At 45.8% G+C, this 57,671-nt stretch carries 47 protein-coding genes and 3 pseudogenes (2 of these 50 cut by a window edge); 18 read left to right on the top strand and 32 right to left on the bottom strand.

The window, feature by feature from the left end; translation table 11 throughout:
* Positions 1–5,548, bottom strand: partial view of a surfactin non-ribosomal peptide synthetase SrfAA gene (gene srfAA / locus ACY3LV_RS03815; protein WP_464863409.1) — the 5' portion only. 5,213 nt of this gene lie to the left of the window's left edge; 5,548 of the gene's 10,761 nt are visible here — the first part of the coding sequence; it begins with the start codon at positions 5,546–5,548; its stop codon lies off the left edge, out of view.
* A gap of 513 nt (positions 5,549–6,061) precedes the next feature.
* Entirely contained in the window at positions 6,062–6,424 is a 363-nt protein-coding gene (hxlR, locus tag ACY3LV_RS03820) for a transcriptional activator HxlR (RefSeq protein ID WP_087993172.1), read from the bottom strand.
* A gap of 228 nt (positions 6,425–6,652) precedes the next feature.
* On the opposite strand from hxlR, the gene hxlA reads away from it, so the two are divergent.
* The 5 genes from hxlA (at position 6,653) to ACY3LV_RS03845 (ending at position 10,734) form a co-directional block, all read left to right on the top strand.
* Positions 6,653–7,285 carry a 3-hexulose-6-phosphate synthase gene (gene hxlA, locus ACY3LV_RS03825; protein ID WP_087993171.1) on the top strand — a complete coding sequence of 211 codons (633 nt, stop codon included), beginning with the start codon at positions 6,653–6,655 and terminating at the stop codon, positions 7,283–7,285.
* Between the two features lie 4 nt (positions 7,286–7,289).
* Positions 7,290–7,847 carry a 6-phospho-3-hexuloisomerase gene (gene hxlB, locus ACY3LV_RS03830; RefSeq protein ID WP_333519180.1) on the top strand — a complete coding sequence of 186 codons (558 nt, stop codon included), beginning with the start codon at positions 7,290–7,292 and terminating at the stop codon, positions 7,845–7,847.
* A gap of 113 nt (positions 7,848–7,960) precedes the next feature.
* Positions 7,961–9,685 carry a methyl-accepting chemotaxis protein TlpC gene (gene tlpC / locus ACY3LV_RS03835; RefSeq protein WP_333561238.1) on the top strand — a complete coding sequence of 575 codons (1,725 nt, stop codon included), beginning with the start codon at positions 7,961–7,963 and terminating at the stop codon, positions 9,683–9,685.
* A 173-nt stretch (positions 9,686–9,858) separates the two neighbouring features.
* Positions 9,859–10,308, top strand: a complete 450-nt coding sequence (nucA, locus tag ACY3LV_RS03840; RefSeq protein WP_148962957.1) for a DNA-entry nuclease — start codon at positions 9,859–9,861, stop codon at positions 10,306–10,308.
* 27 nt (positions 10,309–10,335) lie between these two features.
* Positions 10,336–10,734 (top strand): competence protein ComJ, encoded by a 399-nt coding sequence (locus ACY3LV_RS03845; RefSeq protein WP_148962956.1) that lies wholly within the window; start codon positions 10,336–10,338, stop codon positions 10,732–10,734.
* A 36-nt stretch (positions 10,735–10,770) separates the two neighbouring features.
* Here the strand turns inward: ACY3LV_RS03845 and bglC are convergent, their stop codons facing one another.
* From bglC to ACY3LV_RS03875, 6 genes and pseudogenes are all read right to left on the bottom strand, one after another.
* A complete protein-coding gene (gene bglC / locus ACY3LV_RS03850) occupies positions 10,771–12,204 on the bottom strand; it encodes a 6-phospho-beta-glucosidase (protein WP_464863410.1) in 1,434 nt (477 codons plus the stop codon).
* Positions 12,205–12,276: 72 nt separating this feature from the next.
* Positions 12,277–13,005, bottom strand: coding sequence for an AAA family ATPase (locus ACY3LV_RS03855; protein ID WP_148962954.1), 729 nt, complete (start codon positions 13,003–13,005; stop codon positions 12,277–12,279).
* Positions 13,006–13,024: 19 nt separating this feature from the next.
* Positions 13,025–13,365 (bottom strand): annotated as a pseudogene (locus ACY3LV_RS03860) (DUF3147 family protein).
* Positions 13,353–13,775, bottom strand: coding sequence for a MarR family winged helix-turn-helix transcriptional regulator (locus tag ACY3LV_RS03865; protein WP_464863468.1), 423 nt, complete (start codon positions 13,773–13,775; stop codon positions 13,353–13,355). The pseudogene ACY3LV_RS03860 and the gene ACY3LV_RS03865 overlap by 13 nt, the downstream one beginning before the upstream one ends.
* A gap of 134 nt (positions 13,776–13,909) precedes the next feature.
* A complete protein-coding gene (locus ACY3LV_RS03870) occupies positions 13,910–14,242 on the bottom strand; it encodes a YckD family protein (protein ID WP_148962952.1) in 333 nt (110 codons plus the stop codon).
* A gap of 82 nt (positions 14,243–14,324) precedes the next feature.
* Positions 14,325–14,780 (bottom strand): RDD family protein, encoded by a 456-nt coding sequence (locus ACY3LV_RS03875; RefSeq protein ID WP_148962951.1) that lies wholly within the window; start codon positions 14,778–14,780, stop codon positions 14,325–14,327.
* A gap of 358 nt (positions 14,781–15,138) precedes the next feature.
* On the opposite strand from ACY3LV_RS03875, the gene ACY3LV_RS03880 reads away from it, so the two are divergent.
* Both ACY3LV_RS03880 and ACY3LV_RS03885 read left to right on the top strand, forming a co-directional pair.
* Entirely contained in the window at positions 15,139–16,002 is an 864-nt protein-coding gene (locus ACY3LV_RS03880; RefSeq protein WP_464863411.1) for a transporter substrate-binding domain-containing protein, read from the top strand.
* A gap of 9 nt (positions 16,003–16,011) precedes the next feature.
* Positions 16,012–16,692 (top strand): amino acid ABC transporter permease, encoded by a 681-nt coding sequence (locus ACY3LV_RS03885; RefSeq protein ID WP_148962949.1) that lies wholly within the window; start codon positions 16,012–16,014, stop codon positions 16,690–16,692.
* A 41-nt stretch (positions 16,693–16,733) separates the two neighbouring features.
* Here the strand turns inward: ACY3LV_RS03885 and ACY3LV_RS03890 are convergent, their stop codons facing one another.
* The 6 genes and pseudogenes from ACY3LV_RS03890 to ACY3LV_RS03915 form a co-directional block, all read right to left on the bottom strand.
* Complete coding sequence (locus ACY3LV_RS03890) at positions 16,734–16,925, bottom strand: hypothetical protein (RefSeq protein ID WP_148962948.1); 192 nt, start codon at positions 16,923–16,925, stop codon at positions 16,734–16,736.
* Entirely contained in the window at positions 16,907–18,100 is a 1,194-nt protein-coding gene (gene zinU, locus ACY3LV_RS03895) for a zinc metallochaperone ZinU (protein WP_333519170.1), read from the bottom strand. The genes ACY3LV_RS03890 and zinU overlap by 19 nt, the downstream gene beginning before the upstream one ends.
* 36 nt (positions 18,101–18,136) lie before the next feature.
* A pseudogene (locus tag ACY3LV_RS03900) lies at positions 18,137–19,309 on the bottom strand (NAD(P)-binding domain-containing protein).
* 83 nt (positions 19,310–19,392) lie between these two features.
* The gene (locus ACY3LV_RS03905) at positions 19,393–20,010 is read right to left on the bottom strand and encodes a L,D-transpeptidase (protein ID WP_148962946.1); all 618 of its coding nucleotides are present in this window, start codon (positions 20,008–20,010) and stop codon (positions 19,393–19,395) included.
* Entirely contained in the window at positions 20,007–20,921 is a 915-nt protein-coding gene (folE2, locus tag ACY3LV_RS03910) for a GTP cyclohydrolase FolE2 (RefSeq protein WP_333561248.1), read from the bottom strand. Before folE2 ends, ACY3LV_RS03905 begins: the two co-directional genes overlap by 4 nt.
* 112 nt (positions 20,922–21,033) lie before the next feature.
* A complete protein-coding gene (locus ACY3LV_RS03915; protein ID WP_333561249.1) occupies positions 21,034–22,239 on the bottom strand; it encodes a nitrate/nitrite transporter in 1,206 nt (401 codons plus the stop codon).
* Positions 22,240–22,418: 179 nt separating this feature from the next.
* Here ACY3LV_RS03915 and nirB point away from each other — a divergent pair, with 179 nt between their 5' ends.
* From nirB to cobA, 5 genes are all read left to right on the top strand, one after another.
* Positions 22,419–24,734, top strand: coding sequence for a nitrite reductase large subunit NirB (nirB, locus tag ACY3LV_RS03920; RefSeq protein ID WP_464863412.1), 2,316 nt, complete (start codon positions 22,419–22,421; stop codon positions 24,732–24,734).
* A gap of 6 nt (positions 24,735–24,740) precedes the next feature.
* Positions 24,741–26,873, top strand: a complete 2,133-nt coding sequence (nasC, locus tag ACY3LV_RS03925) for an assimilatory nitrate reductase catalytic subunit NasC (protein ID WP_464863413.1) — start codon at positions 24,741–24,743, stop codon at positions 26,871–26,873.
* Between the two features lie 119 nt (positions 26,874–26,992).
* Positions 26,993–29,410 (top strand): NADPH-nitrite reductase, encoded by a 2,418-nt coding sequence (gene nasD, locus ACY3LV_RS03930; protein ID WP_464863414.1) that lies wholly within the window; start codon positions 26,993–26,995, stop codon positions 29,408–29,410.
* A 32-nt stretch (positions 29,411–29,442) separates the two neighbouring features.
* On the top strand, positions 29,443–29,763 hold the full coding sequence (nirD, locus tag ACY3LV_RS03935) for a nitrite reductase small subunit NirD (protein ID WP_464863415.1): 321 nt from the start codon (positions 29,443–29,445) through the stop codon (positions 29,761–29,763).
* 64 nt (positions 29,764–29,827) lie between these two features.
* Positions 29,828–31,273, top strand: coding sequence for a uroporphyrinogen-III C-methyltransferase (cobA, locus tag ACY3LV_RS03940; protein ID WP_464863416.1), 1,446 nt, complete (start codon positions 29,828–29,830; stop codon positions 31,271–31,273).
* Positions 31,274–31,451: 178 nt separating this feature from the next.
* Here the strand turns inward: cobA and ffoR are convergent, their stop codons facing one another.
* Positions 31,452–32,462, bottom strand: coding sequence for a ferredoxin--NADP(+) reductase (gene ffoR, locus ACY3LV_RS03945; RefSeq protein WP_464863417.1), 1,011 nt, complete (start codon positions 32,460–32,462; stop codon positions 31,452–31,454).
* A 164-nt stretch (positions 32,463–32,626) separates the two neighbouring features.
* Between ffoR and ACY3LV_RS03950 the strand changes: the two genes are divergently transcribed.
* The 3 genes from ACY3LV_RS03950 (at position 32,627) to ACY3LV_RS03960 (ending at position 35,312) form a co-directional block, all read left to right on the top strand.
* Positions 32,627–33,481, top strand: a complete 855-nt coding sequence (locus tag ACY3LV_RS03950) for an alpha/beta fold hydrolase (protein ID WP_464863418.1) — start codon at positions 32,627–32,629, stop codon at positions 33,479–33,481.
* A gap of 96 nt (positions 33,482–33,577) precedes the next feature.
* Positions 33,578–34,462, top strand: coding sequence for a permease (locus tag ACY3LV_RS03955; RefSeq protein WP_333561256.1), 885 nt, complete (start codon positions 33,578–33,580; stop codon positions 34,460–34,462).
* Between the two features lie 4 nt (positions 34,463–34,466).
* Positions 34,467–35,312, top strand: coding sequence for a TIGR03943 family putative permease subunit (locus ACY3LV_RS03960; protein WP_333561257.1), 846 nt, complete (start codon positions 34,467–34,469; stop codon positions 35,310–35,312).
* A 36-nt stretch (positions 35,313–35,348) separates the two neighbouring features.
* Here the strand turns inward: ACY3LV_RS03960 and putR are convergent, their stop codons facing one another.
* From putR to ACY3LV_RS03995, 7 genes are all read right to left on the bottom strand, one after another.
* On the bottom strand, positions 35,349–36,584 hold the full coding sequence (gene putR, locus ACY3LV_RS03965; protein WP_087993146.1) for a proline utilization transcriptional regulator PutR: 1,236 nt from the start codon (positions 36,582–36,584) through the stop codon (positions 35,349–35,351).
* 154 nt (positions 36,585–36,738) lie between these two features.
* Positions 36,739–38,193 carry a sodium/proline symporter PutP gene (gene putP, locus ACY3LV_RS03970; protein WP_087993145.1) on the bottom strand — a complete coding sequence of 485 codons (1,455 nt, stop codon included), beginning with the start codon at positions 38,191–38,193 and terminating at the stop codon, positions 36,739–36,741.
* A gap of 91 nt (positions 38,194–38,284) precedes the next feature.
* On the bottom strand, positions 38,285–39,832 hold the full coding sequence (gene pruA, locus ACY3LV_RS03975) for an L-glutamate gamma-semialdehyde dehydrogenase (protein WP_148962934.1): 1,548 nt from the start codon (positions 39,830–39,832) through the stop codon (positions 38,285–38,287).
* A 16-nt stretch (positions 39,833–39,848) separates the two neighbouring features.
* Positions 39,849–40,760, bottom strand: coding sequence for a proline dehydrogenase PutB (gene putB, locus ACY3LV_RS03980; RefSeq protein ID WP_087993185.1), 912 nt, complete (start codon positions 40,758–40,760; stop codon positions 39,849–39,851).
* Between the two features lie 187 nt (positions 40,761–40,947).
* Positions 40,948–41,730 carry a nucleotidyltransferase domain-containing protein gene (locus ACY3LV_RS03985; protein WP_464863419.1) on the bottom strand — a complete coding sequence of 261 codons (783 nt, stop codon included), beginning with the start codon at positions 41,728–41,730 and terminating at the stop codon, positions 40,948–40,950.
* Positions 41,731–41,813: 83 nt separating this feature from the next.
* Complete coding sequence (gene cah / locus ACY3LV_RS03990) at positions 41,814–42,770, bottom strand: cephalosporin C deacetylase (protein ID WP_464863420.1); 957 nt, start codon at positions 42,768–42,770, stop codon at positions 41,814–41,816.
* Positions 42,771–42,830: 60 nt separating this feature from the next.
* Entirely contained in the window at positions 42,831–43,805 is a 975-nt protein-coding gene (locus tag ACY3LV_RS03995) for a LysR family transcriptional regulator (protein WP_333561260.1), read from the bottom strand.
* 115 nt (positions 43,806–43,920) lie between these two features.
* Between ACY3LV_RS03995 and ACY3LV_RS04000 the strand changes: the two genes are divergently transcribed.
* A complete protein-coding gene (locus ACY3LV_RS04000; protein ID WP_333561261.1) occupies positions 43,921–44,679 on the top strand; it encodes a methyltransferase domain-containing protein in 759 nt (252 codons plus the stop codon).
* A gap of 27 nt (positions 44,680–44,706) precedes the next feature.
* Here the strand turns inward: ACY3LV_RS04000 and ACY3LV_RS04005 are convergent, their stop codons facing one another.
* The 3 genes from ACY3LV_RS04005 to ACY3LV_RS04015 form a co-directional block, all read right to left on the bottom strand.
* Positions 44,707–45,267: a shikimate kinase gene (locus tag ACY3LV_RS04005; RefSeq protein WP_148962930.1), complete on the bottom strand. Its 561-nt coding sequence runs from the start codon at positions 45,265–45,267 to the stop codon at positions 44,707–44,709.
* Positions 45,268–45,656: 389 nt separating this feature from the next.
* A complete protein-coding gene (gene nadE / locus ACY3LV_RS04010) occupies positions 45,657–46,475 on the bottom strand; it encodes an ammonia-dependent NAD(+) synthetase (protein WP_458867405.1) in 819 nt (272 codons plus the stop codon).
* A gap of 133 nt (positions 46,476–46,608) precedes the next feature.
* Entirely contained in the window at positions 46,609–47,205 is a 597-nt protein-coding gene (locus tag ACY3LV_RS04015; RefSeq protein WP_148962927.1) for a DUF1989 domain-containing protein, read from the bottom strand.
* 127 nt (positions 47,206–47,332) lie between these two features.
* Here ACY3LV_RS04015 and ACY3LV_RS04020 point away from each other — a divergent pair, with 127 nt between their 5' ends.
* Positions 47,333–48,673 (top strand): amino acid permease, encoded by a 1,341-nt coding sequence (locus tag ACY3LV_RS04020; protein WP_148962926.1) that lies wholly within the window; start codon positions 47,333–47,335, stop codon positions 48,671–48,673.
* Between the two features lie 2 nt (positions 48,674–48,675).
* On the opposite strand, the gene ACY3LV_RS04025 is transcribed toward ACY3LV_RS04020, so the two are convergent.
* The 3 genes from ACY3LV_RS04025 to ACY3LV_RS04035 all read right to left on the bottom strand — a co-directional run bounded on the left by ACY3LV_RS04025 (position 48,676) and on the right by ACY3LV_RS04035 (position 50,673).
* Positions 48,676–49,425, bottom strand: a complete 750-nt coding sequence (locus tag ACY3LV_RS04025) for a YqcI/YcgG family protein (RefSeq protein WP_464863469.1) — start codon at positions 49,423–49,425, stop codon at positions 48,676–48,678.
* Positions 49,426–49,505: 80 nt separating this feature from the next.
* Entirely contained in the window at positions 49,506–50,135 is a 630-nt protein-coding gene (locus ACY3LV_RS04030) for a LysE family translocator (RefSeq protein WP_010331361.1), read from the bottom strand.
* 73 nt (positions 50,136–50,208) lie between these two features.
* The gene (locus ACY3LV_RS04035) at positions 50,209–50,673 is read right to left on the bottom strand and encodes a MarR family transcriptional regulator (protein ID WP_289346414.1); all 465 of its coding nucleotides are present in this window, start codon (positions 50,671–50,673) and stop codon (positions 50,209–50,211) included.
* Between the two features lie 112 nt (positions 50,674–50,785).
* Here ACY3LV_RS04035 and bmr3 point away from each other — a divergent pair, with 112 nt between their 5' ends.
* Positions 50,786–52,324, top strand: coding sequence for a multidrug efflux MFS transporter Bmr3 (gene bmr3, locus ACY3LV_RS04040; protein WP_464863421.1), 1,539 nt, complete (start codon positions 50,786–50,788; stop codon positions 52,322–52,324).
* 42 nt (positions 52,325–52,366) lie between these two features.
* Here bmr3 and ACY3LV_RS04045 read toward each other — a convergent pair whose 3' ends face one another.
* The 4 genes and pseudogenes from ACY3LV_RS04045 to ACY3LV_RS04060 all read right to left on the bottom strand — a co-directional run.
* Entirely contained in the window at positions 52,367–53,992 is a 1,626-nt protein-coding gene (locus ACY3LV_RS04045; RefSeq protein ID WP_414958166.1) for an L-lactate permease, read from the bottom strand.
* A gap of 31 nt (positions 53,993–54,023) precedes the next feature.
* On the bottom strand, positions 54,024–54,989 hold the full coding sequence (locus ACY3LV_RS04050) for an L-lactate dehydrogenase (protein ID WP_148962920.1): 966 nt from the start codon (positions 54,987–54,989) through the stop codon (positions 54,024–54,026).
* 164 nt (positions 54,990–55,153) lie between these two features.
* On the bottom strand, positions 55,154–57,133 hold the full coding sequence (amyE, locus tag ACY3LV_RS04055; RefSeq protein ID WP_464863422.1) for an alpha-amylase: 1,980 nt from the start codon (positions 57,131–57,133) through the stop codon (positions 55,154–55,156).
* 171 nt (positions 57,134–57,304) lie between these two features.
* A pseudogene (locus tag ACY3LV_RS04060) lies at positions 57,305–57,671 on the bottom strand (DUF6773 family protein); it runs 207 nt beyond the window's last position.

The raw sequence follows: 57,671 nt of genomic DNA on the forward strand, positions 1-57,671 counted from the left end.
CGCTGACGCAAAGCTCCCCGGCGATCCCGGCAGGCTGCGCGTGTCCCGCCCGGTCAAGGATGTATACTTCCGTATTGCTGACCGGTTTTCCAATCGGCACAGACAGTGTGTGCTCCTCCAATTCATCAACCGGATGATACGTCGCGAAAACCGTGCTTTCAGACGGTCCGTACATGTGAAGGAGCTTGCCTTTTCCAACCGTTTGCAAAGCCTTTCTGACATGCTCAACCGAAGCCCGCTCCCCGCCAAACATAATCTTGCGCAACGTTGCCAAGCACGCCGGATTCAAGTCGACAAGCAGGTGGAACAAAGCCGTTGTAATCATGAGTATGCTGATGTTCTCCCGCTCAATGACACGAGACAGGCGAGCCATATCCAAAACGGTTTCTTTCGGTATCAGCACAAGCTTGGCTCCGTTTAACAAAGAACCGAACATATCAAACATAAACGCGTCAAACACGTAATTGGAAAGCCCGAGAATCGTATCCTGTTCTGTAATGCTGAGATAATTCGTTTCCTTCACCGTGCGCAGAATATTGGCATGTGTCACGATATTTCCCTTTGGTGTCCCTGTCGTTCCTGACGTATACGTCAGGTTGGCCATTGTCGCTGAATGAAGAGGCAGTGCGAGATTTTGCGCATCAGCATGATAGCTTTCTTCCTCATCTGCAAGTACGATAACGCCGCCAAATTCGGCTTCTTCTGCTAAAGCCTTTAATTTTTTCTGGGTGAGAAGCACCTTCGCTCCGCTGTCGCGGAAGAAATGCTGCATCCGCTGAACCGGATGTTCCGGATCAATCGGAACATAAGCCGAGCCAGCTTTTAAAACCGCGAGAATCGACACAATCATGTCCATTGACCGCTCGCATAAGACAGCCGCTGTTCTTCCTTCTCCTGCTCCACAAGAAAGAATTCCGCGCGCTAAACGATTGGCCCGTTCATTCAGCTCGCGATAAGTGAGTGATTCGCCTTCATATTGAAGTGCAGGATAGTCTGGCGTTTTCGCCGCTTGCTCTTCAAACAGCTGAACAATCGTTTTGTCTTTCGGATAAAGTGTTCTTCCCGGGTTAAACTGTTGAATTTGCGAAGCAGCCTCCTCTTCAGAAAGAAGCTTGTATTCAGATATCTGTTTCTCAGGCTCAGCCGCGGCATCTTCAAGCACACGCGCAAAATGCGTAAGCAGCCTTTCAGCCGTGCTTTGTTTAAACAGCTTCGTGCTGTAGTCCAAATCAAGCTCAATGCCTTCATCTGTTTCTCTTGCCTGCATCGTCAAATCAAATTTGGCTATCTTGAAGTTGGTCTCATGAACAGACAAGGCCAGATCGCCGACAGACGGAATACCCTCTGTCGCATTTTGAAGGCTGAACATCGTGTCAAACAGCGGATGTCTGCTTACATCACGCGGAATGTTCAAGTCTTCAACAAGCCACTCAAACGGATAGTCCTGATGAGAAAAGGCATCCAGCACCTGTTTACGGACACGCGTGATCAAATGGGTAAACGTCTCGTCCTGCTTCACTTCACTGCGTATCGCAAGCGTATTGACGAACATCCCGACAATGCCCTCTGTATCAGAGTGGTTTCTGCCCGCTGACGGCGTTCCGACAATGATGTCATCCTGTCCCGTATACTTTGACAAAAGCGTATAGTAAGCGGACAGCATCACCATATACAGCGTGGCGCCATTTTGTTCAGCTAAACGATTTAAACGATCCTTTAATCCCACATCCAGCTTGATTGACACCCGATCCCCTTCAAAACTTTGAACAGGCGGTCTCGGATAATCGGACAGTAGCTGAAGCACCGGAAGCTCGCCCGCAAAGACTTCCTTCCAATACGCCCCGTCCTTCCGGTATCCTTCAGCAGCCTGGCCGCTTTGCCACACGGCGTAGTCCTTATACTGAAGACGAAGTTCAGGAAGCTGTTCGCCTTTGTATATCCGTGCTAACTCCTCCAAAATAATGCCGATGGACACACCGTCAGAAATCAAATGATGCATGTCAAACAGAAGCATATGACGGTTCTCTTCAAGCTCCATCAAGCCGATTCTGAACAGCGGCGCTTTCGCCAGATCAAATCTCCGTACGAATGAAGTCATTATTGCCTCATCGGAGCCGCCTCTTTCAATCACCTCGATGTTGAAATCGACGCTGTCATGAATTTTCTGACTCGGCGTGCTATTTTCAAGAACAAATGACGTCCTCAAAGACTCGTGGCGGCGGATTAACCCTTGAAATGCGCGCTCCAGCTTTTGAATCTCTAAAGGCCCTTCCAAAATCGCTGCCGCAGGCATGTTGTAGCCGACACCCGCATCCTCAAACTGGCTGACGATATAAGTTCGCTGCTGTGCCAACGAAAGCGGGTAATGCTCCTGTTTTTCAGCAGGTTCAATCGCTGCAAATTTCCGGCTTTCCCTGTGTTCGGCTTCCTCTGCAAGAGCCGCAATCGTCGGATGCTCAAACAAGTATTGAAGCGGGATGTCAGCGCCTGTTTCCTTATGAATCTTTGTTAAAAGCGTCATGGCCTTCAATGAATGTCCGCCCGTTTCAAAGAAATTGTCAAAGATCCCCGCCTTCTCAACATTCAGCACATCCTGCCAAATGGCTGCGATTGCGTTCTCCGTCTCATTGCGAGGCGCCGTATAGGCCGTGCTGCTGACCGCCTTCACCTCTAGTGCAAACAGTTGGCGGCGGTCAACTTTGCCGCTTGGCGTGAGCGGGATTTCTGTCATTTCAGTAAAGTAAGCCGGCACCATATAGTCAGGAAGCTGTCTGGCCGCGTGTTCCCGCAGGCTGGCCGGAGCAAACTTGCTGCCAGGCTTCTGTACAACATATGCGGAAACCTCAAGATTTCCCTGTTCGTCAGGACGTGCCAAAACAACGGCTTTCGAAACGTCCGGCGCCTGCTGAATCACAGCTTCAATCTCCCCAAGTTCAATCCGGTATCCGCGAACTTTGACTTGGTCATCCTCTCTGCCTAGATATTCGATTGTTCCATCTGGCAGCCAGCGCACCACGTCTCCGGTCCGATACATGTGGTCTTCTGGCACGAATGGATCTTGTAAAAACTTCTCAGCCGTCAATTCAGGCAAATGTAAATACCCTCGGCCAACACCATCGCCCGCGATATAAAGCTCGCCCGCCACGCCTTCCGGCTGCAGCCTTCCTTTTTGATCCAAGATATATAAGCGGTTATTCCCCAGCGCTTTCCCGATCGGCACATACGCTGATTGAACGGCATTCTCCGGGATAACCGGATGGAAGGACGCGTCAACACACGTTTCAGTCGGCCCGTACACATTGGTCAAACGCGGCGCCGCGCCTGCTTCTTTAAACAGCTTTAGCAGCTTGTCCGCAACAACAGACGATAGACCCTCTCCTCCGATCAGCATATGCTTCAGCTTGAGGCCGCTGAGATCACCCGCCGCGATCAGCATTTGCAGATGGGCAGGTGTTCCGTCCGTCGCTTCAATGCTGTGCCTGCGATAATATGCAGCAAGGGCAGATCCGTTCGTCACTGTTTTCTTCGGTACGATGTAAAGAGTCTGTCCCAAAAGAAGCGACGCGAAAATCTGCTTCACTGACGCATCAAAGTGGAACGGCGCAAGCAATGCCATCCGCAGCGTTTGGCTGCCGCTTTGGTAAACCGTCTGCTGCAAAGATTCAACCAAATGATGAACCTGGCGATGCTCGATCATAACGCCTTTCGGACGTCCGGTTGTTCCCGATGTGTAAATAATGTAAGCGAGGTTCCGTGCGTTCACATCTGCATTAAGGTTTTCGTCTGCACCTTCCTCAATCGCCTGATCGAAATCAATCAGCTCAGCACCAGTTGCAGGAGCCGCCACCTTCGATTCAGTCAGGATGACATTCGCACCGCAGTCCTCCAAGATATATTGAACGCGCTCCTCCGGAAATCCGGGATCAATCGGCACATAGGCTCCGCCGGCCTTTAAAATCCCCATGATAGACGTAATCATCCGTTCAGAGCGTTCAATCAGAACCGCGACAGGTCTGTCCGAGCCAACCCCTTTCTGTTTCAGCACATTGGCGATGCGTGCAGATTGTTCATGTAACGTTCGATAGGACAATGTTCGATCTTCAAACACAACCGCAGGATGATAAGAAAGCAGCTCAGCCTGTTCTTGGAACAGCTCTGGAATCGTCATATCCTTACGATAGCTGACAGATTTACCGCCGGCCCTCTCAAGCAGCTTTTCTTTCTCCGCTTCAGAAATCAGCGTTAATTCATCAATAGTATGATCTGGATGCCATAATGCGTTCTCGAGCATTGTCATCATGCGTTCACAAACAATGTTGATTTCTTCACGTGAAAACAAATCAGTGCGGTAATCAAAATCAATGGTGAGTTTCCCTGTATCCCATCGATCCTTTACATGAATCGAGACATCATTTAATCCGCTCCCGCTGAAAATCGGTTCAGTCAAAAAGGCAAGTTCTTCTTCTTTCTGCCACTGCATCACCTGATATTCCAGGGAAACCGTAAACAGCTTGGTCAGAGAGCTCTTTGTTTCACGCAGATCGTTGATTAGGAGGTTATACGGATACTTTTGGTGACGCAGCGTCTTCATGAGATCCTTCATCCGGTCTTTGACAAAATCTAAGAATGCCTGTCCGCCGTCTACGTTTGTACGAAGCGGAACTGTCGAAACAAACATGCCAAGCATCTGCTTCTCTTTCGCATTTGTCCGGTTGCCCATAAAGGTTCCCGTCACGACATCATTCTGGCCGCTGACTCTGTACAAATAGGCGGCGAGCACCGATTGAAACACCGCAAGAACACTGACCTTATTTGCCTCACAAAAGGACAGAATCTGCTGATGAAGCGCTTCAGGCACATCTTTAGAGAACCTCTCAGCATCTAAGCTTCCTCCCGCAGGAGCATTCCGCTTCAGGGAAACAAGTTCAGGCACCGATTCGAATTGCTTGTTCCAAAACGCCTTGTCCTTTTCAAACCGCTTCGATTGAGCATAGTCCTGTTCAGATAAAACATGATCGATAAATGAATGCGTGATTCCTTCGTTTGTTTCTGAACCGCCGGCTAATTCTAAATAAATGTGCATAATCGCATTTCCGAGAATATTCATAGAGATCCCATCAGAAATCACGTGATGAACATTTGCGTAAAACCACACTTCATTTTCCTTTATCGTGAACATGGAAAAACGGAACAAATCACAATCGTAAAGCGGCAAAGGCTTTTTCGTTTCCTCCCGGCTCCATTGTGAAATAGACTCTATCGCATTCGAATCTCCAGTGGTGTCAGTATGTTTTATATCAACAGGCCGATACTCGCTTATATATTGAACAGGCTCCCCGTTTTCATCGAGCCGCAAACGAAGGCGCATGGCGTGATTTCTGCGGATAAACTCTTGAATCGCCTGCTCAACCAGCACCCAGTCAACCTTTTCAGTTGAAACCAGCTTACCAATCCCCGCAAGATTTGAAATACTTGTATGAGGATAAAATTTTTCTGTATACCAAATTCGTTTTTGCGCATCCGTTAAAGGGTAAAAAGTTATTTCCATATTGTCATACCTCCCCTAATCTTCAATAAGCAGTGAACATGTGCAGCGTATTTCCCTTTCTTATCCATATAAGCGCTTAATTCTTATGAACTAACAGCCGAAAAAGCCCAAAGTACTACGCTTAAAAAGCAGTGGCGGCGTTTAACACAAGCGGATAAAGACCGCAAAACCCTTCATCCTAACCCGAAACATTTTTGGCTATTTATTCATTGTTTTCAATATTTTTTTACATTACTACCGTTCACTTTAAATGAAAAAAATGTTTTTATCACCGAAAAATAGGTGAAAAGTTTCATGCGGGATACCGAAAGATTCCAGTTTATTTACTGGGATATTTTTGCGGGATGCCGCAACAATTTCCACTTAACATTATTTACAGAAAAATAAAAATTCTTAAAACGTATTGCTCCTTTCAATTCCTTTAATTGCTGAAAGCCATTTACAATCTATACATCCCCTCTGTTACCGCGCAAAAACCGAAAAAAAAAGACACCCCTGCCTGCGAAGAGCGCCTTACAATGATTCCTTAATGACATTTTTATCGATATCAATCAATTCCATATAACCTTTCCCCCACTCATACATCGCATCAAGAATAGGCATCAGGCTTTCTCCTTGCGGGGTCAAGGAATATTCAACCTTCGGCGGGACAACCGGATACACTTCTCTGTGAACAATCATATCCTGCTCAAGCTCTCTCAGCTGATTCACGAGGATCTTCTGCGTAATATCAGGAATCAAAGCTTTTAATTCATTGAACCGTTTTGTACCTTCTTTTCCTAAATGCCACAAAATGAGCATTTTCCATTTACCGCCGATCACTGCAAGCGTTAATTCCTTCTCACAGTTAAACTTTTTGTCGTCCATCCGGCTCAAAAGTAATCCCCCCCTTAGCATACTTTTTATATGTTAGATACGTATCATCACTTACTTTTTTTGCAGACTCCTTTTTATTATACTCACTCATAAAACCAAGCGAAAGAAATCTGATTGCCTCTTCTCATAGTATCCTCCAAGTAACTAGTTGACTTTAAAGTGCCTACTTCTCATCAAAAGAGAGAACCTATAGAATGAAAAATAATTCGAAAAGGGAGTGGATCAACAATGGAATTACAGCTAGCATTAGACCTCGTAAATATCCCGGAAGCCATCGAGCTCGTCAAAGAAGTGGAACAATACATCGACGTGGTAGAGATCGGAACACCGGTTGTCATTAATGAAGGCCTCAGAGCCGTTAAAGAAGTAAAAGAGGCATTTCCGCAATTGAAGGTTCTAGCAGACCTCAAAATCATGGATGCCGGCGGATACGAGATCATGAAAGCGTCGGAAGCAGGCGCTGACATCATCACCGTTTTAGGGGCTACAGACGATGCAACAATTAAAGGAGCAGTAGAAGAAGCTAAAAAACAGAAGAAGAAAATCTTAGTGGACATGATTAACGTAAAAGATATTGAATCCCGTGCAAAAGAAATTGACGCACTCGGTGTTGACTACATCTGCGTCCACACTGGATATGATCTTCAAGCAGAGGGCAAAAACTCTTTCGAAGAATTAACGACTATCAAAAATACCGTTAAAAACGCAAAAACCGCAATTGCGGGCGGCATCAAAATTGATACATTGCCAGAAGTGGTCAAACAAAAGCCAGACCTTGTCATTGTTGGGGGCGGAATTACAAGCGCAGCCGATAAAGCGGAAACAGCTTCAAAAATGAAGCAGCTTATTGCCCAAGGATAATGATATGAAAACGACTGAATACGTAACGGAAATTCTTAATGAGTTACACCGTTCAGCGGCTTATATTTCTGATGAAGAAGCAGATCAGCTTGCCGATCACATTCTCTCTTCCAATCAAATTTTCACTGCGGGAGCGGGGCGGTCTGGCCTGATGGCAAAATCCTTCGCAATGAGATTGAGGCACATGGGCTTCAACGCTCAGATCGTCGGTGAGATTCTCACTCCCCCGCTCCGCAAAGGAGATCTCGTCATTATCGGCTCAGGATCAGGCGAGACAAAGAGCCTGATCCATACAGCAGCAAAAGCAAAAAGCTTACACGGGGCTGTTGCCGCTTTAACCATCAATCCGGAATCAAGCATTGGCAAACAAGCGGATCTCATCGTTAAAATGCCCGGTTCTCCTAAAGACCGGTCAAACGGAAGCGATAAAACCATTCAGCCAATGGGTTCATTATTTGAGCAAACTTTACTGCTATTCTATGATGCAGTTATTTTAAAACTCATGGAGAAAAAAGGACTCAATTCTGAAACCATGTTCACTTACCACGCAAACCTAGAATAGTGTTACACAACCGGCCTGGCGATCAGGCCGGTTTTTATATTTTCTAAAAATAAACCTATAGATCCAAAAATCCGATAAGTAATATGACCCGCAAATCATAAAAAGGAGGAATTATGTTGATAAAACAACTAAAGCTTAAGCTCGGAACTAAAATTCTCTGTCTGGTTTTCGTGATTATTCTTTTGTTTTCGATATCAGTCGGTATTGTAATGCTTAAAGACATTACAGACAGCATGAAACAAATGGCGACTGAAAAAGCGAAAGGCGATCTCGCTTTAAGCAGCGTTTATATTGATGATGTCATTTCAGGGGACTGGCATGTAAAAAACAATGAGCTTTATAAAGGGCAAACACTAATCAACGGAAATAAAGATATCGTTGATCTGCTTGGCGAAAAAACAGGTGATACCGTTACTATTTTCCAAGGAAATACTCGTGTTGCAACCAATGTCATGAAGAACGGCGAAAGAGCTGTTGGCACTCAGGCTTCTAATGAAGTTGCTGACGCTGTTTTAAAGAATGGAAAACGATTCTACGGACAAGCAGACGTAGCAGGCTCTTCTTATCAGACGGCATACATGCCTTTAAAAGATCAAAACGGGAATATCATCGGCATGCTGTATACAGGAGCCAATCAAAGCATTTTAGCATCACTTACGCAATCACTCTTCACTCAATTCGCTATCGTTCTTGTTATCGTCATTATTGTATCAGTCATCCTTGTCCTGCTTTTCACCAGAAGGATCAATAAGCGGCTGAACGCTTTAAAATTCGCCTTTGAAAGCGCCGGAAACGGAGATATGACAATAGAGGTGTCAGACAAATCCGGTGACGAGCTATCAGAACTCAGCGTCTATTACAATAAGATGAGAATGAAACTGAACGATACCATCCAGACTGTGCAGCAATCAGCCCTTCAGCTTGCATCCGCCTCTCAGCAGCTCTCAGCCGGAGCAGAGGAAACAAATCAAGCTTCAGAAAAGATCACAGAGGCTGTACAGCACATTGCAAACGGGGCTCAGCATCAGATCAACCGAATTGAAAACAGTGAAAGCTCACTAAAACAAGCTTCAGCAGACATCCGGGATATTTCTTCAAATACGGCTGCAATTGCTGACAAAGGACAGCTTGCGCAAACAAAAGCCGATATTGGGCAAAAGGAAATTCTAAATGTACAGGCACAAATGGATGCGATTCACCATTCGATTCAGAAAAGCGGAGAAATCATACAGCAGCTGGACGGTCGCTCTAAACAAATTGAACACATTTTATCCGTCATCACCCAAATTGCCGATCAGACAAACCTCCTTGCGCTGAATGCAGCGATTGAAGCTGCCAGAGCCGGTGAACATGGCAAAGGCTTTGCAGTTGTTGCCGATGAAGTACGTAAATTAGCGGAAGAATCTCAACAATCTGCGGGACAGATTTCAAAACTGGTTACAGAAATACAAAATGATATGAACCTATCTGCTAGATCTGTTGAGCATGTGAAAACAGAGGCTGCAGAAGGTGTCACTATGATTAAGCGCACCAGAGATGCATTTAAGGAAATTGCAGCCGCAACAGGTGAAATCAGCGCCGAGATTAGTGATTTATCAGCATCGGTATCAAACATTTCAGCCAGTGCGCATAGCATAAACGATTCCTTTGTAGCCAATACGGCTGACATAAAAGAATCTACAGAAAATACCCGGCAGGCGGCTGCACTAACAGAAGAGCAATTTGCTGCAATGGAAGAGATTACTGCCGCTTCTGAAACGCTATCCCAATTAGCTGAGGAGCTTACCGGTATCATAAGCCAATTTAAAATGATTGATCAACCTGAAAACGGCCGATGACTCAGTATCATTATTGTAAAGTAGAAACAGCATATTACTAAAAACAAATATTTGGACCTGCTAAAATTACAATTTCAGCAATAAAATGAGTGTAAAACAAAATTTTTCAACCTTTACACCAAACGCTTTCTGGATTACTCTTGGGTCAGTTTTAAAGTTGCTAAAAGCGGGAGGTGAACATCACGATGGACATCATAAAAACTTTACTTCTCGTCATCGTCGTCATAGCAGCTGCAGCTGTCGGCCTGATAAAGGGGGACTTTTTCCCAACTGATCAAAAAACGTCTCAAACGAAAGAATATGACGAAACAATCGCCCTCCCTTCTGACCGTTATCCCGAAACGGCCAAACATATTAAGGATGCGATAAATGAGGGGCACTCAGATGTGTGCACCATCGACAGAGACGGAGCTGAAGAACGCCGCGAGCAATCATTAAAAGACGTACCTCCTAAAACGGGGTATGACAGAGATGAATGGCCAATGGCCATGTGCAAAGAAGGCGGTGAGGGGGCTTCTGTAGAATATATTTCTCCCGCTGACAACCGCGGTGCAGGCTCTTGGGTTGGACATCAGCTTACCGATTATCCCGACGGCACAAAGGTTTTATTCACAATTCAGTAAACATGTTAAAAGAGGAGGAACAGCACATTGATCAAGTCATGGAAGCCGCAAGAACTGTCGATTTCATATCATCAATTTACTGTATTTCAAAAGGATTCTGCACCTCCTGTAATGGATTGGACTGACGAAGCCATTGAAAAAGGATATGCTTCGGCGGACGGAGCAATTTCCTTTGAAGCGCAGAGAAATGCAAAAGCCTTTATTCTTTTGCGTCTTAACAGTTCAGAAACTGTAGACTCCTACGAAAAAAAAGTGACTGTTCCCTTTCATGTCACAGAGAACGGTATTGAAATTGAAAGTATTATGTCTCAAAGGCTGTCCTTTGATCTTCCTAAAGGAGACTATCAATTGACATGCTGGACTGTACCGGCTGAGAGGTCAGATTTTCATGCCGACACTTATATTATTGATGCTGTTTCTGTGTAATGAAAAAGCCCTGAGAGAATGACTCTCAGGGACTCTTTATAAACTTTCTCCATTCGTCTTAATCAAATTCTGGTACCAAAAAAAGCTTTTTTTCTTCAAGCGTTTTAAATCATGTGTATGTTCTTCATCTCTATTGACATAAACGAATCCGTATCTTTTTTGGTAGCCGTTTAGCCAGCTTAACAGATCAGTAAATGACCAGCTGCAATAGCCGATCAAATCGACACCGTCGCTGATGGCCTGTCTGCATTGCTCAAGATGCGAACGCAAATAATCGATTCGATAATCATCCAGCACAGTACCGTCTTCAACCTTATCAAACTCACCTAAACCGTTTTCTGTGATAAACACTGGAAGCTGATAACGGCTTGTAATGCGGCGAAGGCCGATACGCAATCCAATTGGGTCAATTGTCCAATCCCAGTTGCTCGTTTTCAGGTGCGGATTTTTTTTCGTTTTGAATACCCCGGGTATCCCTGTTTCCTGATTGGTCCCCTTTTGGCCTGTTGTATTCATTTTCCCTTCTGACACACCATCAAGCGGATTTCGTTCATAGGTGATGGTCTGATAATAATTGACACCTATAAAATCAGGCTTCCCTTTCGCAAGCAGCTCCATATCTCCCGCTTCGATTGTCGGTGCCCAGCCCTGTTTTTCTAAATAACGGAAAGGAATTTGCGGGTAGGTTCCCCAGCTGTACATATCCAGCCACCAATTGTTCATAAATTCTTCAGCATTTTCAAATGCCAGTATATCCTCTGGATGGCTTGATAGAGGATAAGCCGGCGAATAAGCAAAGCTCGGACCAATTTTGCCTTCAGGAACATATTCCCTAAAAGATTCAATGGCTTTCGCATTAGCCAGAAACGCAATGTGGTTTGCTTCGTAAAAACGTTTTCTGTCTTTCACTCCAGGTGGATGCATGGCTGTAATAAAGCCGTGATTAAAATTGTAGTTCTGTTCGTTTAACGTAACCCAGTATTTCACTCTGTCTCTATAGCGTTTATAAAGAGTAATACAGTAGTTATTAAAGTCCTCTATGATGTTTCTTGATTCAAAACCGCCATACTCGTCCATAAGCGCCTGAGGCAAATCCCAGTGATATAAAGTCAGAACCGGCTCGATGTTATGAGAAAGCAATTCATCAATCAAATGATCATAAAACGCTAGGCCCGCTTCATTGATCTCCCCTTTTCCTTTTGGAAAAATCCGCGGCCAGCTGACGGAAAATCGATACGCTTTTAAGCCCATCTCAGCCATCAGAGCGACATCTTCTTTATAACGGTGATAATGGTCAACCGCAATATCCCCGTTGGTTCCTTTAAACGTTTTGCCCGGTATTTTTGTAAACACGTCCCAAACAGAAGGGCCTTTGCCTTCTTCGTTCCAAGCGCCTTCAATCTGGTACGCTGCAGAAGCAGAGCCCCACAAAAAATGTTTCGGAAAAGATTCTGGATGCTGGTGGATCATAGTGTTTATCACTCCTGAAATATTTGATAAACCTATCATAGGTTATGAAACGCGTTTCATATCAACTCTATGTTAATCGCGGAACAGCTCAGCTAATATTTTTTCTCTTTGTCCAAGAAAATATCGTGTTAATTGAACATGTTCTGTATTCTCATATTCTGTATGATGTATTCTTCCACCATCAAAGCTTAAAATATTAGCATTGGGATATCCCAACAGGATCGGAGAGTGAGTCGCAATGATCATCTGTACATTTCCACCCTTCACCAAATCATGTACAACTCTCAAAAAAGCGAGCTGCCTAGCCGGAGAAAGTGCCGCTTCCGGCTCATCTAAAAGATAAATCGATTTTTCTTTAAAACGATGACGGAATAGAGACATAAAAGACTCTCCATGTGATTGCTTGTGCAGCGGCCGCCCTCCATAAGAACGGTATGGCTGCGGAGCATCTTTTTCCATCTCATCAAGATGAAGAGAAAGATGATAAAACGATTCAGCTCTTAAAAAGAAGCCATTTGTTACCTTTGGAAGCCAAGATAAGCGTATGTAATCTCCTAAAAGAGAGTCTGACTCCTGTAATTCATAGAGATTATTTCGGCTTCCTCCCGCTGTATTGAATTCACACTTATCCGCTATCGCTTCAAGCAAAGTAGATTTACCAGATCCGTTTTCCCCCACAAAAAAAGTCACTTGGCTAGTAAATAAAACTTCATTTAATTGACTTATAGCCGGGATAGAAAAAGGAAATCTGTCAAAGTCCGAAATCTTATCTCGAAGAAGAGTAACCTTTTTTAAAAACATGGCATCTCCTTTCTATCACTCAGTTACATAATATATTGACAAAAATCTTCTGTATCCATAAAAACACAGCCCATCCTAGTATACCAGCGCATAACGCTAACCAGAATGGCACATGAATTTTCAGCAAAATCGCCAAAATAGCGAGTAAACAAACTGTAGCTGGAATTCCAGTAAGCACACCAGATGCAAATTGACTTAATTGAGCTGTTTTTCCCCCTGTATTTGCATCCAAAAAAGGCTTAATAAACTGACCAAGGGTAAAGCGGCAATAATCCCTCCATAGGTCGGATGTCTTTTTGATATTTCAGTTACAAAACCGATAATAACCGCTGAGATGATCACTTTGCTTAAAACTGCCATTGTTTAGCTTCCTTACTTAAAAGTTCAAAGGCCTGTTCAAGTAATTCCTTTTCTGAAGTGCTTATTCGTTTAATGATTTCTTTTAATTTCTCTTTATCTAGCTGTGTATGCTGTTCAAGAACAGACCTTCCTTCTTGTGTTAAGAAAACTAAAACCTTTCGTTCATCTTGGTGACTTCGCCGTTTAGCTACAAATCCCTTTTGAATTAAACGTTTAGTATGCTCTGACGCTGTATTATGAGAGACAGACAAGTATTCAGCCAAAGCACCTATTGTTAATTCGCCTTGCTTTTCAATATGCTGCATGAGACGTATTGCCTGGTGAGAAATATTTTCTTTATGTTTGTAATGTAATAAATAATAAATATCTGTCCACTGCTGATTTAGTTTAGCTATGAAATCCATTTCCATCATATACATCCCTTTATATCGTATTATACGATATAACTGATAAGTACGATGCTACTTTCTGTATTACACTTATTGATTACTAGCAGCTTTTTCACAATAAAAAAGCACCCAATTTCCATTGGATGCTTACCATCTTAATGTCTTTTTTCAAATTTATGCGGATGGGGGTGAGCCTTTGGAACAAAGCCGTTTTGTTTCATCATTTCAAAGTGTTTGTCCATGTGATTTTTAATGTGTTCTCCTCTTTCTTTAGGCAGGACACCGTATTGTACGTACTTTGAAATAACGTCTTTGCGCTTTTTGAGTATGTCTGCTTCGAGCTGTTCAATTTCTTTCTTTTCCTGTTCTGTCAGTTTGACATTTGCGGGTGGCTGCTGCTGTTTTTCAGCAGCTTCAGCTGTACCGGACAAAGAAATGACAGCCGCGGCGATGAACATTGTGATGATGTTGGTTTTCATTCGTTTCATCCAATTTATTCCTCCAATCCTATTTTTCATATGTTTTGCTGCATTGCATTTTTTATGCATGCAAAATAAAAAGAGCGAATCATTATTCGCTCTTTCCGATCTGTTCGTCAGTATAAAGTTCTTCTTCACCCGGTGACGCGTAAGTGACATACGTTCCAGCGATTAAATCATGCAGTGTCCGTTTGTCTTCCCGCACGGCGATGAGAATCAGGCTGGCGATTAAGCCGAGCCCGAAGGTTAAGGTGTAAACCAAGCCGGCAACAATAATCCGCAAAAACATCGTTAGAAGGCTGACTTGTGATCCGTCTTTTTTTACGATTCTGATACCGCAGATTCTTTTTCCGATAAGGTAGCCATGCCAAAACACCGGCAGCAAAATAGAGTACAGCAGAACAATCAAGCTGATGAACATGCTGTCGTTCGGGTCTTTTCCTGTAATCAGCCAATAGATCAGCAAAAGAGGCACCGAGACAATCATGTAATCCAGCAATGAAGCTCCCAGTCTGATCCAGAATCCTGCTGGTTTGTAAATATTCAATTTGACTCCCCCATTATGTCTTCAATATGACTTTGATGTTCCATCTTCTTTCTTATCGACTATAACATATGCCTTAGGAGCATCAGCAAGATTTAACTTTATCCGGAAGAACGATTTCATTTTTCTTCACTACGTATAATGGCCTGAGATCAGCTCAACATGCTCTTTTCCTTGGTATGTCAATGCATTCATCCTTGAACAACTCCTTTTTTATCCCCCTTTTTTTCATAACCGCATTTAAACGCCAAAACGCTTTTGTATACACAATTCGAACTTTTTGAAAACGTCATCAACATATTGCAACCCTCTATGTTCAATGCTATCTTTTTAGTTGATTAATAGATTGGGGGAAACAAAGGTGAAATCATTCATGCAATCAAAAGCCGTTATATTCAGTTTCACAATGGCTTTCTTTCTTATATTGGCAGCTTGTTCCGGCAAAAATGAAGCCGATTCCAAGGATACAGGCTGGGATCAGATTAAAGACAAAGAGAAGATCGTTGTCGCTACATCCGGTACGCTTTATCCCACTTCTTATCACGAAACCGATTCTGGTTCCGATAAGCTGACGGGCTACGAGGTTGAAGTTGTTCGCGAAGCGGCAAAACGCTTGGGACTGAAGGTTGAATTTAAGGAGATGGGCATTGACGGGATGCTGACAGCGGTCAACAGCGCCCAGGTTGACGCAGCCGCAAATGACATCGACGTAACGAAAGACCGTGAGAAGAAGTTTGCGTTTTCCACTCCATATAAATATTCATATGGCACAGCAATTGTCCGAAAAGACGATTTATCAGGGATTAAAACCCTTAAGGATTTAAAAGGGAAGAAAGCGGCTGGCGCGGCTACAACTGTCTACATGGATGTAGCGAGAAAATACGGCGCCAAAGAAGTGATATATGATAATGCGACCAACGAGCAGTATTTAAAAGATGTCGCCAACGGACGCACTGATGTCATTTTAAACGACTATTACCTGCAGACACTTGCGCTCGCAGCATTCCCGGATCTCAACATTACGATCCACCCGGACATCAAGTACATGCCGAATCAACAGGCGCTTGTCATGAAAAAAAGCAATGCGGCACTTCAGAAAAAGATGAACGAAACACTGAAAGAGATGAGCAAAGATGGCACTTTGACTAAGCTCTCGAAACAATTCTTCAATAAAGCAGATGTATCAAAGAAACTGGATGTCGACGTTCAGGACGTTGATTTGTAATCGGACGCCATGATAAATAGCATTCAGTGGGAATATATTTTCAACACAAAGCTGGCGATTGAATCGTTTCCTTATGTCATACAAGGGATTGGATACACGCTGCTCATCTCTTTTGTGAGCATGTTTGCGGGAACGGCGATCGGCCTGTTCATATCACTCGCCAGAATGTCTACACTTGCCCTGTTAAGATGGCCGGCGAAGCTCTATATCTCCTTTATGCGGGGCGTTCCAATCTTGGTCATCTTGTTTATCCTTTATTTTGGATTTCCTTATATCGGCATTGAATTTTCCGCTGTCACGGCCGCTTTAATCGGCTTTAGCCTTAACAGCGCCGCCTACATTGCGGAAATTAACCGTTCAGCCATTTCATCCGTTGAAAAAGGACAGTGGGAAGCCGCATCCTCGCTCGGCCTTTCCTATTGGCAGACGATGAGGGGCATCATTTTGCCGCAATCGATCCGTATCGCGCTGCCTCCGCTTGCCAATGTATTGCTTGACTTAATCAAAGCGTCCTCTCTCGCTGCGATGATTACAGTGCCGGAATTGCTCCAGCATGCGAAAATCATCGGCGGCAGAGAGTTTGATTACATGACCATGTATATTCTGACCGCTCTCATCTATTGGGCCATCTGCTCAGCAGCGGCAGCTTTTCAAAATATCCTTGAAAAGAAATACGCTCATTATGTTTAAACAAACGTTTCATTAAAAAAAGCCGCTCCGCAGGAGACGGCTTAAAATCCTAAAACGGTTTTCGTTTTAGGATTTTGTCTTTTTTTCAGACCCTTGAAGTCGGTGACAGCGGCGTTTGAGCAGGACGCTCCAGCATTTAGACGCTGATCTTTTTTAATGTGAGCACCGGCGCGCAGGCTTGACAACGAATGCGGGGTTTGCCAACACGCTTTTTCTATTGATTCAGCTTCCACTTGAACGGATCCTCAAACAGCGACCAATCTGAATCAAATTCATACTCAGTCAGCAAGCATTGATCAAGCTCTTTCGTAATCTCTTCTTCATCCAAATCTGTTCCGATCAACACTAGCTGTGTCAATCGGTCGCCGAATTCCGGATCCCAGTCTTCCAGAATTTCCGGTTCCTGCTGTTTGACTTGCTCCTGTTCTAGCTTAGGCAGCGCCGCCACCCAATAGGATACAGGCTCAATCGTAACGGACGGCCCGGCTTGCGACATCAGCAAAGCAAGGTTGTTATGAGATGCGCACCAGACGATTCCTTTGGCGCGAACCACGTTCTTTGGCATTTGATCCATCCAGCGATAAAACCGTGTGGAATGAAACGGTAAACGTCTCTTATACACAAATGAAGAGATGCCATACTCTTCTGTTTCCGGGGTATGTTCCGCATGACCCGCAGTCAGCTCTTGAATCCAGCCGGCTGATCCGCTCGCTTCCTCAAAGTTAAATAATCCTGTATGCAAAATCTCCTGCGGTTTTACATTTCCTTTGACGGATCGAATGAATTTTGCCCTAGGCTGCAGTGTGCGAAGAACTTTTTCAAGCTGTTCGAGCTCTTGCTCGCTGACCAAATCACATTTATTTAAGATCAGAACATCACAAAACTCGACTTGGTCGATCAAGAGGTCGGCAATTTCTCTTTCATCCCCTTCTCCCAATGCTTCTTTGCGGTCCAGCAGGCTATCGCCTGACTGATAATCATGCCAAAAACGGTTAGCATCAACCACTGTCACCATCGTATCCAGCTGACAGAATTTCGTAAGGTCGATCCCCATCTCTTCATCAATATAAGAAAAAGTTTGCGCCACCGGGATCGGTTCGCTGATTCCAGTGGATTCGATGACGATATAATCAAACCGCCCTTCCTTTGCCAGCTTCTCGACTTCAATTAATAAATCTTCGCGAAGCGTGCAGCAAATACAGCCGTTTGACATTTCCACAAGCTTCTCATCGGTTCTGGAAAGGCCTCCTTCCTGCTTAACCAAACCCGCGTCAATGTTCACCTCGCTCATATCATTGACGATGACTGCTATTTTTAAGCCGTCACGATTTTGCAGAATGCTGTTCAGCAATGTTGTTTTTCCCGCCCCAAGATAACCGCTCAGTACGGTAACCGGAATTTTTTTCATGGTGATGTCCTCCTCTTAAAATAGAATCATTACGATTTAACTTGTATGCTTCGCCGTATGTGCAATGGTGTAAGCAGCTTTCCGCGCTCCGGAAATATTTCTCGCTGTCGGCCCGATTTCTAATTCAGCCAAGGCCCCCATCACATATAATCCTTTTCCCCATTGCAAATCCTGGCCGACAATCGGAAAACCGCAGCCTGCATACGGCAATTGCTCCGCTTCCGCCGCTCTCTGTACCCACTCGAACCGGCTGATGTCCGAAGTAAAACCTGTTGCCAGTGCGATACGCTCATATTCGTATGGCGGTTCGCTGTTCTTACCGTGTATCTGTATTTTGCCTTCATCTGTTTTTTGACAAAACTCAATTTCATCCTGAATGACTTTTATTCTGCCCTCCTTCCTATAGACAGCCAGCGTTCTTGAAAGGTCCTTTGGAAAAGAGCCGCGATGCCTGGCGCTTGTAATCCATTGCCTTCTCTTTTGATAGTCTGACGTTTTACTGAATGCTTTCATATATTTCGGACCCAGCCAGCCCGGATCACTGTCAAAGTCATAGGTTCGGAAGGGATGCCTCACCAGCATCGTCACATCATGCCCGTCATCCGCGAGTTTTATGGCGTAATGAGCCGCCGTTATCCCTCCGCCCACAATTGCGATTTGCACACTTTCATTCCTAACATCATGCACATCTCTGTCAAACACATGATAAATGCCGTCATTCTGAAATGGTTTTGCCCACTCCGGCCAAGAAGGCTGATGAGAAAAACTCATGGCTAAAGCCACTCGTTCCCCCGTGAGTGTTCCAACGGCATCTGTCTCCGCTTCCCATAACCCATTTTTCCTTCTCAAATTTGTCACCATGCCTGTTTTCCACGCTCGATCAATATGTAACTCGTCCAGCACAGTCTCGCAGTGCTCATTGAAGAGCGACAGCGAGGGCCTCTTATATCTTCCAAAAAACACTTCCGGCCATTGGCTTTTATCCGCATACATTTGCAGGCTGAACGGCTCTGTGTCTACGTGATGAACCGAAGGAGAGCGCAAATATTTCATCTGAATGCGGGCTGTGTTTCGTTTCCATCATTCAAGAGGCCGTTCATGAGGATCAATGATGGCAAGATCCTCAATTGATGCCTTTCCGCTTTTCACCAGATGTACAGCCAAGGTTGAGCCTTGGATGCCACCGCCAATGATCAACCATTTATACATGAGAGAATCCCCTCTTTCCAAAACGTAATTGTTACGATTTAAATCGTATGTTCTTTTTTCATTTTTGTCAACCACCTTTCCATTCAGCTGATCACAACTTTCGTATGGCCAGGGATATTTTCATATATCCATTTCGCATCCGGGATGGTCAGCCTGATACAACCATGAGATGCTTTCGTTCCTAGTTTTTCCGCTTCTTTTTCAATGACTTTTTTATCCTTTGTCATTGGCACGCTGTGAAATAAAAATTCGCCATGGTTTTTCCATGAGACCCAGTATTCCGCGCCTTCCTGATATCCTTCGGAGAAAAACCATTCTCCCCGTTCAGGTTCGATATGAAAGGTGCCCTTTGGCGTAGCATCATTCTTTGTTTGATCAAGTCCTGACGAGACAATCATTGTATATAGGGTTTTGCTTTCTTCTTTGATGTAAGCCTTCTGCTTTTTCACATCTACATCAATCCAGACATGCTTCTGCTTGATATCCGGGTATTCACCGCCTGAAGGCTTCGTCCAATCAATGCTTGTTTTTTCTGTTTTTTGATCGGACGTTGCGTGCTCTGCCATTTTCTTCTTATCAGCGCTTACTTGTTCTTCCGTTTTCTTTGTATCGGCACTTGCGTGTTCTTCCGCATGGCCAGAACATGCTGACAGCAGGCAGACCGGCATCAGAACCGCAGCAATGAATAATGAGAGTTTCATATTTGATCCACCTGTTTCGAAAAACGCAGCTTCGCATAGGCATCGTGGAGGTGGATCGATTCTTCATTGCGGCATTCAATCTCAAAGGCTGACACCCATTCAAGCTCATACAAATCCGCGGCAATCAGCCGGGCGAGATCCTCAACAAATCTCGGGTTTTCATACGCCGTTTCCGTCACGGCTTTTTCATCAGGGCGCTTCAGCACCGGATGCAGTCTCGCGGAGGCATTTGATTCCGCGGCGTCAAGCAAATCGGCTTTAAAATCGCTTGGCGGCGATGCAGCCGGATGAATATCAGCCCAAATGCTGACCGTTCCCCTCTGATTATGAGCACTGTATTCACTGATTTCCTTGGAACAGGGGCAAAGGGTCGTTACTTTCGCTGCGATGCCGGCACGCTGTTTAAACGGCTGATCTTCTTGATAGGTGACAGACATCAATATGTCAGCATGCATCAGGCCCGATTTCTCAAGCTTCGGACTTTTCCGTTCGAAAAACCATGGAAACCGCACTTCGACTGAAGCTGATGACTGACCCATATTTTCTGCAAGTTCTTTCGTAAATTGCTGAAGAGAGCAAAATGAGAGAACCCAGCCGTTTTGATGATAGACTTGCAGCAGCTCTGTTAACCGGCTCATGTTGATTCCCTTTTGATTTCTCCGCAAATCACAAGTCATTGTAAAGTTCGCAGCCGTTGTTTGCTCAGCAGGCGCCATGGCAGAAGTGATTGTGACAGGATGGGACACATTAGCGACACCTACATGCTGAATATCAAAAAAATAATCCTTCTTGATATTTTGCAAATCCTTCATTTTCTCTTTTTCTACAGGTTTTTCGCCTTTCACCGGACTGACCGACCCAAAGTATTGAAGACGCTCCGGTTTTTCCGGCAGCAGCGTGTGTTGATTCAATCAGAAAACTCCTCTCAATAAATCGTAATAATTACTATTTATTTTGATCGGTTCAGCGATTAAAATCAAGAGAAAATAAAAAAGACACGCACAAATGCGTATCCGTGAAAATCTAAACATCCGCCGGACTGCTTTCCGCGCTCCAGCTTTTTCTCCAGTAATAGCCTGCGGCAAGCACGAGCGCAAACGCCAGCAGTGCGATACAGGAAAATGTAATAAATCCGATAGCATATGAGCCTGTCATCTGTTTTAGCGATCCTAAGATGTTCGGCAGGAAAAAACCTCCTATGCCGCCGGCCGCGCCGACGATTCCCGTCACCATACCGATTTCTTTGCGGAAGCGCTGCGGCACGAGCTGGAATACTGCCCCGTTGCCCATTCCGAGCCCCATCATGCCGACAAACAAAAGAACGATGACCATCGAAAGAGACGGCAGGCTGCTGACCCCGGCCATGCACAGGGCCACGATGACAAACAATACAGAAAGCACTTTTGTGCCGCCGACACGATCTGAAATCCAGCCCCCGACAGGCCGAAAAAAACTTCCCGCCGCCACACATAATGTAACGAAATCGCCCGCGTGAATTTTTGACAGCTGGTATTGATCGACAAAGAAAATAGATAAAAAGCTTGATAGTCCGACAAATCCCCCGAATGTGACGCTGTACAGCAGGCAGAAAAACCATGTTTCCTTCTGCCCGAACACATGCAGGTAGTTTTTGAGCGGCTGCGGCGCCGGCTGTGCAGGAGAATCCTTTGCCATGGATACAAAAAGAATAAAGACGATCAGCAAAGGAATAAGCGCAATTCCCATGACAATGTGCCAGCCGAACTGCTCCGCAAGACGCGGGCCAAACAGGGTTGCAAACAAAGTGCCGCTGTTCCCCGCGCCAGCGATCCCCATCGCAAGCCCCTGCAAATGAGGCGGATACCACCGGCTTGCCATAGGCAGCGCAACCGCAAAGCTTGCCCCCGCCACGCCAAGCAGAATCCCGATGGCATACAGCTCAGGCAGCGAACGGCCGCCAAATGTCCCCCACAGCAGCGGAATCATTGTCACCAGCATCCCGACCACTGCCGTTTTTTTCGGTCCGATTCTATCCGTTAAAATACCGAGAAGGATACGAAACACAGATCCTGCTAAAATCGGCACGGCCACCACAAGCCCTTTCTCAAAAGGAGACAGGACAAAATCCTGAGAAATATAAACCCCCAGTGCCCCAAGCATAACCCATATCATAAAACTCACATCAAAGTATAAAAAGGAACAGAGTAAAGTGAGTGGATGACCGCTGGTTTTCAGTTCCGACAGCTTCATAAGATTCCCCTTTCTTAACCCTAAATTATTTTAATTTTCTGAATTAATAATATATGATCGATTTTTTCTGGAAAAGACATGTGTAAGTTTTTGTGACACGTTTAATGCGTTAACAAAGCATTTTGACATAATTTTAAATAAGAGAAAACTTACACGCTGCAATAAAGGAGGTCTGGTACATGAAGAAACAAAGACTGGTGTTGGCAGGAAACGGAATGGCCGGCATCCGCTGTATTGAAGAAGTCTTAAAGCTGAATCGCCAAATGTTTGAGATTGTCATTTTCGGAAGCGAACCGCATCCCAACTACAATCGCATTCTCTTATCCTCTGTTTTGCAGGGGGTGGCGTCACTCGATGACATTACACTGAACAGCAAGGATTGGTACGCCAAGCACGGGATTACCCTTTACGCGGGCGAAACGGTTGTTCAAATTGATACAGATCAGCAGCTGGTCATCACGGATCGCAAACGAACCCTTTCTTATGACAAACTCATTCTGGCAACAGGCTCCTCCCCCCATATTCTCCCCATTCCCGGGGCGGACAAAGAAGGCGTCTATGGATTTCGAACAATAGAAGACTGCCAAGCGTTGATGAGTATGGCCGAACACCATCAAAAAGCAGCGGTGATCGGAGCCGGCTTATTAGGGCTGGAAGCTGCAGTCGGATTAAAGCATCTCGGCATGGATGTCAGCGTCATTCACCACTCCTCCGCCATCATGCAAAAACAGCTCGATCACACCGCGTCGCGGCTGCTGCAGACGGAGCTGGAACGGAAAGGCTTAACCTTTCTTTTGGAGAAAGATACCGTATCTATTTCTGGTGCCGCGCGGGCAGACGGCATCCGTTTTAAAGACGGCTCTTCACTGAAAGCAGACTTGATTGTGATGGCGGCTGGCGTGAGGCCAAATATTGAATTGGCTGTATCCGCCGGAATCAAAGTGAACCGCGGGATCATCGTAAATGACTGCATGCAGGCGAGCGAACCGAATGTGTATGCCGTCGGGGAATGCGCCGAGCATAACCGAACGGTGTACGGCTTGGCGGCACCCCTTTATGAACAGGGAAACGTTCTCGCCAAACATATTTGCGGCGTTCCATGCGAAGGATATCAAGGCTCATCACCATCTGCCGCTTTAAAAATAGCCGGAATTGATGTGTGGTCAGCCGGAAAGGTTCACGAAGATGAACGCACGACGAGTATTAACATCTACGATGAACAAGCAGGCATCTATAAAAAAGCACTCTTTGAGGATGACAAACCGGCCGGCGTTATTTTGTTCGGAGACACACGTGACAAGCAGCGGCTTCTCGACAGCCTGCTCAAACAACGAGATATCTCCATAGTCAAAAAGCAGATCATCGAACCGGAGAAAACCGGCAGATTATTTGAATCCATGCCTTCCAGTGAAACGATTTGCCAATGCAGCTCAGTGACTAAAGGCGCGATTGAAGAAGCGGTGCACACGAAAGGCTTAACAACAGTTGAGGAAGTCAAACACTGTACCAACGCAGCCGGCTCCTGCGGAGGATGCAAGCCGCTCGTTGAAGACTTTTTGAGGTACATGGGCAGCGGCGAATATACAGAGCCCGCCGATACACTTGCATTTTGCGGATGCACCGATTTGACGGAAGACGACATCATTGCTGAGCTTCAGCGCAGACCATTCACTGATCCTGCAGAAGCGATGAGCCAGCTTGGCTGGAAAACGAAAAACGGCTGCCGCAAATGTGTCCCGGCGATTCAATACTATCTGGAAAAGCTGCATGCCGGTTTTGTTCAGCCGGAATCATCCTCAGAAGACACATGCATCCTCATTCCGCAATTGTACGGCGGGATGACAAACGCGGAGCAGCTAAGAAATATCGCCGACATCATCGAGACATACAGCATCCCTGACGTATCCATCACTCATAGCCAAAGACTGAAGCTTGCCGGGATCAAGCCGGCGGAGCTCCCGAACATTAAAAAAGACCTGAAAATGCCCGTTTGCACCAATGAACACCCCCGCACGCTGCAAAGTGTCAAAGCATGTACATGCGGGCAAAACCGGTCGATTCAGCAGCTGGCAGCCCAGATTGAAAGACATCTTGAGATGCTTTCCATGCCCGCTTCCATGTCTATCAGCTTATCATGTGAAACAGACTGCACCGATGCCGCCATACAAGATGTCGGCGCGATTCGAACGCAAGCTGGCTGGGACATTTACATCGGCGGCGTCCGGGGAACTCATGCCCGTTCCGGAGCTCTTTTTTGTGTGACAGACAGCGCAGACAGCACTGCCGGCATGATCAAAGGACTGGTTCAGTATTACCGTGAAACGGCTCATTACTTAGAAGCCGTTCATCAGTGGATGGACCGTCTCGGGATCGTTCATATCAGAGAAGTGCTATTTGAAGAGGACCTTAGGACACAGCTGCTGGAAAACCTCCAAACAGACCTGTCACTGATTCAAAACCCGCCTATACAGGCTGGCGCACATAAGAAAGGATGAGGCATTTTGACTGAACGACTGCTTAAATATTTCCGTGATAAACAGCAAGACATCCAATCAGAAAAAACGTATGACACCCAATGTCCGTTTTGCAGCATGCAGTGCAAAATGCAGCTTGTGGAACAAACCATCGTCACACGGAAAAAGTACACAGCGATCGGGATTGATAATCCTACGACACAGGGCCGGTTATGCATGAAGGGCATGAACGCCCACCAGCATGCCCTGAACTCCTCCCGCATCACCCGGCCGCTGCTGAAGAAAAGCGGCGAATTTCTGCCTGTTTCCTGGGAAGAAGCACTGAATCACATCAAAGACCAAGTGACGATGATCCAAAACGAACACGGCCATGACGCCCTGGCTGTATACGGAAGCGCCTCAATTACGAATGAAGAGGCGTATTTGTTAGGGAAGTTCGCACGGGTTGGCTTACAGACAAAATACATCGACTACAATGGGAGGCTATGTATGTCCGCCGCAGCAACCGCAGCCAACCAAACATTCGGCGCGGACAGAGGCTTAACGAATCCCTTATCAGACATTCCCCACACCCGTGTGATCATTCTGGCCGGCACCAATATTGCGGAATGCCAGCCTACGATGATGCCGTACTTTGAAAAAGCGAAAGAAAACGGCGCTTACATCATTGCTATTGATCCGCGCGAAACAGCGACGACGAAAATCGCCGATCTTCATCTGAAAATCAAGCCCGGCACAGACGCTGCCCTTGCCAACGGTCTCGTCAAAATCATCATCGACGAACAGCTCGCAAACGAACATTTCATTCGATCACGAACAAATGGTTTCGAGGAGCTGAGGAAGCATACTAACGCGTTGAGCCTGAATGAGATCGCCGAACAGACGAGTGTCCCGCTGGCGCACATGCGAAAAGCCGCTGTAAAGTTTGCGAAAGAAACGTCCGGCATGCTCTTTACAGCCCGCGGGATTGAACAGCAAACCGATGGAACAGCGGCTGTAAAGGGCTTTTTAAACATGGTGCTGATCACAGGAAAAATCGGCAAACCTTATTCGGGCTACGGGGCGATCACCGGACAAGGCAACGGACAAGGCGCAAGAGAGCATGGACAAAAAGCCGATCAGCTTCCGGGCTACCGTTCTATCGAAAATGAACAACACCGTGCGCATATTGCGAAAGTGTGGGGAATCCATCAGGATGAACTCCCTCGAAAAGGTGTCTCGGCCTATGAAATGATGGAAAAAATCAATGACGGCGACATCAAAGGACTATTCCTTATGTGCTCCAACCCAGCTGTCTCCAGCCCAAATGCAAATCTCGTCAAAAAAGCTCTGAGAAAACTGACATTCTTTGTTGCGATCGATTTGTTTATGTCTGAGTCTGCGAAATACGCAGATGTGATTTTGCCCGCCTCCTCTTATTTAGAAGATGAGGGCACCATGACAAATGTCGAAGGCCGCGTGACATTAAGAGAAGCAACCCGGCCATGTCCCGGTGAAACAAAGCATGATTGGCAGATTATTTGTGATATCGCATCCGCTCTCGGGAAAGGCCGCTACTTTTCTTACACGTCAACTAAGGATATTTTTAATGAATTGAGAAAAGCGAGCCGAGGCGGGATTGCCGATTATTCAGGCATCACATATGACAGGATCAGACGTGAAGGCGGCATTCATTGGCCATGTCCGGAACCTGATCACCCCGGAACAGGACGCTTGTTTGCGGACTCATTTGCCCATCCGGATCAAAAAGCGGCACTAAGTGTGATTCCAAACGAATCGGCCGTTCCAAAAGAGAAGCCGACAGCCGATTATCCGCTTTATTTAACGACAGGCCGAGTCATGTCTCACTACTTAACAGGCGTTCAAACGAGAAAAAGCGCCGCCCTTGCCGCGAGACATTTTGAATCATTTATGGAAATCCACCCGCAAACTGCGGCATCCTTCCATATCGAAGACCGTGTGCTCGTAAAAATAGAATCACCGCGTGGAAGCATCACCGTCCGCAGCAAATTATCGGAACAAATCAGAAAAGACACCGTTTTTGTCCCCATCCACTGGGCAGACGCTCAAAATGTGAATGATTTAATCGGAGAAGCCTTAGATCCTGCCTGTAAAATGCCCGGTTTTAAAGTATGCGCCGTCCGAATCAGACCTATTTAATTTTTCATAAAATTTTTAGAACTTTTCGTATATTTTGTTACATTTTATAACATGCATCTTAAATATTTCTTTTTGCTGTGCTACGCTGGAAAAAACATTGATAAGGAGCGGATCATCTGATGGAAAAAAAACAACTAGTTCTTGTTGGAAACGGAATGGCCGGGGTAAGGGCCATTGAAGAGATACTGAGTATTGCAAAAGACGAGTTTCAGATCACAATTTTCGGTGCCGAACCGCATCCCAATTACAACCGAATCCTTTTGTCAAAAGTGCTTCAAGGCGATACCGACATTAAAGATATTACGTTAAACGATTGGGACTGGTACGAAGAAAACAATATTCAATTGTATACAAATGAAACAGTCATCAAGGTGGACCCGGAAAACAAAACGGTCATCACAGATGCAGACAGAATCCAGCCTTATGACGAATTGATTCTGGCGACAGGCTCTGTCCCTTTTATCCTTCCGATTCCGGGCGCAGACAAAAAAGGCGTCACGGCTTTCCGGGACATAAAAGATACAGACACGATGCTCGCCGCGTCAAAACAATATAAAAAAGCAGCCGTCATCGGCGGAGGCCTGCTCGGTTTAGAAGCCGCCCGCGGACTGCTGAATCTCGGCATGGAGGTATCCGTCATCCACCTCGCGCCATTCCTGATGGAACGACAGCTTGATGCAGCAGCGGGACGCTTGTTGCAAAACGAGCTAGAAAAACAAGGAATGACATTCTTGCTTGAAAAACAAACCGAAGAGATTATCGGTGATGACCGTGTTGAAGGCCTCCGCTTCACAGACGGAACAAGCATTGAAGCTGATTTAGTCGTCATGGCCGTAGGCATCCGCCCGAATACAGCGCTCGGAGCTGAAAGCGGCATTCCGGTGAACCGCGGAATCATCGTCAACGATTATATGGAAACTGAAATCCCGCACATTTATGCGGTCGGCGAATGCGCTGAGCATCGGGGGATCGCATACGGACTCGTGGCGCCGCTCTATGAACAGGCAAAAGTGCTGGCGAAGCATATTTGCGGCATCGAAACAAAACCGTATGAAGGCTCCGTTCTCTCCACTCAGTTAAAGGTATCAGGCGTCGAGGTCTTCTCTGCCGGTGACTTTGATGAATCAGAGGAGAAAAAAGCAGTTAAAGTCTTCGATGAGCAGGACGGCATCTATAAAAAAATCGTCCTGAGGGGCAATCAAATTGTCGGTGCTGTTTTATTCGGCGACAGCAGCGAAGGCAATCGCCTGTTTTCTATGATTCAAAAAGAAGCCGACATCACTGAAACCTCTAAAATATCAATCTTACAGCCTCTCAACCAAGAAGCAGGCACAAGCATGACCGCAGCGATGAGCGACGATGAAATCATCTGCGGCTGTAACGGCGTGTCAAAAGGTGCGATTATTCAAGCCATACATGAAAAAGGCTGCTCGTCAACGGATGAGATCAAAGCATGCACAGGTGCATCCCGCTCATGCGGAGGCTGTAAGCCGCTCGTAGAAGAAATCCTCCAGCATACGCTCGGATCTGACTTTGATGCGTCAGCGCAAAAAGAAGCGATTTGCGGCTGCACGACATTGTCGAGAGATGAAATCGTAGAAGAAATCAAAGCCAAAGGGCTGTCACATACAAGAGAAATCATGAACGTGCTCGGCTGGAAAACGCCAGAAGGCTGTTCCAAATGCCGGCCGGCCCTGAACTACTACCTAGGCATGATCAATCCAACCAAATACGAGGATGAACGAACATCCCGCTTTGTTAACGAACGAATGCACGCCAATATTCAAAAAGACGGAACATATTCAGTCGTGCCACGGATGTACGGCGGTGTGACCAATTCCAAAGATCTGCGCAAGATCGCCGATGTCGTCGACAAATATGAGATCCCGCTCGTTAAAATGACCGGCGGCCAGCGGATTGATCTCATCGGCGTGAAAAAAGAAGACCTTCCGAGGGTATGGAAAGATCTCGATATGCCGTCAGGCTACGCGTACGGGAAAACGCTCCGCACAGTAAAAACGTGCGTAGGCGAGCAATTCTGCCGCTTCGGCACGCAAGACTCCATGGCACTGGGCATTGCGCTTGAGAAAAAATTCGAAGGGCTGAACACGCCTCATAAAGTGAAAATGGCCGTGTCTGCCTGCCCGCGAAACTGTGCGGAATCGGGCATTAAGGACCTTGGCGTTGTCGGCATTGACGGAGGCTGGGAGCTTTATGTCGGCGGAAACGGCGGAACTCATTTACGTGCCGGCGATTTGCTGATGAAGGTGAAAACAAATGAAGAAGTCTTAGAATACGCAGGCGCTTATCTGCAATACTACCGCGAAACTGCAAACTATCTGGAGCGTACATCCGCATGGCTTGAGCGCGTCGGTTTATCCCATGTCCAATCCGTGTTAAATGATCCGGAAAAGCGGCAGGATCTGAACGACCGAATGAATGAAACACTCTCTGTCCACAAGGATCCGTGGAAGGGCTTTTTGGAAAATAAACAAACCTCTAAAGAATTATTTGAAAACGTCGTGACCACATCATAATGACAAAAAACAAACATAAAGGAGGAATGAACATGGCAAACAAAGGCGCAACAAAAGTATGGATCGGAAAAATTGAAGAATTGCCTGAACAATTAGGCAAAACAGTGTATATTGAAGATAAGGAACTCGCGGTTTTTAAGCTTTCAAACGGAAGCGTCCGCGCCATTGAAAACCGCTGTCCGCACAAGGGCGGCGTTCTGGCGGAAGGTATCGTCAGCGGCGAATATGTTTTCTGCCCGATGCACGACTGGAAAATCTCCTTAGAAGACGGAATCGTCCAAGCACCGGATCACGGATGCGTCAAAACATACGAAACGCTGATCGAAGGAGAACATGTTTATCTCGTATATTGATCAAAAGACCGGATCACTTTTCAAGTGATCCTTCATTTTTACAGTGACGGAAGGATGACATGACATGAAGAACGGAATCGTATATTTCGTGGGAGCAGGCCCCGGCGATCCGGGGCTGCTCACCATCAAAGGGAAACAGGCGCTGGAGAAAGCAGATGTTATTTTATATGACCGGCTCGCCAACCCAAAGCTGCTCGAATTCGCATCACCAGACTGCCAATTTATTTATTGCGGAAAACTGCCAGACCGCCATTTTATGAAACAAAGAGAAATTAATGCCCTGCTGGTTGAAAAAGCATCAAAAGGATTAACCGTCGTCCGTTTGAAAGGCGGAGATCCGAGCGTATTCGGCAGAGTCGGCGAGGAAGCAGATGCTCTCTATGAGCACGGCATCCGCTATGAAATGGTGCCGGGTATCACCTCCGGAATTGCAGCGCCGTTATATGCGGGCATCCCCGTCACGCATCGGGATTTCGCATCATCTTTTGCCATGATTACAGCACATGATAAATCATTAAAAGGAACGCCGAATCTCGATTGGGAAGGACTTGCCAGAAGCGTTCAAACCCTTGTCTTTTACATGGGCGTTAAGAATTTGTCTTATATTTGCCAGCAGCTCATTGCGTACGGAAAATCTCCTTCCGTTCCTGTCATTGTGGTCCAATGGGGAACGTGGGGCCGCCAGCGGAGTGTGAAAGGCTCGCTTGAGAACATTCAGCAAAAAATACAGGAACACCAGATCACAAACCCTGCGATTATCGTCATCGGGGATATCGTCAATTTTCAAACACACAGCTGGTTTGAAAGCAAACCGCTCATTGGCCAGCACATGATGGTCGTCACTCATGGCGATGATGAAGACCCGCTTGCAGACAAGCTGCGCGATTCCGGTGCCGATGTCATCGAATGGCCGAAATGGCGGACCGAAAACATGCCTGTCAACGAAGAGATTCTTCGAAAGATCGGCACCTTTGAAGACATTGTTTTCACATCGCGCCGTGCGGTTTGTGAATTTTTCCAAGCGATGGCATCCAAGAAAATCGACGTCCGCCAGCTGACAGCCCGACTGAGTTCGGCATCTGAACAAGCAGTGACAGAGCTTGCAAAACGGGGTTTACTCGTCTCCGCCATTCAGCCTGATTCAGAAAAGCGTCTTGTTGTCGGGAGCCGTCATGCAGTGGAAAACATGCAGAAGCATGAGTCCTGTACGTTTTATATCACCCATGAAAACGTCATAGATGACCGGTTCACCCACATGATTCAGCGAACCATCAGTGAATCTCCGCTGCATATGGTCATTTGCCCGAGCAAACCGTCCGTTCAGCAATTGATCAGCGCAGGCAAACAAATTGGCATTTCGCTGGAACCATCAGCAAGCCGACCTCCCATCGTCTGCATAGGCGATGACACAGCTGCCGGGGCTTATGGATTCACAGCGGTCCGAGATCAGGATGAAGTGTTTGCTTTCATTCAGAATCAACAGGCGGAAAAAAAACTTCTTCACAACTGATTGCGGCAGCCCTTTTCTTAAGGGCTGTTCAGCGTGTCGACAAACCCTCGCATTCGCTGTGCTCCAATGCTCGTCCTTCCTAGACTTCAAGGGTTTTCAATCACGCTGAAAAGATGACAAAGTTATACGTTTTATGACTTTGTCAACAATTTGAGCAGCCCTTTTCTTAAGGGCTGTTTTATTTATGCACCAATTTTTTGTGATGGGTTGAATACATCGCCATATTCTCAGCCTTAGGGTCCAAATAAGCCTTCGCGCTGTTGACCGCTGTCGGACCTTCGGTAAAGCCGCCGGCAATCAATCTCAGCTTACTTTCATAAAAAGCCGCGTCACCCGCCACAAACACACCCGGAAGATTCGTCCGCATATGTCTGTCAGCTTTCACCCTGCCTTCTTCAATCTCCAGCCCCCACTCCTTCATTGGCCCGAAATCAATTTTGAAGCCATGATTAATGATCAGCTCGTCAACCTCTATGTCTTCACTCCGGCCAGACGCATTATGACAAACAGTCACGCTTTGGATACGCTCCTCGTCGCCGCTCAGCTGCTCCAGACGATAAGGAGTGAGCACCCGCACCGATGATTGCTTCATCTTCGTCACACTGCTTTCCATTCCGCCGAATTCCTCACGCCGGTGAACGACAGTCACAGAAGCCGCAATCGGTTCCAGCTCATTAGCCCAATCGACCGCAGTATCTCCGCCGCCTGAAATCACGACCCGCTTGCCTTTAAACGCATCAAGCTTCTCCACTCCATAATGAAGATTTTTGCCCGCATACCGGGTTGCATCCTCACTGTCAAACTCATTGACCTCAAGCGTTCCCATGCCGACAGCTAAAATCACGGTACGTGTATAATGCTTTTCTCCTTCAGAGCTTGTCAGCGCAATGGTGCCGTCTTCCAAGCGTTCAAATCCGGTCACACGCTGATTCAGCACGATGTCAGGATCAAACGTCGCCGCCTGCTCCTTCAGCTGCTCGATCAGCTGCTTTCCCGCAATCACCGGTATTCCGCCGATATCCCGAATGATTTTCTCAGGAAAGAATAAAGATACCTTCCCTCCGAGCTGCGGCAAAAATTCGATTACTTTCGTTTTCAGCTCCCGCATCCCGCAGTAAAAAGCCGTAAACAGCCCGATCGGCCCTCCGCCTATAATTGTGACGTCATACACCTGTTGATTCTCAGCCATCCGTACTGCCTCCCGTTCACATCTATATCAAAATCATTTTAATTGAGAATGAATATCAATAAAAAGTATATCATATTTCACGAGCCTGTGTTTATTCATTTCTGCTCCTTGTGATAAATTGTTGAAAACCCTATAATAGGCAGAAAAACAAATGGGAGAAACAGATGAAAAGACGAGTTGAAACGATCACTTTCGAAGGACATACACTAGAATATTCTGTTACAGGCAAGGGAGCTCCCATTCTTGTCATGCATGGCGGGCATTCAAATTGTTATGAGGAATTCGGGTACACGGCGCTGATTGAGCATGGGTATTCCATCATCACGCCTTCAAGGCCCGGTTACGGACGAACGTCAAAAGAGATTGGAAAAAGTCTTGCTGACGCCTGCCGTTTCTATGTAAAACTATTAGATCATTTACAAATCGACAGTGTCCATGTCATAGCCATCTCAGCAGGAGGGCCGAGCGGCATAAGCTTTGCCTCACAATATCCGGAAAGGGTGAACACTCTGACCCTGCAATCCGCGGTCACCAAAGAATGGCTCACTCCAAAAGACATTGAATATAAAATGGGGAGAATCCTCTTCCGCCCGCCATTGGAAAAGCGGATATGGAAGCTGATTTCTTATTTGAATAACGCCTTCCCGCGTTTGATGTTTCAAGCCATGAGCCCGCAATTCAGCACGCTTTCGTTTCAGAGAATCAAGACCATGATGGATGAAAAAGACATTGAAGCATTTCGGAAAATGAACAGCCGGCAGCGCTCCGGTGACGGATTTCTGCTAGACTTGTCACAAACCGCCGCTATCTCTTCAAAGGAGCTGCATGCCATCTCGTGCCCCGTATTGATTATGCAAAGTGTTTATGATGGTTTTATCGACAAGTCACATGCACATTATGCAAAAAAACACATTCCTGGCGCTGTTCTCTGTTTGCTTCACTCATGGGGACACCTGATTTGGCTCGGGAAAGGCGCTGCTGAAACAGATAGAATCATATTCGAATTTTTAGAATCCTAAACAAAGTGAAACAAGTTTTCCTCCTTCTCCGTCAAACAAGCAGTGCCTTTTTTCTGGTATGATAAAAGGCAGCTTAACATGAGCGGAGGTTTTATTGTGACAGCACAATCATCTTTTCTTCAGCTGAATTCTATTTTTATCAGCATTTTAATAGAAGCCATTCCGTTTATTCTGATCGGCGTCATCCTTTCCGGAATCATTCAAATGTTTGTTTCTGAAGAAATGATTGCAAGGATCATGCCAAAGAACCGCTTTCTCGCCGTTTTATTCGGTGCGCTGGCCGGTGTATTATTTCCCGCCTGCGAGTGCGGCATTATCCCGATTACGAGGCGGCTTCTGTTAAAGGGGGTTCCTCTGCATGCGGGCGTTGCTTTCATGCTGACCGCGCCGATCATCAATCCTATCGTCTTATTTTCTACTTTTATTGCGTTCGGGAACAGATGGAGCGTTGTCTTTTATCGGGGCGGACTGGCGCTCGCGGTTTCGGTGATCATTGGGATTATCTTATCCTATCAATTTAAAGATAACCAGCTTTTAAAGCCTCATGAACCCGGGCATCACCACCATCATCACCACACCCTGCTGCAAAAGCTGGGAGGGACCTTGCGTCATGCCATTGAAGAATTTTTCTCCGTGGGAAAATATTTAATTATCGGCGCCTTTATCGCAGCCGCTATGCAGACGTATGTCAAAACATCCACTCTGCTTGCGATCGGGCAGAATGATGTATCCTCTTCCCTTGTGATGATGGGGCTGGCGTTTGTCTTGTCGCTCTGTTCAGAAGTTGATGCGTTCATCGCGTCTTCCTTCAGCAGCACATTTTCATTAGGATCGTTAATCGCCTTTCTCGTCTTTGGTGCGATGGTGGATATTAAGAATCTATTGATGATGCTTGCGGCCTTCAAAAAACGATTTGTTTTCCTGCTGATTACGTACATTGTCGTGCTCGTCTTAGCGGGATCACTACTGGTAAAGGGGTGATTGGATGTTTCGTCTATTGGTGCTGATGGGATTTACGTTTTTCTTTTATCATCTGCATGCCTCAGGAAATCTTACAAAATATATCAATATGAAATATGCCTATCTTTCCTTTATTGCGATCTTCCTGCTGGCCATACTGACAGCCGTTCAAGCATATGTATTTATCAAGTCGCCTGAAAAAGGCGGGCATAATCATGATTGCGGATGCGGCCATGATCACGAGCATGAACAAAACAAGCCATTTTATCAGCGTTATTTGATTTATGTTGTTTTTCTTTTCCCTTTGGTGTCGGGTATTTTCTTCCCGATTGCGACGCTTGACTCATCCATTGTCAAAACAAAAGGGTTCTCGTTTAAGGCGATGGAGAGCGGAGACCATTACTCGCAAACACAGTATTTGCGGCCTGATGCCAGCCTTTACTACGCGCAAGACAGCTATGACAAACAGATGAAACAGCTGTTTAAGAAATATTCCAGCAAGAAAGAGATTTCGCTGACCGATGATGATTTCCTAAAAGGCATGGAAACCATATATAACTATCCTGGCGAATTTCTCGGACGGACGATTGATTTTCATGGATTTGCGTATAAAGGAAATGCAATTAACAAAAACCAGCTGTTCGTGTTGAGGTTTGGCGTCATTCACTGTATCGCTGATTCCGGCGTTTACGGGATGCTTGTGGAGTTTCCGAAGGACATCAACATCAAGGATGATGAATGGATTCATATTAAGGGCACGCTGGCCTCAGAATATTATCAGCCTTTCAAATCAACGCTTCCTGTTGTGAAAGTGACCGACTGGAACACCATTAAAAAGCCTGATGATCCTTACGTTTACAGAGGATTTTAAGTGAAGACGAAACCAGTACACGGACTGGTTTCTTTTTTATTTCTTTTTCATCAGCATCAAATCGAGATAGAGCTGGCATCGTGTCCTAAAATCGCTTAAATTAATCGACGTCATTTCAGTAATCTGTTTGATGCGGTAATTCAATGTATTCTGGTGAATAAACAGCTGTTCTGCTGCTGGTTTTGTTTTGCAGTTGTTGAGAAGATAGATTTCCAGCGTTTTCAGCAGCTCGGTGCTGCTTTCTTGGTCTTTCGCTTTTAATAAAGCCAAATCCTTATTCTCGTATTTTAAAAATTTATTTTTCTGTTCAATGCTTTCTAAATAACGGTAAATGCCGAGTTTTGCATATTCATATGGAATGTTTTCCTGATTGCCGGTGATTTCCGCGGCTTTGATCACTTCAAGCGCTTCTGTGTAGCTCTTGCCAAGCTTTAAAAGGTGATCATATTCGTTTCCGATACCGATATAAATAGGGGTGGGAATTCTTTGAAAGTGAAAATGTGTTAACAGCTTGTTAATAAATTCAGAAGCTGCCGAGGAGACGGAGCTTTTTTGGGAAAAACTCGCTACGACGATGACAATATTTGAATCAATCGTTAAGACATGACTGACTTTATCCCGTAAATTTAGGTACGACCTGATATTTTCCTTTAAATCCTCAACCGCTTCCCCATCCCCATTCGCGGCGTGCAGGATGACAACTGAAAACATGGAAGGCAGCACGGTGTTAATCCTTTCGGCTTCCCGTTTGAGTTCCTTCTCAGAGGTAAATTGCTGATAGATCGCCCGTTTGACAAGATCTTCTGCTTTTTCTTCCTTTTCCTGTTTCAGCTTGTTCGTTTTATAAATGATTTTCCCGACATGGAAAGAGGTCTCATACAAAAAGTCGAGTTCTTCTTCCGTCAGATTTTGGTCCAGCTCCTGAACCCAGATGTAGCCCATGACATCCCCTTTGTGTTTCGCACTCACGACCACTCTCTGGTTTAACCCAATGCTTTCAATTTTATTGACGCGAAAAGGCTCAGGTTCTGTTTTCAGTTTTTCAATGACTCCATCCTTCAGAAATCTCTCAAAAATCTGAACCGGGCATTTTTTTGAAAAAATAGTCTGCTGGTTGGCAGAATCAAAATGGTTAATATAGTAAGAATTATAGGCTAACAAAAAGAAATCCGCGCTTTCCAGTATGACTGGTTTTTGCAGTTCATAACTGATGAAGTCAATCAGCTTATCGACATCTGAAAATGAAAAAACTCTCTCTAAAAGCTCTTCCATACCTTTTTCTCCTATACTTTTTTTACTTTAATCATATCCATACGGGGTCTATTTGTATAGAAAAAAAATACGTTTGTTTCCAAAAGAAAAAAACGGCCCGTTTAAAAGGAGAAAAGAGGAAAAAGGGACAGCCCCTTCCTCCTCCTTTCGATCTTTATTGTGACATTGTATCTTGGTAGTCTTTAAACTGGTCTGCGACAGCTTGTGACGGAGCCTGCGTCAATATACTGACGATAAAGACAGATAATAGGCTCGCAGCAAAACCAGGTATGATTTCATACAGAAAATCCGAAAGACCGGCATTCGCCCAAATGATTACAGTTGCTGCTCCCACAATCATGCCGGCGAGTGCCCCCCATTTAGTCATTCGTTTCCAAAACAGACTGAGCAGTACAACCGGCCCGAATGATGCGCCGAAGCCAGCCCACGCGTAGCTAACCAATCCAAGGATCGTATTATTTTTCTCCCAAGCTAGGAATAACGCGATGACAGAAATCACAAGCACAGCCAAACGGCCCAAAAACACCAGCTCTTTATCAGAGGCTGAGCGCCTGAACATCGACTTATACAAATCTTCTACCAAAGAGCTTGATGTCACAAGCAGCTGGGAAGAAATTGTACTCATAATCGCGGCCAAAATAGCTGATATCAGAAAACCTGTAATAATCGGATGGAACAAAATATTCCCTAATTGAATAAAGATCGTCTCTGGGTCCTTCAGTGTCATGCCATTCTGATGGTAATAAGCGATTCCGCCCAAACCGGTCAGCACAGCGCCGACTGCCGACAACATCATCCAGCCCATTCCGATTCTGCGCGCTTTTTTGATCTCTTTGACAGACGTTATTGCCATAAAACGCACAATGATATGCGGCTGTCCAAAGTATCCCAAACCCCATGCAAACAAAGAAATAATGCCAAGGACGCTTGTTCCTTTGAAAATATTAAACATATCTGGATCAACAGACCGGATTTCAGTAACTGCTTCACTTGTTCCTCCCGTGTGGAAAAACGTAACGATCGGAACAAGAATGAGTGCGGCAAACATAATGATCCCCTGAACAAAATCTGTCCAGCTGACTGCCAAAAAGCCGCCAAACAGAGTATATGCCACAACAACACCAGTCACAACCCACAAGCCTGTATGATATTCCATCCCCAAAATACTGTTGAATAAAACACCGCCGGATACCATTCCAGACGAAACATAAAATGTGAAGAAGACTAAAATCACAATCCCTGAAAACAATCTAAGAAGCTTTGTTTGATCTCCGAAGCGGTTTTCTAGGAATCCGGGAATTGTGATGGAATTCCCCGCTTGTTCCGTATAGGTTCTCAGCCGCGGCGCGACGTAGAGCCAGTTCGCCCATGCTCCAAGACAAAGTCCGAACGCAATCCACACACCGCTCAGACCCGTTGAAAACATAGCGCCCGGGAGCCCCATCAGCAGCCAGCCGCTCATATCGGCAGCGCCGGCACTGAGAGCGGTTACGGCCGGTCCCAAAGAGCGTCCTCCCAGCATGTAATCCGTCAGATTCGACGTACGCTTGTAAGCAAAGTAGCCGATCAGCAGCATCCCCGCCATATAAATACAAATCGAAATAATCAGCTGTGTGTTTTCTATGGCACTTCCTCCTCTTTTTTATGGTATATGGATGAAATGGACATCCCCGCAGGGAGGATGCCCATTTAGTCCCGCTTTAGAACATTTCACTGATCGTTTTAGCCTGCATGTGCAGTGCCAAGTAATCCGGCCCGCCTGCTTTTGAATCCGTTCCGGACATTTTGAAGCCGCCGAATGGATGGTAGCCGACGATAGCGCCTGTACAGTTGCGGTTGAAGTACAGGTTCCCGACATGGAATTCCTGTTTCGCACGCTCGATGTTTTTGCGGTCGTTTGTAATAACAGCGCCTGTCAAACCGTACTCAGTATTGTTTGCCACTTCTAAAGCTTCATCAAAGTTTGACACTTTAGAAAATGCAACGACAGGCCCAAAAATTTCTTCCTGCATGAGTCTTGCTTTCGGATCAAGGTCAGCGAAGATCGTCGGTTTGATGAAGTATCCTTTTGAATCGTCACCAGTGCCGCCGCTTACTAAACGCCCTTCCTGTTTTCCGATCTCAATATAGCTCATAATTTTATCATAAGAACCTTGGTCAATGACAGGTCCCATATAAACATCCGCACTGTCAGGTTTTGCTGTCACTTTAGATTCCGTAATTTCAATGACACGCTTCAATACTTGATCATACACTTTTTCATGGACAACTGCACGTGAACCTGCAGAACATTTTTGTCCCGCAAAGCCGAACGCTGACTGGAAGATCGATTGTGCAGCAAGTTCAACATCTGCATCTTCACAAACGACAACTGTATCTTTTCCGCCCATTTCAGCAATAACACGTTTTAAGTGCTGCTGGCCCGGCTGGACTTTCGACGCGCGTTCGAAAATTCTCGTACCAACTTCTCTTGATCCCGTAAATGTGATAAGGCTCGTTTTCGGATGGTCAACAAGGTAGTCACCGACTTCCGCCCCGCTGCCAGGAACGAAGTTGACTACACCTTTCGGCAATCCAGACTCTTCAAGCACTTCAACGAATTTCGCAGCAATGACAGGTGTCGCGCTCGCAGGTTTAAGAACAACTGTATTTCCAGTAACGATCGGCGCCACTGTCGTGCCAGCCATGATCGCAAACAAGAAGTTCCAAGGCGGAATAACAACTGTTACACCAGTCGGCGTGTATACATATTGGTTTTTCTCGCCTTCACGGCTGTTGACAGGTTTGCCTTTTGCCAGTTCGATCATTTGGCGTGCATAATATTCCATAAAGTCGATCGCTTCAGCCGTATCAGCATCTGCCTCGTTCCATGGCTTCCCTGCCTCTTTTACAAGCAAAGCGGAGAATTCATGTTTTCTTCTGCGGACTTTGGCAGCAGCGCGGAAAAGGACAGCAGCTCTTTCTTCCGGAGACGTGTATCTCCAATCCTCGAATGCTTTCGCAGCCGCTTCAATTGCTTGCTCAGCGTGCTCTTGAGAAGCTTTTGACACTCTGCCGACGACTTCTTCTTTATCAGCCGGGTTGATCGAAACGATTTTCGCTTCTGTTTCCACTCTCTCGCCGTTAATGACAAGCGGATAGTCTTTTCCTAAATATTCGCTTACCGTCGCAAGCGCTTTTTTAAACTCTTCTACATTGTTTTGATCCTGGAAATTTGTGAATGGCTCGTGTTTGTAAGGTGTTGTCATGATAATCTCTCCTTTTTTACTTCTTTGTCATTCCTTTGAGAGCAAATGCAATGTTTGACGGACGTTCTGCAAGGCGTCTCATAAAGTAGCCGTACCAATCTTCGCCGTATGGCAGGTAGACTCTCATGTTATAACCTTCTTTTACGAGGCTGAGCTGGGTTTGCGACCGCATGCCGTACAGCATCTGAAATTCAAACTTGTCATTGGCGATGCCATTTTCTTTGGCAAGCTGCTTTGTATAGTCGATCATTTTGTCGTCATGTGTGGCAATCGCTGTATAGTGACCGTTTAAGAGCTGCTTTCGGATGATTTTTTTATAATTTTCATCGACATCGCTTTTCTCCGGGAAAGCTACTTTTTGTGATTCTTTATAAGCTCCTTTTACAAGGCGAAGGAACGGGTTTAAAGAATCCAAATCGTCAATATCACTTTCCGTTCGGTACAGATAGGCTTGCAGCACTGTGCTCACATACTCGTATTTCCTTCTGAAATCCTTGAAAACATCAAGTGTTTTCTGGCATCTGACTTCATCTTCCATGTCGATGGTGACCATGATTTTATGCTTCTCGGCCGTCTGAAGGATTTTCGTCATATTTTCATACACCAGATCCATATCTATATCGAGACCTAAAGACGTCATTTTTAAAGAAACTTGTGAGTTCAGCTGCTGATCCGCAATCGTCGCAATGGTTTGAATGCACTCTTCCGTACGCTCCCGCGCGACCTCTGCGCTGTCTACAAACTCTCCTAAATGATCGACAGTAACTGACAAGCCTTGGCTGTTAAGCTGTCGAATCGTCGGGATTGAACTGTTAAAATCATTCCCTCCGATAATTTTACCCGCTGCTACCCGGCTTCCCCAGTTCTTTGCCATTTTATTGAGAAAGCCGCTTTTGGATAAAAATAAGAAAAAATCTCTTGTGATCACTTCCAACCTCAACACCCCGCAATCTAAGAAGTATTTGTATGAGTTAATTGTAAATGGACAAAACCCACGTTCACAATATTCTCAAAATACAAAGATTCTGATTATTTTTGTGGATTTACCACAATCAGATAGTTAGAAAGTCGGGGAATCGTGTCGAATAAAGGGGAAAAGGAAGCGACAAAAAACATCAGCTTCCTCCATCCTTCCATACTTCTTCAACCGTATTCAAAAGCAAACGATTCAGTTCAGGTGTCATATCCTTTTGTTCTGCTTTCAGCGTTTTTGCTGCTTCCATGATTCTTTCGATTTCCGTTTCAATAAATTGGTGAATAACATGAATTCGCGCTTCAAGATCAAGCTCTTCGCCTCTTCTTTTCCGTTCAAGCAAGATTTCCATTTCTGCCTTCAGCTCAGAATCAGTAACAAGTTCATTCATCAAAACAGTAAAATCCATTGGCGGAATGGTTCCGTGCTTTTCAATCCATTTGCAAGCCAAGATTGGCCGAAGCACGTAGAAATACTTTTTGATTTTGACCTCTTGCCCTTGAAGGTAATCCTTGACGTTCCTTCTCGCCATATTAATATAGTGATACACGCTTGCTTCGGGCTTAAACGCCTCCGTCCGCAGCTTTCTTAGCTTCTCCGCGGTTGTAAATGCTTCGTAATACACAATGTCTGAGGACAACCATTCAAGGAGCGGCGGGTTTGATTTTTTGAAGAGGCGCAGCGTCTTTCTCAGCTCCCAGCCGCTGATATCCAGCAAATCGTGAATCGGTTCCTCAATGACATCACGCTCCTGCTCAATTGAAAAATACCATTCCTTTTTCGGCACATAAATAAAGCGGACATCGTAATCACTGTCCTGGGACGGGAATCCCCAAGCGCGGCTTCCTGATTCAACGGCATATACGATTTTGACTCCGTATGACAGCTCGATTCGTTTTAATTCATCAATGATCCTTTGTTTCATATCTATTCGTCTCCAGTCTGGTTTCATTCCGGCAGTTTGCAGAAAAAAACCGCCTGATGATGTGCGGCGGCTTTTCATATTTATCAGCCTTTCAGATGCTGCTTAAAGAAAGCAAGTTTTTCCGTTTGAAAGGCAGGGATATATTCATGCCCGAAGTAGCGGTACACCTTCAGCTCTTTCTCTGTCTCCAAGTGATTGTAGGCGGCAAACACGGTGGACGGCGGGGTGACCTTGTCAATCAGGCCGATCGACATCAGGACAGGCACCTTTACTCGGTCAGCAAGATTCATAATATCGAAATATGAAAGTGTCTTCATCGCCTGCTCTTCTGTTTCCGGGCTGCCATTTCTTCTGAAGAAGGAATTGATTTCAAGGTACGGCTGTTCAAGCGCCACATCAATGGCCCGTTCAAAGTTGCTTAAATAAGGATAATCGGCAGCTGCGGCTTTCGGAATGTCTGACAGAGCTGCTGCGGCAATTGTTAAGCCGCCGCCTTGGCTTCCGCCTGTCACACCTATTCTTGTTTCGTCGACTTCGTCAAAACTGCTGATGACTTCAAGCGCGCGGACGGCGTCCAAATAAACGCCGCGGTAATAGTATGTATCTTTATCAAGAATACCTTTCGTCATCCAGCCTAAAGCGTGACCATGCGGAGAAATACTCGTATCCTCGCTGCTCTGCTGCCCGCGGACAAGCATGCCGAATGCCGCGTATCCGTGAAGCGCCCAATTCACCATTTCATGAATCTCACCGTCATAGCTTGCGTTGTAGCCGTGATATTTGACGATCGCCGGATGTGGGCCTTCCTTGTCAGGCACCGCGTACCATCCGGCAATGCGGGCGTTTCCATAGCTTTTATATGCGAGGCGGTACACCTTAACCCCCTCAGCAGGATAATCAACCGGCTGTAAATCAGGTGCCGATTGGACTTTTGCAAGTTCATTCAAAGACGATTTCCAAAAATCAGAAAAATCTTTCGGTGCTGTTTTTTCAGGCTTATACGTTTGCAATTGGTCGAGCGGCATATCGAATAGTTGCATTTCCGATTATTCCCCTTTGTTTTATTAGTTTTAGTTTGTATTCCTATACTACCACGGTTTCTAAATATTTTCACTTTTGTTTTCCAAACAGCCTTCATCAAACGTTTGTTTAAGATTTTCCCGGCTCATTTCCATAAAAGCCTGAGCTGTCAGACTGACATATCGGTTCTTTAAAAATACAAAGACAAGGGTTCGGGATGGCGTTGATTGAATAGATAAATAGATCACCCCCGGGTCCTTATCCCTTCTGACCATATTCGGCGCCATTGTCACACCTAAGCCGTTTGCCACAAGAGATTGCGCGGTTTCAATATGGCTCGTCTTAAAGGCAGTATTCGGCTTAAAGCCGCTTTCCGCACAGAGATCGAGAACTGTCCTTCGAAAACCGAAGCCTTCTTTTAACAGAATAAAAGGCACGTGCCTCGCCATTTCAAGGGGCACGGAAGGCTGGCGGCCCTCCTCTCCTTCCAGCGCTTTTTCAATCAGCGCGATCATTTCCGGAGGCATCCACCTTTGTTTTTCCTTCGGCACCGCGAGAACAATCGGTTCCGTGAGCAACGGTGTAATGGCGAGCCGTTCATCCTCGATCGGCAAGGACAAAACAGAAAGGTCAACCTCTCCCTTTGCCGTCATTTCCTCTAATGAAGCAGGGTCTTTTTCAACAAGCTGAACCTCTACATGAGGATAGCGCGCCAAAAACTGCTTCAGCAGAGGCGGAAAGAGATATCTCCCCGTGACAGCGGGAATCCCGATGGAAAGCTTATGCCCAAGCCCCTGCGACCGCTCCTGCATCTCCCGGAGCAAATCATCTCTGGAACGAATGATGTCCTCGGCTTTTTCAATGAAACGCCGGCCATGGGGTGTCAGGGTAACAGAGCCGTGGGATCTGTGGAAAAGGGTAAGCCCAAGCTCAGCCTCAAGCTTTTTGATTTGCTGGCTGAGAGATGGCTGAGCGATATGAAGATGCTCCGCCGCCTTTGTAAAGCTTTGGCGCCGGGCGATTTCCGATGCGTATTCCATCACTTTAATATCCATTTCAGCCTCCATAGGTTAAACCTATCGTTTTTATCATTTTTATATCTTGGACGAATCATAACAGAAATTGCTAACATAATCCATATCATCAAACAGAAAAAAGGAGCTGGTTGACATGACAAATGAAACGCCGTTTTCGAAAAACGCCGAGATGTATCGGGATGAGAAGGTATTTGCCGAGGGGGAAGATTTGGGTATTATGATCAAAACGGCGCAATGCCGGGCTGATGATCGGGTGCTGGATATCGGAGCGGGTGCCGGCCATACGGCGCTGGCATTTTCTCCATATGTACAGGAGTGCATCGGTGTTGATGCGACGATAGAAATGGTAGAGGTTGCATCCTCCTTTGCGCAAGAAAAAGGAACGAAAAACGTACGTTTCCGGCAAGGAACAGCGGAGTCGCTTCCCTTCGCCGATGATTCATTTGATCTCATTACCTGCCGGTACGCGGCCCATCATTTTTCAGATCTCCGCAAAGCTGTCAGCGAAGTTGCACGTGTGCTGAAAAAGGACGGACGTTTTCTCTTGGTCGACCATTACGCGCCTGAAGATTCAGTTCTTGATGAGTTTGTCAATCATTTGAACCGGCTCCGAGACCCTTCCCACGTGCGGGAAAGCTCATTATCAGAATGGCAGTCGATGTTCGCCGCTAATCAGCTGGGCTATCAAAAAGTCCAAAAGTGGAATTTGCCGATTCAATACGAAAGCTGGATCAAACGGGGCGGAACCCCTGCCGATCGAGAAAAACAGATTATCAGCCATTTACATCAGGCATCAGACGAAGCACGTGACACGTTCTGTATCAAATTGAACCAAAACGGACAGCCCGACTCCTTTTGCTTAAAAGCGATTTTGATTCAAGGTATAAAATGATAAAAAGCCGTGCGCTCCGCACGGCTTTTACATTGGCTGATAAAGATCCCAGCCGATTTTTAATGTCTCCGCAATATAATCGGCGACCTCTTCAGGAGACAGGTTGTCTGTTGCCACTTTTGAATTGTGTTTATCGTAAATGACTTTTCTTTCGTTAAAAAGCTTTTCCATTTCATTCATTGAGCGGTTATGCAGCACAGGCCGGCTCTCGATCAATAAGTCCGCGCGCTGCTTCCAGTTCTCCCATGACAGGTCTAGATGAAGCACGAGACAGTTTTCCAGACAGCACGTTCTGATTTCCTCTTGTTTAAAAGACCCGCCGCCCAAAGATACGATTTTGAACCGTTTATGATGGCAAATGTCTAAAATATATTCCTTCTCCGTTTTCCGAAAAAAATCTTCACCCTTTTTCTCAAACAGCTCAGGGATCGACATATTAAAATCTTTTTCAATCTCTTGGTCTATATCGATAAAATCTCTATATAATTTTTTAGCGACCAATTGGCCGATTGTCGTTTTTCCTACACCCATGAATCCGATCAGGACGATATTTCTTTCTCTTACTGGGATGGCTCGTTTAGCGTTCATCTTCGGCGAAATCCTCCTAAGGAATGAAATTTTATATTCATTATATGCTTATTTCACGAATATTTATATAGATACCGGCTTGCCCGTCCTTTTGGCGGCGCTTTGCCTGAATGACATTCATTGTACAACATTCCCACAGATATTTTAATACTTCGACGCAAAAAAGCATTAAAATCTTTCAGCGTGATTGAAAACCTTTGTAGTCTTGGAAGGAACGAGCATTGGAGCAGATTTCCGCAGCATGCGGCGACAGGGGCGTTTGAGCAGGACGCTCTAGCTTTCAGCCGCCGATCTTTTTTCACGTGAGCATCGACGCGCAGGCCTGGCAACGAATGCGAGGGTTTGTCACCACACTGAAAAGCCCGCTCCGAGAGCGGGCTTTCTTGGTCTTATTTCCACCAGTCATCAAACATAGAAGCTGGAACCTGGCGTTTATGTTCAGTCATGCTGTAGCGTTTTTCCAGCGCTTCTGACACTTTCGCTGATACTTCTTTTCCTTCAAGATAATCGTCAATCTCCTCGTAGGAAATGCCAAGCTCTGTTTCATCCGTCTGCTGCGGTTTTTCGTCGAGCAGATCGGCAGTTGGTTCTTTTAAGTATAGGCGTTCCGGTGCACCCAGCTCTTTTAACAGGCTTCTTCCCTGACGCTTTGTTAAGCCTGTCAGTGGCAGGAGATCTGCGCCTCCGTCACCGTATTTCGTAAAGAAACCAGTTACGGCTTCGGCCGCATGGTCTGTTCCAATCACAAGAAGGCCTTCTTGGCCGCCGATCGCGTATTGAGCAATCATTCTCGTTCTCGCTTTTACGTTCCCTTTATTAAAGTCTGTCAGCTTATCGCCTGTCTCTTGCTGATATTGATCTGCAAAAGCGCTGACTGTTGATTGAATGTCAAATTTCCAGGATTTGTCCGGCTTGATGAATTTCAGAGCGAGCTGGGCATCGTCTTCATCCTGCTGTGTGCCATGCGGAAGACGGACCGCGATAAACTGAGCGTCTCCGCCCTCTTCGCGAATGCTTTCCACGGCAAGCTGGGCAAGGCGCCCGGCAAGAGATGAATCCTGCCCGCCGCTGATTCCCAATACAAAGCCTTTAGCGCCGGTTTTCTTTATATACTGTTTTAAAAAATTGATTCGGTCCTCAATTTCTTGTTTTGGATCAATTGAGGGCTTCACATGTAATTCACGCATAATCTTTTCCTGCACGCACATCCTACTCATTCCTCCTGTACAATTTCGCTGTCTCTTATTCGATCATTTCCCCAAATGAATGAAAATGAATCATGATCGTTATGTATCCCTATTAAATATAGCACAGGTCTTCATTTACAGTGAACAAGAGAGATCAGCTGACTTCCACCCGTATTGACGTTACACTGTCTCCATTACACTTTCCTTTTTCGATCGGACAGGAAGAAAACGCGACAATCAAATCCGTTTCCGCCCTCAGCCTTACATAATCGCCGGCATTCGAAAGCGGCGTTTCCACAGACAGGTTCCCTTTCTCATCAAGCACAGTATTCATAAAAATCGCAAACGGGTAATGCATGTGAGGCTTCGGTACGCCAAACTGCTCAAGCGCACGGTTCATATTGTCATAGCACGTGTCCTGAAACTCATCCTTTTGCTTGCCGTATAACAGCCTGTTCATATCAGGTCGGCAGGCGGGAAGCAGGAGATCATGTTTGCCGACCGTATCCTCAATCAGCGTCAGCATCGGTTTGTACAGATTGGAGTAGAGATGGTCATTGACCTTCACATGAATAGAATGATTGGCATCAATGGTCGCGCCCTGATCAAGGTGCTCATAAAAATCTTTGGCATGGTACGCGACAAAATCTGCTACCTGCTGCCCTTCTACATCAACCACCTTCAAAATCTGCCCCTTTTTCAGCTTCAGACCAAGCCCTTTTTTCGGCTCAATAATATATTGCTGTGTCATTGCTTCGCTCCTTTTTTCATTAGTATGGGCGTTCGCCGCCTTCTCCATGTAAAAAGAGGCAAAAATCCGATGTATATAAGCTTCGGGCGGGTCGCAATCTAACCGTAGATAAAAGGGGTTGAAATTGATGAGTCAAACAAAAAAAGACCAGCAAAAAGGAAATTTGGCTTGGTGGCAGCTGTCATTAATCGGGATAGGATGCACAATCGGAACAGGATTTTTTCTCGGTTCCAGCATTGCCATAGTGAAAAGCGGTTTTTCCGTTCTGCTTTCATTTCTGATTGGGGCAATCGGCACGTATTTTGTATTCGAGCAGCTTGCCAAGCTGTCGGCAAAGCAGCCGGAAAAAGGCTCGTTTTGCGCGTATGCAAGAAAAGCATTCGGCAGATGGGCCGGGTTCAGCAACGGCTGGGTGTATTGGTCATCAGAAATGCTGATTACCGGAAGCCAGCTGACAGCCATTTCGCTATTTACGAAGCATTGGTTTCCACAAGTCCCGCTATGGGTGTTCGCTTCAATCTACGCGGTACTTGGGCTTCTGATTATTTTCACCGGGCTGTCTGTTTTTGAGAAGACTGAAAACGTACTGGCAGTCATCAAAACAGCCGCTATTTTTATGTTTATTGTGATTGCCATCCTGGCATTATGCGGCATCTTATCCGGCGGAAAGCACGATGTACAGATTCCAAATAAGACGAGTGAGTTTTTCCCATACGGCGCCATGGGGCTGTGGACAGGTTTAATCTACGCGTTTTACGCCTTTGGCGGAATTGAGGTCATGGGGCTGATGGCGGTTCACTTAAAAAAACCAGAGGAAGCGTCAAAATCAGGGAAGCTGATGCTGGCGACACTGGCGGTTATTTATATTATTTCGATCGGACTGGCTTTGCTGCTGGTTCCATTAGACACGTTTACACAGCAGGACAGCCCGTTCATTACGTCGTTAAAAGGATATAACCTTAAGATTATCCTCGATATTTTTAACGGGATTTTCATTATCGCCGGGTTCTCGACCCTCGTCGCTTCCCTGTTTGCGGTCACGACATTGCTTTGTACGATGGCTGATGACGGCGACGCGCCGAAATGCTTTACCTTAAAGGAAGGCAAAAAAATATGCTGGCCGGCGCTGGGGCTGACGTTTGCCGGGCTTATTTTATCCATCATACTGTCTTTAGTGCTGCCCAAAAACATTTATGAGCACATGACCACAGCAGCGGGGCTTATGCTTTTATACACTTGGCTGTTTATCTTGTTCTCCAGCAAAAAGCTGACCGATCCCGAAGGCATGGGGAAAACGCAAATTTATTCAGCGATGATTCTGATTGCTGCGGCTGTGTCCGGCACACTGTTTGAAAAATCAAGCCGGCCCGGTTTTTTTGTAAGCATAGGTTTTCTCGCGATCATTGCCGTCGTTACCGTGATCTATCAAAAAAAGCAGGGACATAAAGACCGCCCTGCCAGCTCGTGATTTTATTTCATTTTATTGAACATGTTCTTGAAATAAGAAAACGGGCACTTCGATACCTGCTTTTCATCGTCACGGAGGAAATACTGTTTCCATTCGCGATTATCCTTTCCTCCGTACCACCCTAAATGCGGATGAATCGGAGCTTGATCATAGGCTTTCAAACGAGAGCGGATCAGCCTGCTCATGTTGCGGCCAAATGCGGTTGATCCATTTAACTCTTCAAACACCCACCTTGGCTGAAACGTGATCATGAAAAAGGGAAAGCTCCGGCTCCTTCTCGCCTCATGCCCAGGTGTAGCGCACAGAATAAAGTACGGCTCGCCGTCAAAACAAAACTCCCATTTGTAATGCTCTGGATCGGCCGGAATGTCTTCCGGCCATTCTTTTTTGTCTTGATGACTCAGTCTATTTAAAAAGCTCCAAAACAGCTCTTCATACGCTTCAATCGAATAGTGCTCAGCCAAATCTTCCGGTGTGTCAAACAACACAACGAGGGATGCGTATTTTCCAGTGTCCCGTGAAATCCTTCCGTACTCCGCAAGCAATGGAGCCAGTTCCTCCGCCGTACCGTTTTCCCGCGGATCTCCGGCAAACGCAATGCGCAGCTGGTCAGTCAGAAACGCCTGCCGTCCGGGAATGCATGGAAACGTATCCGCGTCATCGGCCACAGTTTCTGCCAGAAGCTCAAAAGCGATTCTTTGCCATTCAAGAAGCTCTTCTTGATTACGTTCCAGAAAACTTTTGGTGTACATCCCATCCACATTGATCCACCTCCAGTATCATCTGGATACTATATTAAAACCAGAAGCGGCAGGTGACTGTCCTTGATGAATCAGCCCAATAACTGTTTGATGCCTTGATAACCGAAGTAACATCCAAATACAAGGAGAGACACACCAGCGATTCCGGTCAATCCTCTTAATAGCTTTTCATGAAGCAGATTTCTGAACATGCTGGCTGTGATCGCCATGCAAAAATCCCAGATTAAAATGCCGATCATGATGCCGGAGCTATAGATGAGAAGCTGATTCATATCGTAGGCCTCTGCTGTTTTCGCAAGTATGCTGCCGTAAATCCCAAGCCAAAACAGGATGCTCAATGGATTTGACAATGAAATGAGAAAACCCGAAGCGAATGTTTTCTGGTACGACGCTTTTCCCCGCGAGCTTCGCACATCCATCGGTTCTCTGACATTTTTCAGCGTTTCAATTCCGGTATAGGTCAGAACAAAAAAACCGAAGAGCCACAAAAACGTTTTCACAAATGGAGCGGTCAAAAACTGTGACAGTCCGAAATAAATAAAAAGCATGTACAGTCCGTCCGCTGTCATGGCGCCTAAACCAAAAACCCACGCATGCCAAAAACCGTTTTTAATTCCTTTGTCTATTTGCGCCGCGTTCACTGGTCCCACAGGCGCAGACAAGGACAGTCCAAGCACAATATAGCTCAAAAAAATGTTCACCGGCCCGTACTCCCTTCTCTTACGTAACTTGTACAATTTATTCGGGAACGGGCCAAGCTATGCACAATTTCGCTTACTGTTTCAGACGTTCAAGCTCTTCCTCCATAATATCGGCGGCTTTTCCTACGAAACTGAAAATGAGTTCCAGTTCCTCTTCGGTATAGTCGCGGCATAAATCCATCGTAGACTCCGACAGTGAACGAAACAAATCTTTTACATGTTTTTTCGAAGCGGTCAAAGGGACAATCATGACTCTACGGCGATCACTAGGGTCCTTTTCACGAGCCACATACCCCGCTTTTTCCAGACGGTCAACAAGCGCCGTGACCGAACCCGTGCTGAGGCCCGTCTTTTTCCCCAGCTCTCCAGCCGTCATTGGCCCTGCTTCATTTAAGATGTCAGCTGATTTTAAATCGGTGGGAAACAGACCGAGAGCTTGAGCGGCTGCCTGGTGAAACAGAACCGTTCTTGTGCCCAATTTCCGAAAAAGCTGAACGGCAGTCCTTTCCAACTCACTTCTGGAATTTCTTGTTGACAACTGACAATCCTCCCTATAAAATCGAATTTATCTTGATAACCGAGATATTCGACGACCAAACTATTATCATGATATCAGAACTTACATAGAAAAGTAAGAGGAGGTAGAACAAATGGACACAACATTAGCAAAGCAGGCTTCCACCAAATTTGTGGTCCTCGGTCTCCTGCTGGGCATCTTGATGTCTGCGATGGACAATACGATTGTTGCCACCGCGATGGGCAGCATTGTAGCCGATCTTGGAAGCTTCGATAAATTCGCTTGGGTAACGGCGTCCTATATGGTGGCAGTCATGGCTGGAATGCCGATTTACGGCAAGCTTTCCGATATGTACGGCCGAAAACGCTTTTTCCTGTTTGGACTTATTTTTTTCTTAATCGGGTCGGCTTTATGCGGGATTGCACAGACGATGAATCAGCTGATCATCTACCGGGCCATTCAGGGTATTGGAGGCGGCGCGCTCCTGCCAATTGCCTTTACCATTATCTTTGATTTGTTTCCGCCGGAAAAACGCGGAAAAATGTCCGGCATGTTCGGTGCTGTATTTGGATTATCCAGTGTTCTTGGACCGCTGTTAGGCGCGATTATTACAGACGCGATCAGCTGGCACTGGGTGTTTTACATCAATGTGCCGATCGGCGCATTGTCATTGTTTTTCATTATTCGCTACTACAAAGAATCTCTGGAGCACAGAAAGCAGAAAATCGACTGGGGCGGCGCGGTTACCTTGGTCGTATCGATTGTATGCCTGATGTTCGCCCTTGAGCTCGGCGGCAAAACATACGATTGGAATTCCATTCAGATCATTGGCTTGTTTATTGTGTTCGCCGTTTTCTTCATTGCCTTTTTTATTGTGGAGAGAAAAGCGGAAGAGCCGATCATTTCTTTCTGGATGTTTAAAAACCGATTGTTTGCCACAGCGCAGATTCTCGCTTTCCTGTATGGCGGCACATTTATTATTTTAGCGGTATTTATTCCGATTTTCGTTCAGGCGGTTTACGGCAGCTCTGCGACAAGCGCAGGCTTTATTTTGACGCCGATGATGATTGGATCAGTCATCGGAAGCATGATCGGCGGGATCTTCCAAACGAAGGCAAGCTTCCGCAATTTGATGCTGATATCTGTCACGGCTTTCTTTATCGGCATGCTGCTTTTATCCAATATGACACCGGAGACGGCACGGGTATGGCTGACAGTCTTTATGATGATTACCGGCTTTGGTGTAGGCTTTAATTTTTCCCTGCTGCCGGCGGCATCGATGAACGATCTTGAACCTCGCTTTCGGGGGACGGCCAACTCTACAAATTCATTTTTGCGGTCATTCGGCATGACCCTGGGCGTCACTATTTTCGGAACGGTGCAAACAAACGTGTTCACAAACAAGCTAAGTGATGCCTTCAGCGGCATGAAAGGCTCAGCAGGCTCAGGCGCCGCGCAAAATATCGGCGATCCCCAGGAGATTTTCCAAGCGGGAACACGCTCCCAAATTCCTGATATGATCCTGAATCGCATCATTGACGCGATGTCATCAAGTATCACGTACATCTTTTTGCTCGCTTTGATTCCAATTATCCTCGCGGCGGTTACCATTTTGTTTATGGGAAAAGCCAGAGTGAAAACAACAGCGGAAATGGCGAAGAAAGCAAATTAACACCAAAAAGCAGTACATGGCTGGCATGTACTGCTTTTTTGATTACACTCCTAATCTTGCTAGAATAAATGTCCATATACAAATGATCAATAACAGAATGAGGCTGTACGCCACTGTCCGCTTAAACAGTTTAGATTCCTTGCCTGTCTGGCCGACCGCTGCGGCGGCGATTGCGATGGATTGAGGAGAAACGAGTTTCGCCATCACCCCGCCCGCCGTATTTGCGGCTAACAGCAAATCAGAACCCGCACCAATCTGCGCTCCGGTAACAACCTGCAAATGTCCGAACAAAGCGTTATTGCTGACAACAGAACCAGTAATGAACACGCCGATCCAGCCGAGAACAGGACTGACAAACGGGAACAAGTCTCCTGTTTTCGCCAGTGCTAACCCAATTGAAGAGCTGAGCCCTGCGAAGTTGGCCAGATTGGCAAACCCCATCACAAAGCAGATCGTCATAATCGGCACCCACAGCTCTTTTCCTGTCTCCTTCATGGACGCAAAGGCATCCCGACAAGAGAAATTTTTGCTGAACAGGCCTGTCACGATGACCGCCGCTAAAATCGCTGTACCAGTAGCTGACAGCAGATCGACTTTAAAGACTGCATCTAACGGCGTGGCGGATGGCGCAATTGGCGGCATTTTCATCATTTGCTGATGCAGAAAAGGCATTTTAAAAAGAAGCGTTGTTTGATACAACAGTCCGCCTTCTTGAAAAAGCGCTTTGAAGGCAGGAAGGCTCCAGATTGTGATCGCCGCAGTTAAGATGTAGAAAGGAGACCACGCTTTCGCAATGTCAGCGGTACTGTATGCCTTATTCTCACCAGCCTCGCCGGCTCCTTCCTCCCGGTAAATCTCTTTCGGCTGCCATTTGCGAAGGAAGAGCGCAAGCCCGCCCATGCTGAATAAGGCCGCCAAGATGTTTGCTAATTCCGGCCCGAGCACCGCCATTGTCAGTGTCTGAACCGCTGTATACAGCCCGCTTACAACCAATAGGGCAGGCCAAGTCTGTTTGATTCCCTTCATTCGGTCTAATAGGAAGACAAGCAGAAACGGAATCAAAAATGAGATCATCGGCAGTGTCCACATCAATGTCCGTGACAGCTCAAGAGCGGACAAATCACCAATCTGCGCCCCTGTGATCACAGGAATCCCAATCGCCCCAAAGGCTCCAGAGGCTGCGTTCGCAATCAAGCAGAGCGCCGCCGCTTTTAACGGTTTAAAACCAAGTTCGACAAGCAGCGCCGCACTAATCGCAATCGGAACACCAAAACCGGCCGCGCCTTCCAAAAACGCGTTAAAACAAAAACCAATTAATAATAGCTGTAACCTTTGGTCAGGCGAAATGCCGGCAATGCTGGAACGAATAATAGTGAATTTCCCGGTTTTCACTGCGATTTTATACAGCCACACCGCCATCAGGACGATATAGCCAATCGGCCACAGCCCGCTTCCGATTCCCAGCAAAACGGAAGAAATCGCTTTTTCTACCGGCATATGAAATGCCAAAACGGAGACGATGAAACTGACGGCTAAGGTAAGAAATGCCGCGAGAATGCCTTTCATTTTAAAAACAGTTAAAGCTAAGAGAAAAAAGAGAATTGGAGTGAGCGCCACAAGTGCGCTCACATACTCGTTTCCAAACGGATCATACAGCTGCTCAACCATTGACAATCAGCCCTTTACTCTATAGTTGCGATTAGTTGACCTTTAGTTCTGCAAAATGAGGTTTTAAAATGTTTTTGAGAACGCCGGCGCTGTGAAGAAACTGTTCTTTTTCTTTCTCATTTAAGTTCAGCTCAGTGATGCCTGCAATTCCTCCGCGGTTGACGACAGCCGGAACGCCGATGTACACGTCATCTGTGCCGTATTGTCCGTCCAGATATGTGCTGACAGTTAAAATGCTGTTTTCATTATGAAGAATGGCTTTTGTAATGCGGGCAAGACTCATCGCAACACCGTAATAAGTCGCGCCTTTTTTCTCAATGATATGGTAAGCGGCGTTTTTCACGTCATTTACGATCTGGTCAAGCTCCTCTTGTTTATATGCATTATTTTTCTTAACAAGTTCACTAACCGGCATACCGCCGATATTCGCGTGGCTCCAGACAGGAAGCTCTGTGTCGCCGTGCTCACCGATAATATGTGCGTGCACGTTTTGAGGCGCTGCGCCAAAGTATTCGCTCAGCATGTAACGGAATCTAGCAGAATCCAGAGTTGTGCCGCTTCCGATCACTCGCTCTTTTGGCAGGCCGCTGAATTTCCATGTCGCGTAAGTCAGAATATCAACCGGATTTGTCGCGATTAAGAAAATGCCGTCAAATCCGCTCGCCATCACTTCACTGACGATTCCTTTAAAAATCTTTAAGTTTTTTTCGACTAATTCAAGGCGTGTCTCACCAGGTTTTTGGTTTGCTCCGGCGCAGATGCAGACAATATCAGCATCCTTGCAGTCTTCATATGTTCCGAAAGATGTTTTGACCGGTTGCGGCGCAAACGCCTTTCCGTGGTTTAAATCCATCACATCGCCCATTGCTTTTTCTTTATTTAAATCAATGACCACAAGCTCATCTGTGATCGCTTGGTTTATTAACGCAAATGCATAACTGCTTCCAACAAAACCCGCTCCGATTAAAGCTACTTTATTTACATGTTTGTTCATCATTAATCATCCTTCCAAGGGTTGTTTTTCTTCGGTGTTTATTTGTGAAGTATTTCACATTTATATTGTGCAACATTTCACAAACTTTTGCAAGAGAAAAGATTTGTCTGATTTATGAACAAAAAAGAAACCATCTATGATGGTTTCTATGAGATTTTTCTCTTCCCTCAATAAGGAAGAGAACCGCTTAACCCAGAGTTGTTATATAAACCGTTTTGCACATAATCAAAGCCAGGCTGGTTTTGGCCAGGCACTTGGGCGCTGCCATTATTAAAAATCACTTTGGCGTTCGTTGTATCCGTATCCGCAGGAAGCGTCAGCGTGTAAATTCCATCCGCATTCTTGGTCATTGCTTTTCCCGGCCAAGATCCGGTCAACTCTATTGCGCGGCCTCCATCATCTTTATAGATATAAGCATTTACTTGGCCCCAATGATTTGGATTTTGATAGCCGATGATCTTGGCTGAAGACGGGTTTTTTTTGACAAACGTGTATTCTTGGGTCCTCGTTACACCATCACTGTTCGTTCCTTTTAACGTAATGGTGTATGTTGTACCAAATGGAGCTCCTTTTCCGATTGTTAATTGGTCTCCATCCTTAAACGCTGTCTCTTGCCCATTATTGATTTGATACACGGCTTTTGCTGTATTCGTATCTGAACGCAGGGTGATCGCCAGCTGATCATTGAAAGAATGTGTGACCCCTGTTTTATAATTCTCAAGGAAGACATGAGGCGCATATGCGATATCGTCAGGATAAATAACAACCACAGATCTGGCATTGATCGTGCCCGTCAGTTTACCATTCGTTACTTGAAATGAACCGTCTCCAGCTTTATTATCATAGCTGCCATCAGGTAATTTTGTTGACGTATTGATGGTGACAGAAGATGAACCTGCATTTGCCAGCACAAGGCCATGTGAGCCGCGCTGATTCATAAATATCTGATTGTTGCCATTCGGATTCGAGAGCTCCTCAGGCTGTCCATCCATCACATTGTGAAATGTATTGACCGCAACGATAGCCTGATCTTCAAATAAACCACTCCCTCGATCGCCGATCTGGCTTTTCCCCGGGAATCTTACCCCATTTCCGCCGCCCTCGGGTCTGGAAAAGAAGAGAGGCGTACTGCCTGAGCGGGAAGCAATCACCGCCCAGCCTAAACGAATATCGTCATCGCTCATCCATGTTGACTCTTCCTCATCATTGGCATACGTATCATGCGATTCCACCCATGTGACTAACTTGTCCGCAGACACATCAGACGCATAATGGGAAATATTCGACACGCTCAGATTACGGTTTCTTAAAGCAGACCTCATGGAATGTCCATAGTTAGATGCTGTTACGTTCATATAATTCGCATATGCAGCATCTCTGGAGGCACTATCTTGCAGGATTTCTCCGTATTGGAACTCGGCAGATGTATTTGTGATATTCGGCCAAAATGGACTGCCGTAATTCCCGTCATCCGGCAGTTCTATATGTTTGGCGGCGTCAAAGCGAAATCCGTCTGCGCCGTCATTTAATGCTCGTTCTAAGAAACGTTTCAGATAGGACTGTACTTGTGTATTTTGTGTATTCCAATCATACAGCCCGAGCAATGAATTCTGCGTGACATCCCATCGATCGGACCAGTTTTTAATTTGTGTGTTTCCATGTGTCCAATTTGGAATACTCTTAATCTCGTTAGAAATCGCAGCATAGTCACTGGTGGTATGATTGATCACTGCGTCAACAATGACCTTTACGCCATATTCTTCAGCAGCAGCGCACATTTCTTTAAATTCTTGTTCAGTACCTAAGTAACGGTTGCCAATTTGGTACGATGTCGGCTGATACAGCCAGTACCAGTTCGACATGCTTTTGTCTCCTTGGTTCCCTTCCTTTACTTGGTTAATCGGAGACGTCTGAATGGCTGTATATCCTGCATCATGAATATCCTTCATATTGTGTTTTAACGTATTGAACGACCAATTCCAAGCATGAAGTATGGTTCCGTCTTTGATCGTTGGCGCTGTAAGCTCATTCGATTTGTCCGCTGTTTCAGCATTCGCAGCCGCCGGTTCTGCCAGAACCAAATGAAACAGCAGAAAAAATCCAGCGAATAACGGCAGTAAAGAGGTTTTGAATCGTTTTTCAAACATTATTGACACTCCTTATTTAATTATTAAAGACTTAATGCGGAGTCAAACATCCCTCTTACTTCATTCTTCCGCTTCCTCCTTTCAAACTGATGTGAAGACTGGAGAATTTTGTTAACGCTTACATTTTAAATTATCACAATCACTCTATCAAAACAACTTAGTAGAGTGAATTCAAATCCATGTGCCTATCCAACTAGAAAACGCTGCCCGGAACATGAGCCGTTTTCCCAAACAAAAAAAGAAACCATCTCACCTAAGATGATTTCTTCTCTATTTCTTCTTTTACCGCTCTTCTGTAAGACCACTTCACAATGACATACCGAAGCAGAAACAGTGCGCCGCCGCAGACGATAAAAAGAAGGATCATTTTCAGCCAAGCGAAGAATGTATGGGGAATCCCCCTGTCGTACATCGTAAGCACCACTACCGCAAAGGCAACAGCAATTGAATCTATTCGCTGCTGCTTCACCCGTTTTTGCAGTTCTTCTTCGGTGTCTATTCTCGGCAGGAGCATTCCAGATGCCGCTGCCCTGATGCA

Source organism: Bacillus sp. 11C, from assembly GCF_055486375.1.

Coding starts and splice junctions, on each gene's coding strand:
- hxlA (WP_087993171.1), top strand. CDS start 6,653: ATGGAATTACAGCTAGCATTAGACCTCGTAAATATCCCGGAAGCCATC.
- hxlB (WP_333519180.1), top strand. CDS start 7,290: ATGAAAACGACTGAATACGTAACGGAAATTCTTAATGAGTTACACCGT.
- tlpC (WP_333561238.1), top strand. CDS start 7,961: ATGTTGATAAAACAACTAAAGCTTAAGCTCGGAACTAAAATTCTCTGT.
- bglC (WP_464863410.1), bottom strand. CDS start 12,204: ATGATCCACCAGCATCCAGAATCTTTTCCGAAACATTTTTTGTGGGGC.
- ACY3LV_RS03855 (WP_148962954.1), bottom strand. CDS start 13,005: ATGTTTTTAAAAAAGGTTACTCTTCTTCGAGATAAGATTTCGGACTTT.
- ACY3LV_RS03865 (WP_464863468.1), bottom strand. CDS start 13,775: ATGGAAATGGATTTCATAGCTAAACTAAATCAGCAGTGGACAGATATT.
- ACY3LV_RS03870 (WP_148962952.1), bottom strand. CDS start 14,242: ATGAAACGAATGAAAACCAACATCATCACAATGTTCATCGCCGCGGCT.
- ACY3LV_RS03885 (WP_148962949.1), top strand. CDS start 16,012: ATGATAAATAGCATTCAGTGGGAATATATTTTCAACACAAAGCTGGCG.
- zinU (WP_333519170.1), bottom strand. CDS start 18,100: ATGAAAAAAATTCCGGTTACCGTACTGAGCGGTTATCTTGGGGCGGGA.
- ACY3LV_RS03905 (WP_148962946.1), bottom strand. CDS start 20,010: ATGAAACTCTCATTATTCATTGCTGCGGTTCTGATGCCGGTCTGCCTG.
- ACY3LV_RS03915 (WP_333561249.1), bottom strand. CDS start 22,239: ATGAAGCTGTCGGAACTGAAAACCAGCGGTCATCCACTCACTTTACTC.
- nirB (WP_464863412.1), top strand. CDS start 22,419: ATGAAGAAACAAAGACTGGTGTTGGCAGGAAACGGAATGGCCGGCATC.
- nasD (WP_464863414.1), top strand. CDS start 26,993: ATGGAAAAAAAACAACTAGTTCTTGTTGGAAACGGAATGGCCGGGGTA.
- nirD (WP_464863415.1), top strand. CDS start 29,443: ATGGCAAACAAAGGCGCAACAAAAGTATGGATCGGAAAAATTGAAGAA.
- cobA (WP_464863416.1), top strand. CDS start 29,828: ATGAAGAACGGAATCGTATATTTCGTGGGAGCAGGCCCCGGCGATCCG.
- ffoR (WP_464863417.1), bottom strand. CDS start 32,462: ATGGCTGAGAATCAACAGGTGTATGACGTCACAATTATAGGCGGAGGG.
- ACY3LV_RS03950 (WP_464863418.1), top strand. CDS start 32,627: ATGAAAAGACGAGTTGAAACGATCACTTTCGAAGGACATACACTAGAA.
- ACY3LV_RS03960 (WP_333561257.1), top strand. CDS start 34,467: ATGTTTCGTCTATTGGTGCTGATGGGATTTACGTTTTTCTTTTATCAT.
- putR (WP_087993146.1), bottom strand. CDS start 36,584: ATGGAAGAGCTTTTAGAGAGAGTTTTTTCATTTTCAGATGTCGATAAG.
- pruA (WP_148962934.1), bottom strand. CDS start 39,832: ATGACAACACCTTACAAACACGAGCCATTCACAAATTTCCAGGATCAA.
- ACY3LV_RS03985 (WP_464863419.1), bottom strand. CDS start 41,730: ATGAAACAAAGGATCATTGATGAATTAAAACGAATCGAGCTGTCATAC.
- cah (WP_464863420.1), bottom strand. CDS start 42,770: ATGCAACTATTCGATATGCCGCTCGACCAATTGCAAACGTATAAGCCT.
- ACY3LV_RS03995 (WP_333561260.1), bottom strand. CDS start 43,805: ATGGATATTAAAGTGATGGAATACGCATCGGAAATCGCCCGGCGCCAA.
- ACY3LV_RS04000 (WP_333561261.1), top strand. CDS start 43,921: ATGACAAATGAAACGCCGTTTTCGAAAAACGCCGAGATGTATCGGGAT.
- ACY3LV_RS04005 (WP_148962930.1), bottom strand. CDS start 45,267: ATGAACGCTAAACGAGCCATCCCAGTAAGAGAAAGAAATATCGTCCTG.
- nadE (WP_458867405.1), bottom strand. CDS start 46,475: ATGTGCGTGCAGGAAAAGATTATGCGTGAATTACATGTGAAGCCCTCA.
- ACY3LV_RS04015 (WP_148962927.1), bottom strand. CDS start 47,205: ATGACACAGCAATATATTATTGAGCCGAAAAAAGGGCTTGGTCTGAAG.
- ACY3LV_RS04020 (WP_148962926.1), top strand. CDS start 47,333: ATGAGTCAAACAAAAAAAGACCAGCAAAAAGGAAATTTGGCTTGGTGG.
- ACY3LV_RS04025 (WP_464863469.1), bottom strand. CDS start 49,425: ATGTACACCAAAAGTTTTCTGGAACGTAATCAAGAAGAGCTTCTTGAA.
- bmr3 (WP_464863421.1), top strand. CDS start 50,786: ATGGACACAACATTAGCAAAGCAGGCTTCCACCAAATTTGTGGTCCTC.
- ACY3LV_RS04045 (WP_414958166.1), bottom strand. CDS start 53,992: ATGGTTGAGCAGCTGTATGATCCGTTTGGAAACGAGTATGTGAGCGCA.
- ACY3LV_RS04050 (WP_148962920.1), bottom strand. CDS start 54,989: ATGATGAACAAACATGTAAATAAAGTAGCTTTAATCGGAGCGGGTTTT.
- amyE (WP_464863422.1), bottom strand. CDS start 57,133: ATGTTTGAAAAACGATTCAAAACCTCTTTACTGCCGTTATTCGCTGGA.